This window comes from Enterococcus sp. AZ089 (assembly GCF_050547225.1).
GTDB lineage: Bacteria > Bacillota > Bacilli > Lactobacillales > Enterococcaceae > Enterococcus_D > Enterococcus_D entomosocium.
The window spans coordinates 3,255,616-3,312,721 of the sequence record NZ_CP172954.1 but is presented as its reverse complement, the minus strand read 5'-3'; the positions used below and the strand labels follow the sequence as shown (position 1 = coordinate 3,312,721).

Annotated in this window: 59 protein-coding genes and 1 tRNA gene (2 of these 60 running past the window's edge); 35 read left to right on the top strand and 25 right to left on the bottom strand. The window is 43.2% G+C overall.

The genetic code is table 11. The features are described 5' to 3' along the window. The 11 genes from IGJ01_RS15330 to IGJ01_RS15280 form a co-directional block, all read left to right on the top strand. Nucleotides 1-202 carry the 3' portion of a hypothetical protein gene (locus tag IGJ01_RS15330; RefSeq protein ID WP_005227790.1) on the top strand. It extends 2 nt beyond the left edge of the window, so the window shows 202 of its 204 coding nt (coding positions 3-204); the start codon is cut by the window's left edge — 1 of its three bases falls inside, at nt 1; the stop codon is at nt 200-202. A 159-nt stretch (nt 203-361) separates the two neighbouring features. After that, complete coding sequence (sapR, locus tag IGJ01_RS15325) at nt 362-1,036, top strand: two-component system response regulator SapR (protein ID WP_005227794.1); 675 nt, start codon at nt 362-364, stop codon at nt 1,034-1,036. Then, nucleotides 1,033-2,070: a two-component system sensor histidine kinase SapS gene (gene sapS / locus IGJ01_RS15320; protein WP_016621950.1), complete on the top strand. Its 1,038-nt coding sequence runs from the start codon at nt 1,033-1,035 to the stop codon at nt 2,068-2,070. The genes sapR and sapS overlap by 4 nt, the downstream gene beginning before the upstream one ends. 115 nt (nt 2,071-2,185) lie before the next feature. Next, entirely contained in the window at nt 2,186-3,052 is an 867-nt protein-coding gene (locus IGJ01_RS15315) for a GRP family sugar transporter (protein WP_008379298.1), read from the top strand. 23 nt (nt 3,053-3,075) lie between these two features. Further along, nucleotides 3,076-4,461, top strand: coding sequence for an APC family permease (locus IGJ01_RS15310; RefSeq protein WP_430601238.1), 1,386 nt, complete (start codon nt 3,076-3,078; stop codon nt 4,459-4,461). Between the two features lie 273 nt (nt 4,462-4,734). Then, nucleotides 4,735-6,189 carry an ABC transporter permease gene (locus IGJ01_RS15305; RefSeq protein ID WP_315044467.1) on the top strand — a complete coding sequence of 485 codons (1,455 nt, stop codon included), beginning with the start codon at nt 4,735-4,737 and terminating at the stop codon, nt 6,187-6,189. A gap of 12 nt (nt 6,190-6,201) precedes the next feature. Then, nucleotides 6,202-6,876, top strand: a complete 675-nt coding sequence (locus IGJ01_RS15300; protein ID WP_008379303.1) for an ABC transporter ATP-binding protein — start codon at nt 6,202-6,204, stop codon at nt 6,874-6,876. After that, entirely contained in the window at nt 6,869-8,182 is a 1,314-nt protein-coding gene (locus IGJ01_RS15295; protein ID WP_430601237.1) for a PASTA domain-containing protein, read from the top strand. Before IGJ01_RS15300 ends, IGJ01_RS15295 begins: the two co-directional genes overlap by 8 nt. A 41-nt stretch (nt 8,183-8,223) precedes the next feature. Then, on the top strand, nt 8,224-8,382 hold the full coding sequence (locus IGJ01_RS15290) for a hypothetical protein (RefSeq protein ID WP_301388126.1): 159 nt from the start codon (nt 8,224-8,226) through the stop codon (nt 8,380-8,382). Nucleotides 8,383-8,455: 73 nt separating this feature from the next. Further along, the gene (locus IGJ01_RS15285; protein WP_140966112.1) at nt 8,456-9,142 is read left to right on the top strand and encodes a response regulator transcription factor; all 687 of its coding nucleotides are present in this window, start codon (nt 8,456-8,458) and stop codon (nt 9,140-9,142) included. Beyond that, nucleotides 9,136-10,467, top strand: coding sequence for a sensor histidine kinase (locus IGJ01_RS15280; protein WP_008379305.1), 1,332 nt, complete (start codon nt 9,136-9,138; stop codon nt 10,465-10,467). The genes IGJ01_RS15285 and IGJ01_RS15280 overlap by 7 nt, the downstream gene beginning before the upstream one ends. Nucleotides 10,468-10,551: 84 nt before the next feature. Here IGJ01_RS15280 and IGJ01_RS15275 read toward each other — a convergent pair whose 3' ends face one another. Together IGJ01_RS15275 and IGJ01_RS15270 are read right to left on the bottom strand one after the other, a co-directional pair. Continuing rightward, complete coding sequence (locus IGJ01_RS15275) at nt 10,552-11,745, bottom strand: toxic anion resistance protein (RefSeq protein WP_005233515.1); 1,194 nt, start codon at nt 11,743-11,745, stop codon at nt 10,552-10,554. 96 nt (nt 11,746-11,841) lie between these two features. Next, a complete protein-coding gene (locus IGJ01_RS15270) occupies nt 11,842-12,483 on the bottom strand; it encodes a 5-bromo-4-chloroindolyl phosphate hydrolysis family protein (RefSeq protein ID WP_008379306.1) in 642 nt (213 codons plus the stop codon). A 218-nt stretch (nt 12,484-12,701) separates the two neighbouring features. Here IGJ01_RS15270 and IGJ01_RS15265 point away from each other — a divergent pair, with 218 nt between their 5' ends. Next, entirely contained in the window at nt 12,702-13,280 is a 579-nt protein-coding gene (locus tag IGJ01_RS15265; RefSeq protein WP_008379307.1) for an NUDIX hydrolase, read from the top strand. After that, on the top strand, nt 13,273-13,569 hold the full coding sequence (gene macP, locus IGJ01_RS15260; RefSeq protein WP_005233519.1) for a cell wall synthase accessory phosphoprotein MacP: 297 nt from the start codon (nt 13,273-13,275) through the stop codon (nt 13,567-13,569). The genes IGJ01_RS15265 and macP overlap by 8 nt, the downstream gene beginning before the upstream one ends. 57 nt (nt 13,570-13,626) lie before the next feature. Here the strand turns inward: macP and IGJ01_RS15255 are convergent, their stop codons facing one another. Next, nucleotides 13,627-14,229: a class I SAM-dependent methyltransferase gene (locus IGJ01_RS15255; RefSeq protein ID WP_430601236.1), complete on the bottom strand. Its 603-nt coding sequence runs from the start codon at nt 14,227-14,229 to the stop codon at nt 13,627-13,629. A gap of 152 nt (nt 14,230-14,381) precedes the next feature. On the opposite strand from IGJ01_RS15255, the gene IGJ01_RS15250 reads away from it, so the two are divergent. The 3 genes from IGJ01_RS15250 to IGJ01_RS15240 are packed head-to-tail and all read left to right on the top strand — an operon-like array spanning nt 14,382 to nt 15,984. Then, nucleotides 14,382-15,077 (top strand): 5'-methylthioadenosine/adenosylhomocysteine nucleosidase, encoded by a 696-nt coding sequence (locus IGJ01_RS15250; RefSeq protein ID WP_005227823.1) that lies wholly within the window; start codon nt 14,382-14,384, stop codon nt 15,075-15,077. Nucleotides 15,078-15,120: 43 nt separating this feature from the next. Beyond that, complete coding sequence (locus IGJ01_RS15245) at nt 15,121-15,684, top strand: cysteine hydrolase family protein (protein ID WP_008379309.1); 564 nt, start codon at nt 15,121-15,123, stop codon at nt 15,682-15,684. Next, nucleotides 15,685-15,984: a hypothetical protein gene (locus IGJ01_RS15240; RefSeq protein WP_008379310.1), complete on the top strand. Its 300-nt coding sequence runs from the start codon at nt 15,685-15,687 to the stop codon at nt 15,982-15,984. Between the two features lie 101 nt (nt 15,985-16,085). On the opposite strand, the gene IGJ01_RS15235 is transcribed toward IGJ01_RS15240, so the two are convergent. Together IGJ01_RS15235 and IGJ01_RS15230 are read right to left on the bottom strand one after the other, a co-directional pair. Continuing rightward, the gene (locus IGJ01_RS15235) at nt 16,086-16,580 is read right to left on the bottom strand and encodes a hypothetical protein (RefSeq protein WP_430601235.1); all 495 of its coding nucleotides are present in this window, start codon (nt 16,578-16,580) and stop codon (nt 16,086-16,088) included. Then, complete coding sequence (locus IGJ01_RS15230; RefSeq protein ID WP_430601234.1) at nt 16,577-17,104, bottom strand: hypothetical protein; 528 nt, start codon at nt 17,102-17,104, stop codon at nt 16,577-16,579. The genes IGJ01_RS15235 and IGJ01_RS15230 overlap by 4 nt, the downstream gene beginning before the upstream one ends. 870 nt (nt 17,105-17,974) lie before the next feature. Here IGJ01_RS15230 and IGJ01_RS15225 point away from each other — a divergent pair. Continuing rightward, nucleotides 17,975-18,529 (top strand): hypothetical protein, encoded by a 555-nt coding sequence (locus IGJ01_RS15225; RefSeq protein ID WP_430601233.1) that lies wholly within the window; start codon nt 17,975-17,977, stop codon nt 18,527-18,529. 137 nt (nt 18,530-18,666) lie between these two features. Continuing rightward, a complete protein-coding gene (locus IGJ01_RS15220; RefSeq protein WP_430601232.1) occupies nt 18,667-19,275 on the top strand; it encodes a hypothetical protein in 609 nt (202 codons plus the stop codon). Nucleotides 19,276-19,338: 63 nt separating this feature from the next. On the opposite strand, the gene IGJ01_RS15215 is transcribed toward IGJ01_RS15220, so the two are convergent. Beyond that, nucleotides 19,339-21,231 (bottom strand): M13 family metallopeptidase, encoded by a 1,893-nt coding sequence (locus tag IGJ01_RS15215; RefSeq protein ID WP_430601231.1) that lies wholly within the window; start codon nt 21,229-21,231, stop codon nt 19,339-19,341. A 140-nt stretch (nt 21,232-21,371) separates the two neighbouring features. Between IGJ01_RS15215 and IGJ01_RS15210 the strand changes: the two genes are divergently transcribed. Then, the gene (locus IGJ01_RS15210) at nt 21,372-21,911 is read left to right on the top strand and encodes a C39 family peptidase (protein WP_005233534.1); all 540 of its coding nucleotides are present in this window, start codon (nt 21,372-21,374) and stop codon (nt 21,909-21,911) included. A 71-nt stretch (nt 21,912-21,982) separates the two neighbouring features. Further along, on the top strand, nt 21,983-22,948 hold the full coding sequence (locus IGJ01_RS15205) for a ribose-phosphate diphosphokinase (RefSeq protein ID WP_005233536.1): 966 nt from the start codon (nt 21,983-21,985) through the stop codon (nt 22,946-22,948). A 77-nt stretch (nt 22,949-23,025) separates the two neighbouring features. Here the strand turns inward: IGJ01_RS15205 and IGJ01_RS15200 are convergent, their stop codons facing one another. Next, entirely contained in the window at nt 23,026-24,045 is a 1,020-nt protein-coding gene (locus IGJ01_RS15200; protein WP_005227844.1) for a LacI family DNA-binding transcriptional regulator, read from the bottom strand. A 107-nt stretch (nt 24,046-24,152) separates the two neighbouring features. Then, nucleotides 24,153-26,417 (bottom strand): glycoside hydrolase family 65 protein, encoded by a 2,265-nt coding sequence (locus IGJ01_RS15195; RefSeq protein ID WP_430601230.1) that lies wholly within the window; start codon nt 26,415-26,417, stop codon nt 24,153-24,155. 251 nt (nt 26,418-26,668) lie between these two features. Here IGJ01_RS15195 and IGJ01_RS15190 point away from each other — a divergent pair, with 251 nt between their 5' ends. Then, the gene (locus IGJ01_RS15190; protein WP_430601229.1) at nt 26,669-28,843 is read left to right on the top strand and encodes a PTS transporter subunit IIBC; all 2,175 of its coding nucleotides are present in this window, start codon (nt 26,669-26,671) and stop codon (nt 28,841-28,843) included. Nucleotides 28,844-28,936: 93 nt separating this feature from the next. Continuing rightward, complete coding sequence (locus tag IGJ01_RS15185) at nt 28,937-29,767, top strand: endonuclease/exonuclease/phosphatase family protein (RefSeq protein WP_430601228.1); 831 nt, start codon at nt 28,937-28,939, stop codon at nt 29,765-29,767. A gap of 56 nt (nt 29,768-29,823) precedes the next feature. Here the strand turns inward: IGJ01_RS15185 and IGJ01_RS15180 are convergent, their stop codons facing one another. From IGJ01_RS15180 to IGJ01_RS15150, 7 genes are all read right to left on the bottom strand, one after another. Continuing rightward, nucleotides 29,824-30,264 carry a hypothetical protein gene (locus IGJ01_RS15180; protein ID WP_016621938.1) on the bottom strand — a complete coding sequence of 147 codons (441 nt, stop codon included), beginning with the start codon at nt 30,262-30,264 and terminating at the stop codon, nt 29,824-29,826. Next, on the bottom strand, nt 30,257-31,030 hold the full coding sequence (locus tag IGJ01_RS15175) for a MurR/RpiR family transcriptional regulator (protein WP_016612954.1): 774 nt from the start codon (nt 31,028-31,030) through the stop codon (nt 30,257-30,259). Before IGJ01_RS15175 ends, IGJ01_RS15180 begins: the two co-directional genes overlap by 8 nt. Before the next feature lie 63 nt (nt 31,031-31,093). Further along, nucleotides 31,094-32,425, bottom strand: a complete 1,332-nt coding sequence (locus tag IGJ01_RS15170) for a 6-phospho-alpha-glucosidase (protein WP_008379332.1) — start codon at nt 32,423-32,425, stop codon at nt 31,094-31,096. A gap of 13 nt (nt 32,426-32,438) precedes the next feature. Next, nucleotides 32,439-34,031 (bottom strand): alpha-glucoside-specific PTS transporter subunit IIBC, encoded by a 1,593-nt coding sequence (locus IGJ01_RS15165; RefSeq protein ID WP_005233553.1) that lies wholly within the window; start codon nt 34,029-34,031, stop codon nt 32,439-32,441. Nucleotides 34,032-34,218: 187 nt separating this feature from the next. After that, complete coding sequence (locus IGJ01_RS15160; RefSeq protein WP_005233555.1) at nt 34,219-34,890, bottom strand: type 1 glutamine amidotransferase; 672 nt, start codon at nt 34,888-34,890, stop codon at nt 34,219-34,221. Then, nucleotides 34,883-36,232 carry a Mur ligase family protein gene (locus IGJ01_RS15155; RefSeq protein ID WP_005227862.1) on the bottom strand — a complete coding sequence of 450 codons (1,350 nt, stop codon included), beginning with the start codon at nt 36,230-36,232 and terminating at the stop codon, nt 34,883-34,885. The genes IGJ01_RS15160 and IGJ01_RS15155 overlap by 8 nt, the downstream gene beginning before the upstream one ends. A 198-nt stretch (nt 36,233-36,430) precedes the next feature. Next, a complete protein-coding gene (locus IGJ01_RS15150) occupies nt 36,431-37,837 on the bottom strand; it encodes a TrkH family potassium uptake protein (RefSeq protein ID WP_008379338.1) in 1,407 nt (468 codons plus the stop codon). 391 nt (nt 37,838-38,228) lie between these two features. Between IGJ01_RS15150 and IGJ01_RS15145 the strand changes: the two genes are divergently transcribed. Then, a complete protein-coding gene (locus tag IGJ01_RS15145; RefSeq protein WP_016612950.1) occupies nt 38,229-39,047 on the top strand; it encodes a Cof-type HAD-IIB family hydrolase in 819 nt (272 codons plus the stop codon). Nucleotides 39,048-39,230: 183 nt separating this feature from the next. Then, the gene (locus tag IGJ01_RS15140) at nt 39,231-40,025 is read left to right on the top strand and encodes an HAD family hydrolase (protein ID WP_369076018.1); all 795 of its coding nucleotides are present in this window, start codon (nt 39,231-39,233) and stop codon (nt 40,023-40,025) included. Nucleotides 40,026-40,177: 152 nt separating this feature from the next. Here IGJ01_RS15140 and IGJ01_RS15135 read toward each other — a convergent pair whose 3' ends face one another. Beyond that, nucleotides 40,178-41,242, bottom strand: coding sequence for an iron-containing alcohol dehydrogenase family protein (locus tag IGJ01_RS15135; protein ID WP_061053346.1), 1,065 nt, complete (start codon nt 41,240-41,242; stop codon nt 40,178-40,180). A 162-nt stretch (nt 41,243-41,404) separates the two neighbouring features. Beyond that, complete coding sequence (gene msrA / locus IGJ01_RS15130) at nt 41,405-41,923, bottom strand: peptide-methionine (S)-S-oxide reductase MsrA (RefSeq protein ID WP_016609916.1); 519 nt, start codon at nt 41,921-41,923, stop codon at nt 41,405-41,407. A gap of 92 nt (nt 41,924-42,015) precedes the next feature. On the opposite strand from msrA, the gene IGJ01_RS15125 reads away from it, so the two are divergent. The 9 genes from IGJ01_RS15125 to upp all read left to right on the top strand — a co-directional run bounded on the left by IGJ01_RS15125 (nt 42,016) and on the right by upp (nt 49,659). Then, entirely contained in the window at nt 42,016-42,537 is a 522-nt protein-coding gene (locus IGJ01_RS15125; RefSeq protein ID WP_144331036.1) for an AAA family ATPase, read from the top strand. Nucleotides 42,538-42,539: 2 nt separating this feature from the next. Continuing rightward, on the top strand, nt 42,540-42,965 hold the full coding sequence (locus tag IGJ01_RS15120; protein ID WP_005233566.1) for a GNAT family N-acetyltransferase: 426 nt from the start codon (nt 42,540-42,542) through the stop codon (nt 42,963-42,965). 54 nt (nt 42,966-43,019) lie between these two features. Continuing rightward, nucleotides 43,020-43,601 carry a GNAT family N-acetyltransferase gene (locus IGJ01_RS15115; RefSeq protein WP_008379353.1) on the top strand — a complete coding sequence of 194 codons (582 nt, stop codon included), beginning with the start codon at nt 43,020-43,022 and terminating at the stop codon, nt 43,599-43,601. A 136-nt stretch (nt 43,602-43,737) separates the two neighbouring features. Then, the gene (locus tag IGJ01_RS15110) at nt 43,738-44,322 is read left to right on the top strand and encodes a thymidine kinase (protein ID WP_005227882.1); all 585 of its coding nucleotides are present in this window, start codon (nt 43,738-43,740) and stop codon (nt 44,320-44,322) included. A gap of 3 nt (nt 44,323-44,325) precedes the next feature. Further along, on the top strand, nt 44,326-45,399 hold the full coding sequence (gene prfA, locus IGJ01_RS15105) for a peptide chain release factor 1 (RefSeq protein WP_005227884.1): 1,074 nt from the start codon (nt 44,326-44,328) through the stop codon (nt 45,397-45,399). Further along, complete coding sequence (prmC, locus tag IGJ01_RS15100; RefSeq protein ID WP_016621930.1) at nt 45,392-46,249, top strand: peptide chain release factor N(5)-glutamine methyltransferase; 858 nt, start codon at nt 45,392-45,394, stop codon at nt 46,247-46,249. The genes prfA and prmC overlap by 8 nt, the downstream gene beginning before the upstream one ends. A 176-nt stretch (nt 46,250-46,425) precedes the next feature. Continuing rightward, nucleotides 46,426-47,454: an L-threonylcarbamoyladenylate synthase gene (locus IGJ01_RS15095; RefSeq protein WP_430601227.1), complete on the top strand. Its 1,029-nt coding sequence runs from the start codon at nt 46,426-46,428 to the stop codon at nt 47,452-47,454. Between the two features lie 81 nt (nt 47,455-47,535). Further along, nucleotides 47,536-48,780: a serine hydroxymethyltransferase gene (gene glyA / locus IGJ01_RS15090; RefSeq protein ID WP_005233585.1), complete on the top strand. Its 1,245-nt coding sequence runs from the start codon at nt 47,536-47,538 to the stop codon at nt 48,778-48,780. Nucleotides 48,781-49,029: 249 nt separating this feature from the next. Then, a complete protein-coding gene (upp, locus tag IGJ01_RS15085; protein WP_005227894.1) occupies nt 49,030-49,659 on the top strand; it encodes a uracil phosphoribosyltransferase in 630 nt (209 codons plus the stop codon). 178 nt (nt 49,660-49,837) lie between these two features. Here upp and IGJ01_RS15080 read toward each other — a convergent pair whose 3' ends face one another. Then, nucleotides 49,838-50,074: a hypothetical protein gene (locus IGJ01_RS15080; RefSeq protein WP_005227896.1), complete on the bottom strand. Its 237-nt coding sequence runs from the start codon at nt 50,072-50,074 to the stop codon at nt 49,838-49,840. A 126-nt stretch (nt 50,075-50,200) separates the two neighbouring features. Here IGJ01_RS15080 and IGJ01_RS15075 point away from each other — a divergent pair. After that, nucleotides 50,201-50,273 (top strand) — tRNA-Thr (locus IGJ01_RS15075). A gap of 102 nt (nt 50,274-50,375) precedes the next feature. Here the strand turns inward: IGJ01_RS15075 and IGJ01_RS15070 are convergent. The 7 genes from IGJ01_RS15070 to IGJ01_RS15040 are packed head-to-tail and all read right to left on the bottom strand — an operon-like array spanning nt 50,376 to nt 56,503. Next, a complete protein-coding gene (locus IGJ01_RS15070) occupies nt 50,376-50,891 on the bottom strand; it encodes a YjbQ family protein (RefSeq protein ID WP_005227898.1) in 516 nt (171 codons plus the stop codon). A gap of 4 nt (nt 50,892-50,895) precedes the next feature. Continuing rightward, the gene (locus IGJ01_RS15065) at nt 50,896-51,588 is read right to left on the bottom strand and encodes a triose-phosphate isomerase (protein ID WP_005233588.1); all 693 of its coding nucleotides are present in this window, start codon (nt 51,586-51,588) and stop codon (nt 50,896-50,898) included. Continuing rightward, nucleotides 51,588-52,436, bottom strand: a complete 849-nt coding sequence (locus IGJ01_RS15060) for a class II fructose-bisphosphate aldolase (protein ID WP_005233590.1) — start codon at nt 52,434-52,436, stop codon at nt 51,588-51,590. Before IGJ01_RS15060 ends, IGJ01_RS15065 begins: the two co-directional genes overlap by 1 nt. 12 nt (nt 52,437-52,448) lie before the next feature. Beyond that, nucleotides 52,449-52,733, bottom strand: a complete 285-nt coding sequence (locus tag IGJ01_RS15055; protein ID WP_008379369.1) for a PTS sugar transporter subunit IIB — start codon at nt 52,731-52,733, stop codon at nt 52,449-52,451. 15 nt (nt 52,734-52,748) lie between these two features. Then, nucleotides 52,749-54,086, bottom strand: coding sequence for a PTS galactitol transporter subunit IIC (locus tag IGJ01_RS15050; protein ID WP_005233598.1), 1,338 nt, complete (start codon nt 54,084-54,086; stop codon nt 52,749-52,751). 15 nt (nt 54,087-54,101) lie between these two features. After that, entirely contained in the window at nt 54,102-54,557 is a 456-nt protein-coding gene (locus IGJ01_RS15045) for a PTS sugar transporter subunit IIA (RefSeq protein ID WP_005233600.1), read from the bottom strand. 2 nt (nt 54,558-54,559) lie between these two features. Next, the gene (locus IGJ01_RS15040) at nt 54,560-56,503 is read right to left on the bottom strand and encodes a BglG family transcription antiterminator (RefSeq protein WP_005233607.1); all 1,944 of its coding nucleotides are present in this window, start codon (nt 56,501-56,503) and stop codon (nt 54,560-54,562) included. A gap of 563 nt (nt 56,504-57,066) precedes the next feature. Here IGJ01_RS15040 and IGJ01_RS15035 point away from each other — a divergent pair. Beyond that, nucleotides 57,067-57,106, top strand: the beginning of a protein-coding gene (locus IGJ01_RS15035) for an FtsW/RodA/SpoVE family cell cycle protein (protein WP_008379376.1). 1,145 nt of this gene lie beyond the right edge of the window; only the first 40 of its 1,185 coding nucleotides appear in the window; the start codon lies at nt 57,067-57,069; the stop codon falls past the right edge of the window.

Here is a 57,106-nt window from a genome sequence, read left to right as displayed (position 1 = left end):
GGTGATCTTGATGCTGCTGATCATGGCAGTGACGTATGGTGTGAATTTTTTCTTGTTTCGTTATTTGAACAAACGACCAAAAATCGATGTCGTTGAACGGTTATCAATGCTATTAGGTGTCAACATGAGTGTGCTTTTTTTCGATGGGATTTTATTGTTTATCGGAAAACTACTAATTGAGACTGTTGAGATCATCGAGTAACCTAGTCGTCCGTTTTTTGTTTGCCTCTTCACTGATTCCTCAGGACAGTGAAGAGGTTTTTTAGGGTTTGCTAAAAACGGCGATTAATGTTCGCATTCGTTTTTGATATTTGATAAAGTAAAGAGGAGAAAATTACGCAAAGTGAGGGAATTCACGGATATGGCAAAAATAATGGTAGTAGAAGATGAAGCGGTGATTCGCCAACTGATTATCGAAGAACTAGAAAAATGGCAGTTTGAGACCTTTGGCACGACGGATTTCCATCAAGTGTTGACTGACTTTGAAGAACAAGAGCCCCAACTGATTTTACTGGATATTAATTTGCCGGTTTTTGATGGCTACTATTGGTGTCAAAAAATCCGCGAAGCTTCCAAAGTACCAATCATTTTTATTTCCAGTCGCAATACCAATATGGATATGATCATGGCCATGAATATGGGGGCGGACGATTTTGTGACAAAACCTTTTGAGATCGACGTTCTGATTGCAAAAATCAATGCCTTATTGCGCCGTTCCTACAACTATGTAGAAAGCAGCAGCGAGACGTTAGTGCATAACGGTTTGACCCTCAATATCGACAACAGCAGCATGTATATCAATGGCGAAAGCATCGATCTTAGCAAAAACGAATACCGCCTGCTGTATATTTTGATGAAAAATCACGGCAAGATTTTAAGTCGTGAAAAACTCTTGCGGGCCTTATGGGATGACGAGCGTTTTGTAGATGACAATACCTTGACGGTCAATATCAATCGTTTGCGACGAAAAATCGAACAAGCGGGGATGAATGGCTACATTGAAACCAAGGTTGGTCAAGGGTATATCGTACCATGACAAAGTGGCGGGTTTTGCGCAGTTTTTTGAAAGATCGTTGGCTGCTGTTTATTGGCTGGCTGGTCTTTTTCGTGTTGACGGTCTTAGTTTTTTGGCTGACTCCTCATTCCCCGATGGATTGGGGTACAGTCGGCTATCTCTTTTTGATGCAAAGTGTCTTGATGGTGTTCTTTTTGGCAATCAGCTACTTATCTAAGCGGCGTTTTTGGCAAAAAATCACCCCCAAGCCTGGAGACAGCTTGCTGCAAAACTACTTGCAAGGAGCACGCTCGGCGGAAGAAGAACGGATCGAATCTTACATCAATCAGTTGATCCGAGAGCACCAAGAATTGATGCAGCAAGTCGTCAGCAATCAAGAAGAACAAAAGGAATACATCGATTCGTGGGTCCATGAAATCAAAGTACCTTTAGCCGCATCACGATTGCTTTTGCATTCGATCGAATTTGATATTCCAGATGAAAAATTCATCTTACTAGAAAATGAATTGAACCGCATGAACGAATACGTCGAGCAAGTCTTGTACGTCGCCCGTTTGGACAGCTTTTCAAAAGATTATCTGGTCCAAGAAATTTCATTGAAAGCCGTCATCCAGCCGGTTTTACGCAGTCAGGCAAATTATTTTATCCAAAAGAACCTGCACTATGCCGTTGAAGGTGAGGATCAGCAAGTGTTGACCGATGAAAAATGGCTCGGCTTTATCTTTCGACAATTGGTCAGCAATGCCGTTAAGTACACACCACAAAATGGGCAGCTGACAATTCGGATCGAAAAAGATGCCCAAGGAACCTATCTCCACTTGCAAGATAGTGGGATCGGCATTCCTAAAGAAGACATGCGTCGCATCTTTGATAAAGGCTTTACGGGCGAAAATGGGCGCCAAACGGACACCCACTCGACGGGATTAGGGCTCTTTTTAGCGAAAAGTTTAGCGAAGGAATTAGGCATCGAGCTAACGGCTTCGTCGACAGTTGGAAAAGGAACCACCATGACGCTGTTCTTTCCCTTGTTGAGTTATTATGAGGAAAAACGCTAATCTGCTTTTTTTCGAGTATCTTTTTGTGTTTTTTGACAAAAATCACTTGTCCCTAGAACGTTTTCACTGATACACTAAAGCCTGTGTTTAAAATTGAATGGTAAGGATGAATGAAATGGAGATACTCGTTGCATTAGTACCAATGTTTGCGTGGGGCAGCATTGGTTTAGTAAGTGCCAAACTTGGCGGGGATGCGAACCAGCAAACGCTAGGAATGACGATTGGTGCCTTTTTCTTTTCTCTGGTCGTATATTTTGTGACGATGCCAGTGATTGATGGAAAGGTGATTTTGATCGGTCTTTTGTCTGGTCTCTTTTGGTCCGTCGGTCAAAACGGTCAATTCCATGGCATGAAATATTTAGGTGTGTCTGTTGGACTGCCGCTTTCAACCGGCATGCAGCTGATTTTAAATACGGTCGCCGGTGCATTGTTTTTTGCGGAATGGACCCAGACCCGCGATTATGCATTAGGTGTTAGCGCATTGATCTTATTGGTGATCGGGGCTTATCTGACCGCTCGCCAAGATGGTGAAAGTCCGGTAGAAGCCGGCAGCAAGATGCTTGATTTTCCTAAAGGATTTCGGGCATTGATCTCATCCACGATTGGGTACGGCGCCTATACAATTTTGATTACTTGGGCAGGATTGGACCCATTGGCGATCATTTTGCCACAAAGTGTCGGGATGCTGATCGGTGCCAGCCTATTTGCTTTAAGAAAGACGAAGGTCGACCGTTTTGTAGGGAAAAATACCTTGTCAGGATTGTTATGGGGCATCGGCAATGTCTGCATGCTGATCACGGTTCAGCAAGTCGGACTAGCGGTGGGCTTCTCATTGTCGCAGATGGGAATCATCATTTCAACGCTAGGCGGGATTTTTATTCTCGGCGAAAAGAAAACCAAAAAAGAACTGCGGTATGTGGTGATTGGTTGTCTGCTGGTGATTATCGGCGGTGTTTTGTTGGGGTATATGAAAGCAACATAAACGTATATTTTTGAGGAGGAGTTATGGATTTATTTCGAAAAAAAGTCATACAACGGGAAAGTGTGACGAATTTAAAAAAAGAGTTGAAGTTAAAAGATTTGATTATGTTGGGGATCGGCGCCATTATCGGCACAGGTATCTTTGTTGTTACAGGGACTGCTTCTGCTGAGTATGCCGGACCGGCATTGATTCTTTCCTTTGTTGTAGCTGGTATCGTTGTTGTGTTATCAGGGCTTTCTTTTGCGGAATTTGCTTCTCGGATCCCCGTTTTAGGGGGCGCCTATTCGTATCTGTATGTCGTTTTTGGTGAATTTACCGCGTGGCTGGCAGGCTGGTTTTTGATTTGCGAGTTCTTATTGGCCGTTTCTTCGGTGGCATCTGGCTGGTCAGGCTATGTGCAAGGCTTTTTGGCCAGTGCGGATATCCATTTACCAACCGCTTTGACGGGCGGTTATGACCCAAGCAAGGGGACCTACATTGATTTGATTGCTGGTTTAGTCATTATTTTTGTAACCTTGTGGGTCAGCCAAGAAGCGAAAAAAGCGTTACGTTTGAACAATGCTATGGTATGGGTCAAATTCGGCGTGATCCTCTTGTTTATCGTCTTTGGTGCCTTTTTCGTGGAACCAGACAACTGGCAGCCCTTTATGCCCTTTGGTTTTTCAGGCGTTTTTAATGGTGCAGCGTTAGTTTTCTTTGCTTTTCTTGGCTTTGATGCCGTCGCAATGGCAGCGGAAGAAGTCGAAGATGCCAAGAAAAATGTCCCTCGAGGAATCATTGGTTCCATTGCGATCGCAACAGTCCTCTATATCATTGTCACACTGATCATGACGGGAATCGTGCCGTTTGCGGAATTAGGAGTCAATGACCCGGTAGCTTTTGCGATGCGTTATGTTGGGCATGGGGTTGTCGGATCAATCATTTCTGTGGGTGCGATCTTGACCTTATTAACAGTGACGATCGCTATGATGTACTCCTTGGCGCGTCTGTTATATGCCATCAGTAAAGATGGGTTATTGCCAAAAGCGATGCAAGCCATTGATCCAAAGCATCAAACACCAAAGAAAGCGACCTACATCGCGGGTGTTTTTGCTTTCTTCTTTGCGGCAGCTTTCCCATTGAATATCTTGGCAGAATTGACCAACATCGCGGCATTGTCGTATATGATCTTAATGTCCTTAGGAATCATCAAGCTGCGGAAGATGATGGGCCCACCTGCTAAAGGCGAATTCAAAGTACCACTGGTACCGTTATTGCCTTTGTTGTCCGTTGCCAGCTGTCTCTTCTTGATGACCCGTCTACAAACGGCGACCTGGATCGTTTTTGGGAGCTCCTTAGTGATCGGAATCGCGATCTATTTTGTATATGGCTATCGTAACAGCGAATTAAATGAGAAAATTGACGAATAGGATTGTGAAAAGGCAAAGACCCGGATGCGGTTTTTGTCTTTTTTTATGTAAATATAGCCGAGCTTCCTATAAGCAGCGTTTTAGGAGGCTTTTTTTGTTATTCAAATAGTGGTCATTTCTGGTGCTGATCATTGCAATGACAGTCTTTCTTGATCAAAAGTCCTCTATGAATCTGCTTTTTTTGAGAAATTTTCCAAATGACAGATTCGCTAAAGGTTCATCCAGTATGCTTTTGTTAGAGAAAAAAAGAGAGGATGTTGGCAATTGAATTATATGAAACGGGCATGGCTGAGTGTGACGAGAAAGCGAGGGAAATCTGCAATATTGTTTGCTGTTATTCTAATTTTAGGAAATGTGATCGCTGGTGCAATTGCGGTCAATCAGTCGACTCAAAATGTCGAAAAGCAGATCAAAAACCAATTAGGTTCCCTCGCAACGATCGATATCGACTATGAAGCCTTGATGGCAAATAGTGAGGGCGGCGCAAGTATGGAGGAGATTCAGCCGCTGCCGGAGGAGCTGATCAAACAAATTGGCGAGCGCTCGGAAGTCAAACAGTATGACTATTTGCGAGAAGCAATGATTGCTGTTGATAAATTCAAACCCTATAGTTTTAGACCAGAAGTTGAAAACGAGAATATCATGGTTTCTGGAAGTATGGATTCTTGGGTCTATTTAACAGGAACCAATCTCTTACAACCGTTGGATTTTGAAGAAGATACGGTGAATTTAACACAGGGACGCTTCTTTACAGAAGAGGAACAGCGTACCGGAAAACGTGTAGGGTTGATTTCTGAAGAGGTGGCTCAGGAAAACGGCTTGACCGTTGGTGACACCATGGTATTAGATGGACAGTTTATCGATTATTCATCTGGTGGAGATCCAGAGAAACAAAAAGGCAATGATTATCCTATCGAAATCGTCGGGATCTTTAAAAATACCAGCTTAGAAAAAGCGAATGAACAAGGACAAGAGGGGGGAGTCAGCTCGTTTGCTTTTGATGATCGTCCCTTCAATCGGATCTATATGCCAAATGATGCTGTGAAAACGATTGTTGAAGAGGAACGTGCGGGGCGACAAGCGGCGTTTCCAGCGACAGACCCCGGATCTGACGAGGATTTCTTTACCCCGCAATTTATTTTGAATCAACCAGAAGATGCAGAACAATTCAAACAAGAGGTGACACCACTCTTGCCAAATGGCTATAAGGTCAATGCTTCTACGGATGAGTATGACCGTGTGGGAACCAGTATGAATCGCTTATCACAAATTTCCTCGTATGTCGTAGTGATTGCGGTGATTGCTTCCTTGATTATTATCTCCTTGATCATTGTCTTGTTTACCCGAGATCGTAAATATGAGTTAGGTATCTACCTTTCGTTAGGGGAACGCCGGAAATACGTGTTTGCACAGATTGTGATCGAACTCCTGTTGATTGGTGTCAGTGCAATGCTGATCTCCTTGGTTACAGGGAATATGCTGGGCAAGATGGTTTCTGAATCTTTGTTAACCAGCAGTATGCTAGAGGCAAACCAGACAGGGATGGAACAATTCTTTGTGGGTGCACCGAAAATCGACCAAGCGACGATCAACGAGGCGTTTCGCGTTCAATATACCTTATCTTATGTGATCGCCTTTTTAGCGACTGGGATCGTGACGATCTTGCTTTCGGCAGTGGTGCCGCTGTTGTATATTTTACGGTTGAATCCGAAAAAAATCATGCTGTAAGGAGCGATGAACATGGCAATTTTAGAAACAAAAGACATGACGTATTACTACCAAGATGGCGAGAATCGCCGGAAAATTTTAGATAAAACCAATATCTCCTTTGAAAAAGGCAAATTTTACACGATCTTAGGAAAATCAGGCTCAGGAAAGACCACTTTTCTTTCCTTGATCAGTGCATTGGATCAGCCAACCGATGGGGAAGTGTTTTTTGAAGAAAAAAATATCAAAACGATCGGTTATGAAGAATATCGCCGCAACAAAATCAGTTTGATTTTTCAAAGTTACAACTTGATCCCTTATTTGACGGCTTTAGAAAACGTCCTTGTTTCGATGGCGATTTCAGACAACAAACTCCCGGATCAGCACGATCAAATTGCGTATCGTTTGCTGGACTATATCGGCATCAATTCCACGAAAGCCGATCGTTTCGTCAATCAGCTTTCCGGTGGGGAACAGCAGCGGGTCGCCATCGCTCGTGCTTTAGCGACCAACGTTGATATCATTTTAGCCGATGAACCTACCGGGAATTTGGATGAAGGCATGGAACAAGAAATCGTGGATATTTTTAAAGAACTAGCGGCGATCCACAACAAGTGCATCATCGTAGTGACCCATTCGACCGAGATCGCCAAGCAGTCAGATCAGACTTTTTACTTAAAAAAAGGTGCGTTGACGGCCTATGAGTGATTTTTTATCGAAGTTTGAAGAAGAACCGAAACAGCCAGACAAGGAATCAGCAGCAGCCGAAGTACCTTCTTACCGTGCTTCCCGAAAAGAAAAAGGTTCAGCTTCTTTAGAAGAGGGGATCGAACATGATCCCTCCTTCAAAAAGAAGCGGCGAAAAAAACGACTGCTAGGGTTAGCTGCCTTGCTTGGACTCTTTATACTCAGCGGCTTTTTATTTTTCCAATTGGCGTATGTCCGGTTGGATAACTTTGTGGACAAAGAGATCTCAGAGGTCAGAGAATGGGCAGCGGAACATGATCTTGCGGTTGATGTCACACCAGCCTATGATGAAGCCCCAGCCAATCAAGTGATCGCCCAAGCAGAAGCTGCCAGAAGTCGAGTCAGAAAAAGAAGCACTCTGCATCTAACCGTGAGCCAAGGACCTGATCCAGAAGAGAAATTGGCATTGCCAGACTTTATGGAAATGACGAGGGACGAGGCAGCAGAGTGGATCGAAAAAAATCAAGCAAGCAATTTGACGATCGTCGATGAATACCACGATGAGATCGAGGAAAAAGCACCGATTCGAGTAGAATTTACCAATAAAGAAGTCTCACGAGAGAACTATCATCGTCGAGATGTCGGACGAGTCTTTTATTCCAAAGGCGAAGAAACCTTTGAAAAAGATATTGAAGTACCAGACTTTAGTGATAAAACCCGTGCAGAGGTAGAAACATGGGGGAAAGCCCATGAGCTGGAGCTTGAAGTCAAAGAACAGGCTTCGGATACTGTGGAAGAAGGCAAAGTCATTGAACAAAGCGTGGCACCAAAAGAAAAAATCGCGAAACGGGATGCGTTCCAAGTAACGATTTCCCTAGGGAAAGGGGTCACCGTACCAGACTTTTCAACGATTTTACCAGATGATGCCCAGGCCGCTGTTGAGGGTGTCACTGTGCGGATGCGGATGCAGTTTACTCAGAGTCTGCCCTATGGACAATTGATCTCGCAAAGTGAGACCGCCGGGACCGTCTTAACCAGCAAAGATGACCAAGGCATTGAAGTCGTCTATTCGGCAGGTCAACCTTATATCAGAGATTATCGTCGAGGAGAGTACCTTGAAGGAGATCTGCAAAAGCTTTTCTTTGATGAATTCCGTTCAAAAGGGGCGAACATCAGCTATCAAGTCCGTTATGTCAATTCAGCAGAACCCTACGGGACAATCGTGGGGATGAGCAAGTTCAATCAGTTTTTACCGTTAGAAGATACGATTACCTTCGATATCAGCTTAGGCAATCAGACAGCCCCAGCGGTTACTGATCCAGAATAGTCGAGCGGATTTATCGATGACCTGCAAGAAGGAGGAAACCCATGCGTCATCAAGAGAATTTTCAAGACCTTAGGAAAAAGCTGTTTGTGTTTTTACTAAGCGGTATGGTAGCATTGTTGCTACACATGTGGATTCATCAAACAAGTGTACACATGCGGATCGTTTCAACAGAACGTTTTATTGGAGAACAATTGGAATGAGTCTATAGGAATGATTGTGCTTACTGAAAAGTGACTGAAAAAGAAATGATGAGTGCAAAAGGGGGACTGACCAATGCGGATTTTATTCGTAGAAGATGAGCCATCGATCGCAGAAGCTGTTGCCAGCTTATTGAAGAAACAACATTATTCCGTCGATTTGGCCTTTGACGGCGAAACCGGATTAGATTATGCAGCGAGTGGTGTATATGACATTCTCGTTTTGGATATCATGCTGCCCAAAATCGATGGAATCACATTGCTAAAGACGTTACGCAAGCAAAATATTCGCACGCCGATCATTATGTTGACGGCCAAAAGCGAAGTCGATGACAAAGTACTCGGCTTGGATGCAGGGGCAGATGATTACTTGACGAAACCCTTTCAAATGAAAGAGTTGCTGGCACGGATTCGTTCGCTAGGCAGAAGAAAAGATTTGGATTATCAAGAAGACCAGTTAGCCTTTGGCAACGTGGGCTTAGATCGTAATGAGCTGCAGTTAGCCACGCCTAGCAATCAAGTGGTGTTGTCACCCAAAGAAATGAAACTGATGGAACTGTTCTTATCTAGACCCAAAGTGATCTTATCAAAAGAAACCATCATCAATAAAATTTGGGGCTTTGATCCCGATGTGGAAGAAAACCGCGTTGAAATCTATGTGTCTTTGCTGCGGAAAAAATTGGCACTGCTTGAAGCAGATATCGGCATTCGCACGATCCGTAATGCGGGGTACATTTTGCAGAGCAAGGAGCCGCCATGTTAAAAAAATTGCGAAATAAAATGCTGTGGTTCAATATGGCACTGATCTCGATCATTGTCTTAGGTGCCTTTACCTTTATCTATATTTTGAATGCCACCCAAATTGAAAACGAGATCCAATCGCTCGTCTCGCAAGAATCAAATCTCCTAGCTGCAGCACCGTTAGATGAGGAAGAAGTGCGTCAATCACTGGCAGACCCAGAATATCCAATGATTTTGACTGTCATCAATAGTACGAGTGACGTCAGAGAAATTGGCTTAGTTGTCAGCGATCAAGTCGACGTTGAGATCCAAAGTGATGATGAGGGTGTCGATGAGAGCGAACTGTATGCCGCTTTGGTCGATACAGCAACGAAGCAAGGAGCAGTACCAAACGAGGTGAAGTTGAATGATCGTTATTGGCGCTATTCCCTCTTTTTGGTAGCTTCTTTCAGCCATTATTCCATCAATAATGAGTCAATGGGAATGTACTCTACCAGTATCAATAGCTATGAGCCGTATTACCAAGTAATGTTTTTTGATGTCACCGATTATAAGACCAGTCTGAGAAATCTAAGAAACACGCTTTTGCTCATCGGCGTTTTAGCTTTAGCCAGTATTTATATCGCTAGTTTTTATGTGGCCAATCGAGCCTTGCGACCGGTGGAACTGGCTTGGCGCAAACAAAAAGAGTTTGTTTCTAACGCTTCCCATGAGTTGAAAACACCACTGGCGATCATTCAAGTCAATGCTGAGGTATTAGCTGGCAGTCCAGAAGAAACCTTGGAAAGCCAGATGAAATGGCTGAAAAACATTCAGTTAGGTTCCGAACGGATGGATGAGCTAGTGAATAGCTTATTGCTGTTGACCAAATTCGAAAGTGCCGAACAAGAAATGGTGCGTTCTTTGATCGACGCCAGTCAAGTCGTGCAAAGTGTTTATCAAAGCATGGAGGCGATTGCGCTGGAAAAAGGGATCCACTATCAGGAACAGATCGCTAAACAGGTGCACCTTGAAAGCAATGAGCAAGCCTTGCGGCAATTGACCATGATATTGGTAGACAATGCCTTGAAATACACGCCCGCTGGAGAAACAGTCAAAGTGGCCCTAATCGAACGGCAACGAAAGACAGTATTGCAAGTCTCCAACAGTGGTTGTCTGATCCCCGAAGAAAAAATTCCCTATGTCTTTGACCGCTTCTACCGCGGGGATCCTTCTCGCAACCATCAAGACGGTGGCTATGGGTTAGGTTTAGCCATCGCCAAAGCCATCACAGAAATGCTGGAGGCGCAAATCAGTTTGACGGTGGATCAAGACGGCGTCAATCACTTTGAAGTTTCATTTCATTGAGATTTGATTGCTGCCTTCACTTAAATCAATTTTTTCAAAAAAAGAGGACTCCGGGAATGGAAGTCCTCTTTTGATAGGTGAAATTTACTTGTTGCTAGTTAAATCCAATAAGCGGTCTTTCAAGTCTTCTTCTAGATGACCTAATTCCACTTCGGCAGCACGACGTTTTTCTTTTCCTTCTTTTTGGATCCGTAATGTTTCTTGGATCGTTTCCACAAGGTCGTTTTGTGTTTTTTGCAATGTTTCGATGTCGACGATGCCGCGCTCGTTTTCTTTCGCTGTTTCAATAGCAGAAACTTTCAACATTTCTGAGTTTTTCTTCAATAGATCATTGGTGGTCTCAGAAACTTGGCGCTGTGCCGTAACTGCATCTTTTTGACGCAATAAAGTCAAGGCAATGACCACTTGGTTTTTCCATAGTGGGATCGCTGTATTGACAGAAGCTTGGATTTTTTCTGCTAGCGCTTGGTTCGTGTTTTGGATCAGGCGAATTTGCGGTGCCTGTTGGATCGTGATTTGACGTGCCAAGCGCAAGTCATGAGTCCGTTTGTCTAAACGATCTAGGAATTGCGTGTAATCGTTGGCGATCTGTACGTCCATTTGATCATTCGTTTCTTCTGCTTTTTTCATAGCTTCAGGAATGATTTTGGTTTGCAATTCTTGCATCTTCAACTCGCCAGCGGCAATGTAGATGTTCAATGCATCGAAGTAATCTTTGTTCTTTTGATACAACTGTTCCAACATCAGGTTGTCTTTTAGCAAACCGTCTTTTTCTTTATCCAATTTGACGGCGATCTTGTCGATTTGGGCACCGATTTTTTGGTATTTAGCGGTGATTTCAAAAATGGATTGTTTTACTTTACCAAACATCCGCTTGAATAAGTTGCCTTCACCTGCACGCAGTTCATCTGGATTAGCTTCTTGCAAGCGATACATCAACTCAGTCAATGAGTCGCCCACAGGGCCGATATCAGCTGCTTGGACATGGTTCAACATAGATTGGGAAAACTCCCCAAGTTTGGTTTGGGCAGCTGCACCATAGGTGATGACTGCTTGCTGGTCAGTTGCATCGATCTTGCTGGCTAATTCTTGGGCCTGTGCTTGACGCTCTGGCGGTAATTTGTCAATCAAACGCGGTGCTGTTTGCTGTTCTTTCAGCTGACTGATCTCCGCTTGTTGAGTAGTGGTCAAAGTGTCGACAGGGGTTGAAAATGGGTTGTTCAATAAATCGTCAAGCGTATCCGTTACGGGTTTTACTTGATTTGGTGTGTCACTCATAATAACTCCTCCTAATAATTGTCTGCTTTCGAAAAAAATCTAGCCTGGGCTAGATTTTTTTTAGATTCTTTTTTTGTTGCCAATCAGAATCTATCCCTATTCATTATCTCGTTTTATGCTTTGTTTGGCAATGGATAACTCAATATCCATGTCATCAAGATCGTCTGCTACAAATTGGGAGTAGTCTTTGGCGATCAAGGAAGCCATTTGCTCGATAATTTGTGTGCTTTCTTCGATTTTATCATAGGTCTCACGACTTTTGATCTCATGGCTATTGATTTCAATGAACTTATCGGTCAAATCGACCATATTGGGCAAGTGGGTATAAAGGAAATGACTTGCCAAAGGCAGTTTAGTTGGTTCTTTTACGAGTTCTTTGAAAAGAGCTTTTGAGGCACGCAAGGCATCGTGACGCAAGTCAATGGCTTTTAACTTGTTATTGCTAGTGATATTTTTTTGGTATTTATCGATTTGGTGTTTCGTCTGATTCATCGTTTCACGGAACAATTCGATCTCACGAGCAGTCATTCCGCTTTTCAAGTAATGGGCTTCTCGTTCTCTCGTTAAAGAAGGCAAAACTTGTGGATCCGCTGCCGGAACTTTACGTCCTCTGATACCGACGTAGACTAAAATCGCACCGACGATTAATAATAGGCTCGCAAATGAATCGCCTACTACGTTAAAAATAATACTGATGAGGACGATCGCACCAACGATCAGCCAGATGTTTTTTTTCATTTTTCCTCCTCCTAAAAATCTCTTGGACAAGTAGATTGGGTTATTCGACATCTTTATTTTAGCATGTTCACTAAAAGAAAAATATCAGACTTGGGGTGGATTTTCCGATTTTTAGTAAATTCATAAGCTTTCTTGCCATTTCTTAAGAAGATATTTTTTCTAAATTATGCTAAAGTGTTTGATAGATAAGACGTATGAGGAAAGTTAGGTGTCGATAGATGTTAGAATTTAAAGATTTTGAAGAAAAAACGATCCAACGGAATGAAATTTTCCATGGCAAAATCATTGATGTGGTGGTTGATGATGTCTCCTTGCCCAATGGTGGAACCAGTAAACGCGAACTAGTCTTCCACCCAGGTGGGGTGGCCGTGATCGCCTTGACGAGTGAGAACAAAATGCTGTTCGTTCGCCAATTCAGAAAGCCATTAGAGCGAGTGATTTTAGAGATACCAGCAGGCAAAATCGATCCAGGAGAAGGCGCACGTCCAGATTTGACTGGCGCCCGGGAATTGGAAGAAGAGACTGGCTATCGCGCAAAAACGCTAGAGCATGTTTCTTCTATGTACCTTTCACCAGGCTTTGCGAATGAAATCTTGCACGTCTATTATGCGAAAGAGCTGGAAAAAGTGGCAAATCCCTTACCGCAAGACGAAGACGAAGTGCTGGAAGTCTATGAATTGAGCTTAGAGCAAGCACAAGCCGCTATCGCTGATGGAACGATCTGTGATGCGAAGACCGTGTTTGCGATCCAATTTTGGGAGTTGCTGGAATTGAAACGGAGGAACGGACTTGCCTAAAGAACCATTGATCACCCGCAGTGAACTTCGACGCCGACGCGAAGAAGAACAAGCGGCGTCTGAACGTAATCAGCAAATCGTAGAAAAGCAAAGCAAGAAAGAATGGAAACAAAAAGAAAAACAAATTGATAACCACTACCGAAAAGTGCGCAAGAAAAACAAAGAAATCACGAAGACCCGTGCCGGTGAGAACCAGAAATCTCGGGATCTGAACCGTTTTTTAATGAAAGCCATTGTGATCGTCACTTTATTGTTAGTCGTCGTCGGTTTGGCGATCTTTTTGTTGTGATTCATCTAGTACTAAGAAAAAGCCGCCCCTGCATCTTCTGCAAGTGCGGCTTTTTTGTTATTCGGTCGGCTTTTTCAAAATAGCTAAAAACATGGCCGCTGGCTGATTCATGAACAAATGATCCGCTTCATGAAAAACGGTAAAGGAAGTGTCGGTAAACCCAATCGCCTCTGTCAGTTGAGTCAATGCAGCAGGGTCAAACCCATTATGAACCAGCGGGTGAGACACGGCGGGATTTTTGAGGAAATCCACTAGGTAAAGGGTTCCTCCTGGCTGCAGCAAGGCGTATAGTTTTTCCATCATAGCGGCTGTGTCAGGAATATGCAGCAAGACGAGGGATAGCGGCACAGCGTCTGCTTTTGCTTGTAAGGATTCTTGCAGCAGATCGTGGACAGTTGCAGAAGCATTGGCCAGCTGCAGTTGGTTGATTTTTTTTTCAGAAACCTCGATCATGCCAGGGGCAGTATCCCAGATGGCTAAGTGCTGGACATAAGCTGCTAAGGGCAGACTTACTAGGCCGGTACCGCCGCCGATATCGATCAGAGTTTGGTGCTGGTTGTCTTTAAAATAAGGTTCAAGGGTTTGGGTGACTAATTGTGCTAACGCGATCCGTTCAGGGGTATCGTATTTTGCTGCCATGGCGTTGAAAATTTCAGACATAAGTGCCTCCTTTGATAATGACAAAAAACTGTTCGTTTCGTCAAAACTAGTTTATCATGAAAGGAGAAAAAACACGTCAGTAGATACGTGGGAATTTCTGTTGTTTTTCATTTTAAAGGATGAAAAATAAACGAGAAGCAGGAGGCAAACACATGAAAATTGGTATTATTGGTGCAATGGAGGAAGAAATCAAGGCGTTGCGGGAACAGTTGATTTCACCGCTTTCTTGGGAACGCGGCGGCGCACTATTTATTTCAGGAAGTATCGGCAATCATGAAGTGATCGTCGTTCGTTCAGGTATTGGTAAAGTTCTGGCATCGATCACCACTAGTTTACTGATCCAACAATACGGGGTCAATATGGTGATCAATACTGGATCAGCTGGTGGGATCGGTGCCGGTTTACAAGTAGGGGATTTAGTGATCTCAGATAAAGTGGCCTATTTTGATGTCGATGTGACGGGCTTTGGTTATGAATATGGCCAGTTGCCTGGTGGGATGCCTTTGTATTATGAAGCCAGCCGCTATTTGATCAGTGAGATGACAAAAGCCGCAGAAGCGACCCATCATACCGTGAAAAAGGGACTGATCGTTACAGGCGACAGCTTCATTCATGACCCGCAAAAAGTACAGGAGATTTTAGGACATTTTCCAGATGCCTTGGCTTGTGAGATGGAAGGAGCCGCGATCGCACAGACCGCGCAGCAATTCAATATTCCTTTCTTGATCGTGCGCGCGATCAGCGACACCGCCGACCACGCAGCAACCGTCTCTTTTGATGAGTTTATCTTAGAAGCTGGCAAGCGTTCCGCTGAAATGGTCTTGGCATTCGTTGAAACATTAAAGTAACTTAAAAAACAGGAGAGCCGATCCGTAAGAGGAGGAAGGAAGCATGAGAGCATTACTATCCATTGATTATACGTTTGATTTTGTTGCAGATGAGGGACGATTGACCACGGGTGCTGCTGGGCAAGCGATTGAAGCTGCCTTAGTGGCTCGGACGCAAGCCTTTATCGAAGCCGGTGAGTATGTCGTTTTTGCCATTGATCGTCATGAGGAAACAGACAACTATCATCCTGAAAACCGCTTGTTCCCACCTCACAATCTTGCGGGCAGTGCGGGGCGACATCTTTATGGTCGTTTAGCCCCGCTTTATGAAACCTATCAGGAAGCGCCAAATGTCTATTGGATCGACAAGCGCCATTACTCAGCGTTTAGTGGTACCGACTTGGACATCCGACTCCGGGAAAGAGGGATCACGGAATTGTACCTGACCGGCGTTTGTACCGACATCTGTGTCTTGCATACAGCAGTGGATGCCTATAATTTAGGCTACCAACTGGTGATCGATGCAGATACCGTTGCCAGCTTTGACGCGGTCGGACATGAATGGGCACTACGCCATTTTGAAAATACCCTTGGTGCGAAAATCATTTCTGCGAAGGAGGAAGCATAAATGGGATGGATGGATCAATTAAAAGCAAATTTCAGTTTCAGTGAACTGACTAGCCTTTATCAAGCGTATCAAAAAGGGAATCTTGATGTGAAGGCGTTGTTGAACAATGACTTCTTACAAAAGTATACAGATTTTCAGAACTTGGATGAGTTTATGGCTAAACTAGGAATCCAGAATGAAAACCAAATCTTCGACTTTCTAAAAGACCGCCCCAATCGACAAAAAGCCGATCAAGTCGTCAATGAGCATTCTCAATTCGATTCTGTGATTAGTATGATGAAAAAAGCTTTACAGAAATAAACAACGATAGAAGAAGGAGCCTTCGAAAATCAACTGATTTCCGAAGGTTCCTTCTTCATATAGTAAGTGGTGGGGATAGGTAACAAATTGATTTTTATTTGCTACCACATACCCCAGTTATTAAGCTGTCTAAAGTTTAGACGGCTGTTTCGTGTACCCGCTAAAGTATTGATGGCAGCAAGATCAATAATAGATACGTACATTGTCGCCATAGCGGTAACATACATGGTAGCGATTCCCGCTATCCCAATTGGATTTGCACCCATAAGTAGAAGAAAGACAGAGTCTAAAACGGTGTCATACATCCCTTTTAAAGCTTTTTTCGAAGCTTGGTCGATGGTTTCTTGTGTATCGATTATTTTGGAAATTTCTTCCATGAATTTTTCTGGGGAGTTTATGGATTCTAATGAAGGTTTTTCTTCAGTGAAATATTTATGAATAGCATCAATGAAAGAGGCTCCATGTTCTAAGGTCTTGTAACCCGCAATGGATTTTTTTACATTAGAGACATGATTTTTAAGGTTATAGATATCTAGATTTGAAAAATAATCTTTAAGACTAATTACCGTATCATAAGATGATAACGCGAAATTCAAGTACTTGGTTCCCGTAGTGGTTCTAAGGAAGGCATTGTAAGCATTGGTGTCATTGAAGGTGTAATACTCAGGGTAGTAACGAAGGGGAAGTCTGTCACCCACCAGCCCAGCATTGCGATCATAATCATGCACATCAAAATAATAAAGCATAAATGTGTACATAAGTGATCATTGGTGGGATTGTTCCCGTAAATTCTAGTGGCAAATTGTTTGACTTTAGGAAACTCAAAAGGAACGACCGGCGTAACAGCTGGTAGACTTCTTTCTGAACGCTCCTCTGCTGGCAATAGTGACTGGTACTGTAAATTTTCAAAATCGATACTCGTATTAGCAAAGATTTCCAAAGATAAACCGATTTCTACTAGCTCTTCTTCAAGGGCGACCAATAGATTCGCTTTTTCGTAATGGTCATCAGGAACATCTGCAAAATTGCCACTCTCACTGACAGCATATGCCGTGATTGGTGAGAAAAAACCACTCAGTAAAACGACAAGTAACAATATAACTGAATATTTTTGCTTCATTTCAATTCCTCCTCATAATTAAAGTTTGACAACACGTGTTATACAAGTTGAATTTATCATATAAAAATAAAAAAATGAATTGTTTTATCTAAATTTGATTAATTTGTTTAAAAAATATAGGATTAGTTATTTCGTCTTAATTTTTGGAGGTATCCCTAAGCAGATAACCTTGATTGCTAAAAGAGGAGGGAAGTGAAAAAATTCAAGATATTCGACGATGATACAACTAAAGGAAAATTGTATGCTTTGATTGATTATCTAGTGATCACCTCAGCCCTTTGTTTTAGTGCATATCATTCTTTTCCGCTTACGATTCCTAAGTATTTACATATTCCGGGGACGAACGAGTATATGGTAGGTGGCTTATTTAGCGTATTAATGTCCTACTCTCTTTATAAGACCTATTTGTTGAATGCGCATAAAAACATTCCTAAAGAAAAAAAACATAGTATAGAAATCAGTTTTTTTCTCGGCTTACTCGTCTCTTTTATTTTGCTTTTATTCAGATCAGAAAGCTTAATTAATCATTTGCTTTTTCGAAACCAATTACCTTTGAAACAGATTATGTATCACTTAGATCGATTGTATTTTCTCAATCTACTTATGTTACTGTTCGCTTTGATACGGTGTTTATTCGCTTTTGATTACTATCAAGCCTTTTATTACAAAAAAAGAAAATGCTACATGGGCTATATTTATGTATACAGCTTTTTATTTCTAGTAGGAGGTGCACTCTTCTATATGTGGATCATGTCCATAAACTTTTTATTTCGCAAATAGTGTCTTCGGAGTTTACGTCCATACCTCATTGCCATAGGAAAAGTTTTTTCAAAAATATACTCAGTTATGAATAGAATAGGGGGCTTTGTATTGGGGAAAACGGATCAAGTGACGTTATACAAGCGAAAAGGAAAAATCTATTCCATCATTGATCATATAATTATGGGGGCTGCAATATTACTTGAAACATATCATAGCTCCCCAATTAGACCTATAATTCGTGGGAGATCAGATATTCGTGGGATTGGGTTGTCGGCTGTGAGCGCAATGGTGTTTTTGCTAGCTTGGGAGACAACTTTAAGTTTGAACCGCCATGAGCTTGTTCCTGAATACAAAAAGCATATCGCTGGAATTGAGCACGTTTTCTTCTTCTTGGTTGGTTTTTTTATCTTGATTTTCACTGCCGATCCCTTGATTGGTTTACTATCGCGAACGATACCGGTAGAGAAAATCACCTATCATCTGGAACGGCTCTACTTTCTTCATTTTTTTATGATGTTCTATGTTTTGTTGCGGTGTGTATTGGCATTCGATTATTATCAAGCCTTTTATTATGAAGATAAAAAATGCAGGATGTATTATGTCTTGCTTTGTTTTTTCGTAGGCATAGGTGTCATTCGTATTCTTCGTGCCGCTCTTACTTAATTTGTCTCATTTATTCATCCTTTCTAAAAGAATCCATTAGCAAAAGACAAGCTTTAGGTGATTAAAAGATTGTCTTTCAATCGAATAAGTTTGTTACTGGATTACTCCATTTAAATTGTGAGGAGGTTTTTAATGTATTGAAAAAAAGATATCAACCCCTTGATAGTTATCAGCGAAAAGGGAAGATCTATTCCATCATTGATTATGTAATCTTTGGGAGCGCAATAATTTTTGAGAAATATCATAGATCCCCACTCAGGCCTTATAGACCCCCAATCAGACCTATTGGAACTCTTGGAACTTCAGATATTCGAGAGATTGGGTTAACGGCTGTGAGTGCAATGATTATGATACTAGCCTGGAATACAACTTCAAGTTTAAACCGTCATGAGCTTGTTCCTGAATACAAAAAGCATCTCGCTGGAATTGAGCACGTTTTCTTCTTCTTGGCCGGTTTTTTTATCTTGATTTTCACTGCCGATCCCTTGATTGGTTTACTATCTCGAACGATACCGTTAGAGAAAATCACCTATCATCTGGAACGGCTCTACTTTCTTCATTTTTTTATGATGTTCTATGTTTTACTGCGGTGTGTATTGGCATTCGACTATTATAAAGCCTTTTATTATGAAGATAGAAAATGCAGGATGTACCATGTCTTGCTTTGTTTTTTCGTAGGCATAGGTATCATTCATATTCTCCTGGGGGTTCTTTCGTTAGTTGTCTCGTTCATCTATCACTTCTAAAAAATCCATAGCAAAAAGACAAACCCTAGCTATCTATGGTTTGTCTTTTTCTTACGCTTTTGTTTACCAGATCTGCACACGATCTTCTGGTGCACGATACATAGGGTCACCAGGTTTGATATCAAAGGTTGTATAGAATTCATCGATATTTTGGACTTGGATATTGGCCCGTAGTTTCGATGGCCCGTGGACATCGATCGCCAGTAAGAGCTGTTGGTATTGTTCTTTGGCTTTTGTACGCCAAATCTTCGCCCAATTGGTGAAGAAGTCTGTTAAAGAAACATCGCTTTCTTTTTGCGCTGCTTCTAGCGCACAGCTTAGTCCGCCTGCATCGGCGATGTTTTCAGAAACAGTCAATGTTCCGTTGACGGTACCGCCGGCAAAGGGCAGGCCATCAAACTCGTCGATCATCGCTTGAGCTAAGCGTTCAAAGTGGGCCAGATCTTCTTCTGTCCACCAATTGTTTAAATTACCATATTCATCAAATTTTGCCCCGTTGTTGTCAAAGGCGTGGGAGATCTCATGAGCAATGACCGCGCCGATCCCCCCATAATTTGCGCTGGTGGATTGTTCCAAACTATAAAAGGGCGCTTGTAAGATTGCGGCTGGGAAAACGATCACGTTCTTAAATGGGTGATAGTAGGCATTCACGGTAGCGGCGGACATTTCCCATTCCTCGCGATCCACGGGCTGCTGCCATTTTTTGAAGCCATCTTCTCGGAACAAACGATTGAAATGCAGGGCATTTGCCAGCAGACTTTTCTCTTCATCGGTATGCAATTGATCATAAATAGCAGGAACTTGATCAGGGTACCCGACATGGATGCCTAAACGATTCAATTTGATGATCGCTTTTTGGCGGGTTTCTTCACTTAACCACGTGTTGTTGCGCAAACGATCTTGGTAGACAGCAATCATTGTTTCCACCATGTGTTTGACGTCTTTTTTCGCCATTTCCCCAAAGTACTTGCGTCCATAATAATCACCGATCACTTGACTAAAATGACCCATCGTTAAGTAATAAGCCGCTTTTTGTTGGGGAGCCGCTTCATCGATCCCTGATAAGTAGCGACTGTAGGTTCCGCCTAACTGACGCAATTCTTCACTCAGATAGCTAGTATAGCGCAAGCTTTGGTTGACGATCATCCAGCCTTTCAAGAGTTCAAAATGGCTATCAGAAACAATAATGTCAAAGGCTTCAAAGTAAGCGGGTTCCGTTACGATCAGCTCTTCTGGTGTACCTGGTAAAAGGGCTGTCAAGAGTTGTGTAAAATCGATCTTGCTAGCTTGCTTTGCAAATTCCTCCAAGGAGCGAGGATTGTAGTTTTTACTATAATCCGCACTTTCTTCCGCACTGCGGACGTGAGGGGCGATCAATTTATCAAATGCGATCGCTTGCTCTACCAACGATTCCGCTTCTGCTTGGTCTTTTCCGTAAGCAACTAAAACGTTGACGGCCATCTCAAAGTAGACTTGCAGCATTTCGCCTGCTTGGGGATTTTCTGTGTAATAGGTTTTATCCGGCAAAATAGTAGCAGGCGGATAGACCGACAAAGTATTCATTTGCGCATTTTTCATGTCTGCATCGACATCCAGTTGGAAAGGCAAGGCAATGCCATCTAAAACGAAACTTGCCAGTTGCTGATTCAATTCCTCATAAGAACGCAACGCTTCGATTTTTGCTAATAGTGCATTTGCTTCAGTAGCGCCAGCTGCCTCTCGTTGGGCAAAATCGCTGGCTAAGCGGTAAAAAGCCACAGCATCCTTCATGCGGCCTTTTGGCGTAGCATGGGGATCGTGTGCCATATTTTCAAATTCTGCGATCATTAAGGAATCGATTCCGTCAACGAGATCTTGGAATCCACCCGTAGCGGGTTTATCTGCTGGAATAACAGCGGTCTCCAGCCACTCGCCATTTACATAGTCATAAAAATCATCTTTTAACAAGGTTGTCATGTCTTTCGCTCCTCTCGCTTTCTACTATTATGAAACAAAATCTGTAAGGACGCAAAGAAAAGTTTTCTAGACGAAAAAGGGTTTTGATCCAAGTAGGAGGAGAATCTAAGGTATAATAAGAAAAAAGGCAGGTGAACGAGATGGAACAAGTAGAGTGGAAAGGGATCGCCGAAGAGCGGTTTCGTCCGTATAAGCAGTGGGTCACTCCTTCAGGGTATTTATGCGGCACCTATGCGGCAGCCGTCTTTTTGGCCTACTATCAAGATTACATCGATGAAACGATCATCCCGAAAGCGTTTCGTCGAAAAAAACAGCGGGATCTGACAGTAGTGACGGAAATGCTGCGTGTGCTGATTCAGCCTCATGGGTTGCCGACGATCGCTTGGCAAGTCAGTCATGGTTTGACTCGGTTTTTCGATCAATTCCAATTGCCTTACCGCGGACGTGCGACCGTTGTTGGCGGTTGGCATCGAGCGTGCAAACGAATCGACGAAGGCAAACCGGTGATCATCGGTATTTTGAAGCCTTTAGGCAGCACATATGGCAATCATTGGGTCGTGGCTTACGCCTACGCCGAAACCGCCAGCGGAGAACGCTATTTTAAAGTTCATGACAACTGGGGCAACTACAAAAAAGTAATTCCCGCCAGTTGGGTAAACGGTACCGTCACACTTCCTTGAACGAGACGGTTAAAAAAACAGTCACTTTGTGCTAGAATAGAAGAAAACAACCACATTCATTGGAGGCAATCATGGGCGAAAGTTATAAAGATAGTTCGTTGAAAATTTTTAGTTTAAATGGAAATTTACCATTAGCAGAAAACATTGCGAAAGTTTTCGGTACAGAACTAGGGAAGTCAAAAGTGACACAGTTTAGTGATGGAGAGATTGCCATCAATATTGAAGAAAGTGTGCGGGGCGACCATATTTATATCATTCAATCGACGAATGAACCCGTCAATGATCATTATTTAGAGTTGCTGATCATGATCGATGCGATGAAACGGGCTAGTGCGAAGACCATCAATGTCGTTTTGCCTTATTACGCATATGCGCGGCAAGACCGAACCGCCAACCCGCATGAGCCGATTACTGCAAAATTGATTGCCAATATGCTGGTGGAAGCAGGGGCTTCTCGGATCTTGACGCTTGATCTGCATGCCGTCCAAGTTCAAGGATTTTTCGACATCCCAGTGGATAATCTCTTTACGATCCCATTGTTTGCCCATTATTATCGCGAACAAAAAATGACTGGTGACGACTATGTCGTTGTTTCACCAAAAAACAGCGGTGTCCAACGGACCCGTAGTTTGGCAGAATACTTAGATACAGCGATCGCGATCGTCGATCAAGATGAAGCCGATGGCGGCTATGTGATTGGTGATGTCGTTGGGAAAAAATGTATTTTAGTTGATGACATTTTAAATACCGGCCATACATTGGCAAAAGCGGCAGACTTGTTGAAGGAAGCTGGTGCCAGCGAAGTGTATGCTTGTGTGTCTCACGCCTTACTTTCGCCGCCAGCTAAAGAAATTTTGGATCAATCAGCGATTGAAAGGATTTGTGTCACCGATTCTTGTTGGACCAGCGAAGAACGCCATCCAGAAAAACTGCACTACATTTCTTGTGCTGAATTGATGGGGGAAGCCGTTCGCCGCATTCACGAAAATACACCAATGAGTCCATTGTTCCGCCTGGAAAGCAAAGAGTATAAATAAAAATATGAAAAGCACCCGCTATCCCTAGGGACAGCGGGTGCTTTTGCGTGTGGGGGAAGTGGACCAGACACAGCGGATCAGTTCAACTGGTTGCGGTTCAAGACTGTTTCTCGTTTGATCAGCTTATGTGGTACGACCAGCTGTACGCCGTTTGAATCTTCATGATTCAATTGCGCCATCAGCCGTTCGGTAGCGATTTTTCCTAAGGACAACACGTTGATATCGATACTAGTCAAATACGGATGTGTCAAAGTAGCAAAGATCGAATTGTTGAAACTGATGATGGATAAATCGTCGGGGACTTTGTAGCCATACATCGTCGCTAATTGAATGATCCGCACAGCGAACAGATCATCGATCACGACGATGGCCGTTGCTTGGGATTCTTTGATCGTTTCTTCGAACGTGACGTAATCTTCCGCTTTTTCAAAGGTCAATGCTGGATAAAAGGGGAGATTTGCCAGCATCATGGCTTTTTGGTAGCCGAAAAAACGTTCGAAATACAGATTTTCATGGGTCGTATTAGTAGCAAATAAAATCTTCGTATGCCCTTGGGCGATCAGATGCTCGGTTGCTTGCTTGCCTAACAACTGGTTGTCATTATCGACAAAAACGATTTTGTCTTCATTGCTGTATGGTTGACCAATCAAGGTAAAGGGGACTTCTTTTTCGACCAGATAATCGATGATGGGGTCTTTTTCATCGGAATAGACCAAGATAAAGCCATCTACTTGTTTTTGCAGGTGCATCCGTTCCACGTTTTTTAGTAATGTAGCAAAGTCACGGGCGGAGGCAACGGCAACCGTCATTTGATGATGGCGGGCCTCTTCATTGATGGCTTCGATCGTTTCTAAATAAAAGGGGTTTCCTAGTCGTTCTTTCGAATCAAGAGGCGGCAAGATCACGCCGATGGCACTGGATATCTGTTTGCCGAGATTTCGAGCTGCAAGATTGGGGACATAGCCCATTTCTGCCATTACTTTGCGCACTTTCTTCTTGGTATCTTCAGAAATGCTGGGATGATCGTTTACGACACGAGAAACCGTGGATGTAGCGACGCCAGCCTTTTTGGCGACATCTTTGACCGTAATGCTCACTGATTTCCCTCCTTTTTTAGCTTATAGTATCACAAAGTGTCGGCACAAGGGTAGAGCCAATCAAAAGAAAGAAGAAATGCAGACATTTCTTCTTTCAGAAGGCTTGTTTAGTTGATCGCTGTACTGATTTCGTCTTCTAAAACATAGTCTTTGCCATAAACCTTGATTGGCAATGCCTCACCGCTGATTTTTTTCAAAGTCACCGTTGACTCATTGACGGAAACAAAGAGCAGACGTCCACGATAGTTGATGTGGAAGGCATAGCGGCTCCACGTTTTAGGTAAGAATGGCGCAAACCCTAAGTGGTCGTGATCGGTTTTCATTTGAGCAAAGCCTTGAACGATCGCTAACCAGCTGCCGGTCATAGAAGTGATGTGCAAGCCATCATCGGTATCATTGTTGTAATTGTCCAAATCAAGACGAGCAGTCCGCTCATACATTTCCAACGCTTTTTCTTCCATGCCTAATTCCGCTGCCAAAATCGCATGAATACTTGGGGAAAGGGAAGATTCATGCACTGTCATCGGCTCATAGAAATCAAAGTTCCGTTGTTTTTCTTCTTTGCTGAATTGATCACCGAAGAAGTAGATCCCTTGCAAAACATCGGCTTGCTTGATAAAGCAAGAGCGCAAGATATGATCCCACGACCAATTTTGGTTCAATGGTAAATGTTTTGGATCAAGATCGGAAACGGGCATCAAGTCTTTGTCTAAGAAGGTATCATGCTGGACGAAGACTCCAAGCTCTTGGTCTTCTGGGAAGTACATATTGTCGATGATGTCTTGCCATTTGGCTTGCTCTTCGTCAGAGATCGTGACAGCCGCTTCGTCTTTGAAGGCTTCATAGCTGGCTAAGGTATAAGCTAAGACCCAAGTAGCCATTTTATTGGTGTACCAGTTGTTATTGATATTGTTTTCGTATTCGTTTGGTCCAGTGACGCCATGGATCATGTATTTTTGCTGACGTTTTGAATAGTGGACACGATCTGCCCAGAAACGTGAAATCGCGCTTAACACTTCTAATCCTTCTTTTTTCAGGTAACTTGTATCGCCAGTATAATTCGTATAGTTGTAGATGGCATAAGCGATGGCACCGTTTCGGTGAATTTCTTCGAAAGTGATCTCCCACTCATTGTGGCATTCGATCCCAGTGAAGGTCACCATTGGGTAAAGGGCACCTGCTAAGCCTTGTTTTTGCGCATTGATATGGGCTTGCGGCAATTGGTTGTGACGGTATTTCAACAAGTTGCGGGTCACTTCTGGTTTTGCTAATGCCAAATACAATGGGACTGCATAGGCTTCGGTATCCCAGTAAGTCGCACCGCCATATTTTTCACCAGTAAAGCCTTTCGGTCCGATGTTCAAGCGCTCGTCTTCGCCATAATAGGTTGAAAACAATTGGAACAGGTTGAAACGAATCCCTTGTTGCGCCGCAGCATCGCCTTCAATGATCACATCGGCTAAATCCCAGCGGGCTTTCCAAGCAGCGACTTGTTCTGCACGCAACGCATCATAATCTGCTTTGTATAAAGTGCCTAATTCGGTGACTTTTGCTGGATGATCATGAGCGGGAACATCACGACTCGTAATGATCAAGACTTCTTTGATCAATGAGAAGGTGTCACCGGCTGCCCCAGAAAAGGCAAAGGTATCAGCGACGCAAAGTTCGCTTTTCACGGAATCAGTCGGTGTTTGGCTATGACGCATAGCAGAAGTGACAGTGAAGCGTTCAATGTCAAAATTATTTTCTACAGTCCGAGTGGTCAAGTAATGGAAGGTTTCGGTTTGGCCATGAGCCAATTCTTCCCAGAAACGTTCGTCGTAGTTGCTGTCTTCGTTATGGACGTTGTTATCTAGTTTAGAAACGACTTTAATCTCAGCGTCGCCTTCAATGATCTCAGCATCCATCTTAATGAGGGCAAGTTCACGTTTTACGATGCTCAAGAAGCGTTCAAAAGAGAATTTAATCGTTGCACCTGCCAAAGTGACAGTAAAGTTGCGGCGTAAAATCCCGGTTTCCATGTCTAGTTCTAAACGGAAATCACTTGGGCTGATTTTTGCTAAGTCGACTAATTGGTCATTGACAAATAGGTCCATTGCAATAAAGTTGACCGCATTGATCACTTTGCCAAAATAGTCAGGATAGCCGTTTTTCCACCAGCCAACACGGGTTTTGTCTGGGTACCAGACACCTGCGATATAGGTACCTAAGTGATGATCGCCGCTGTATTGTTCTTCAAAGTTGCCGCGCATTCCCATGTAGCCATTCCCGATGCTTGTTAGCGACTCTTGCAGTCGACGATTTTCTTTATCTAAGGTAGATGTCGCGATTTTCCATGGATCGATCTCGAACAATCGTTGGATTTTTTTCATGAAAGTCCCTCCAGAATCTTTTTGATATCTCTATCATAAGCGCAAACGATTGCATCGTCAAGTGAAAGTTGTTGCGTTTAAAGAATTTCCTATTAGGAAACATCGAGAAAGAAAGATTCAGTTATATAAAGGTGGAAAAGCGAATAGAATCCCTTTTGATATTTCTGGGTTTACAAAATCTTTTTTCTCCGTTAGAATGAAATTATTAAGAAACCGATTGCGTAAATCGATTCAGGGAAGGAAGAAGGAAGATGAAAAAATTATTGAGCTTCGAATTTTGGCAAAAATTCGGAAAAGCGCTAATGGTGGTTGTCGCTGTTATGCCAGCCGCTGGTTTGATGATCAGTATTGGGAAAACGATCCCAATGATTAATGCCGACTGGGCATTCTTGATCACCACAGGAGGCGTCATTGAAAACATTGGTTGGGCAATTATTGGTAACCTGCATTTATTATTTGCATTAGCTATTGGTGGTAGTTGGGCTAAAGAGCGAGCTGGTGGGGCATTTGCTGCCGGGATCGCCTTTATTTTGATCAACCGGATCACTGGTTCGATCTTTGGCGTGACGAGCGCGATGTTAACCGAAGAAGGCGCCTTTACCCATACGTTGTTTGGGACAAAGATCATGATCGACGGTTTCTTTACTAGTGTATTAGAAGCACCTGCTTTGAACATGGGTGTCTTTGTCGGGATCATCGCCGGTTTTGTGGGGGCAACAGCTTACAACAAATACTATAATTTCCGCAAATTACCGGATGCGCTTTCCTTCTTTAACGGCAAACGCTTCGTCCCTTTCGTGGTGATTGCCCGTTCAGTAGTCGTCGCATTAGTATTATCGATCGTTTGGCCTTACATTCAAGCCGGCATCAACAACTTCGGTTTATGGATCGCGCAATCACAAGAAAGTGCGCCCGTTTTAGCACCTTTCTTGTTTGGAACCTTGGAGCGGCTGCTCTTACCATTCGGGCTGCATCATATGTTGACGATCCCGATCAATTACACCGAATTAGGTGGAACCTACACAATTCTTTCTGGGGCACAAGCCGGCACCCAAGTCTTTGGACAAGACCCATTATGGCTTGCTTGGGCAACGGACCTAGTGAACATGCGCAATGCTGGCGATACGTCACAATATCAATTTTTATTGGAAAACTTTGTTCCTGCCCGCTTTAAAGTTGGACAAATGATTGGTTCATCTGGGATCTTGATGGGCTTGTCTTATGCCATGTACCGCAATGTCGATGCGGACAAACGGCACAAATATACCTCTATGTATTTATCAGCTGCCATCGCTGTCTTCTTGACAGGGGTAACGGAACCGTTGGAGTTCATGTTTATGTTTGCTGCCGTACCGCTTTACATCGTTTATGCAGTCGTACAAGGGGCGGCATTTGCGATGGCGGATATCGTCAACTTACGGGTCCATTCTTTTGGGAATATCGAGTTGTTGACACGTACCCCAATGGCGATCAATGCCGGCTTAGGACAAGATTTGATCAACTTTGTGTTAGTGACCATCGTCTTTGGTGTCGGGATGTATTTCTTGGCAAACTTCTTGATCAAAAAATTCAACTTTGCAACACCAGGTAGAAACGGCAACTATGAAACAGAAGGGGCCAGCGATGCGCCAGCAACTGCTTCGGCGGATGGCAACTTGAACCCAGATTCGCAAGTCGTGAAAATCATTCATTTATTAGGGGGACGTGAAAATATCTCCGACGTTGATGCATGTATGACCCGTTTACGAGTTTCTGTGAAAAATCGGGAAGCGGTCGGCGATGAAAAAGCGTGGAAAGCCGCAGGGGCTTTAGGCTTGATCGTAAAAGACAACGGTGTGCAAGCAGTCTATGGACCGAAAGCAGATGTCTTAAAATCAGACATTCAAGATATCTTAGATTCTGGTGTCACGATTCCCGAACCGACTGCTAGTCAAGCACCAGCTGAAACCACTACCCATCAAAGCCAAGGCGTGACAGCTGAACTAGCTGCCGTTGCCACTGGAGAAGTGATGCCGATCACCTCTGTCAAAGACCAAGTGTTTGCGGAAAAAATGATGGGTGACGGTTATGGTATACGTCCAGAGCAGACGACAGTTGTCGCACCAATCAGCGGGAAAGTCACCAACATCTTCCCAACGAAACATGCGATCGGCTTGCTTTCTGATGAAGGCATCGAAGTATTGGTTCACATGGGCTTAGATACCGTTGACTTAAACGGTGCACCCTTTACGGTATCTGTCACTGAAGGACAACCAGTGGCGGTCGGTGACAAGTTAGCGGAGATGGATCTCGCTGCAGTAAGTGCTGCTGGCAAAGACACCACCATCGTTGTAGTGTTGACCAACAGCGATCAAATCGATTCCTTTGAATTGACCCAAATCGGCAAGCAACAAGCAGCCGCAGTTGTTGGAATCGTAAAACTATAATAAAATGACAAGCGGGTCGACTCTTTTGTTGACCCGCTCTCTTTTATTTTTAAAAGGAATCGTACAAGCAAACCGAGAGAAGGAGCCTTATTCATGAAGGTATTAACATTGAACACCCATAGCTGGTTAGAAGAAAATCAGCTAGAAAAATGCAAAATGATCGCACAAGAGATTGCAACAGGCAACTATGACATCATCGCCTTGCAAGAAGTCAACCAAACGATCGCTGCTCAAACCATCGTTCCTGATGGGCTTTATTGCCCGACAGATACGCTGGTGGAAATCAAGGAGGACAATTTTGCTTTACGCCTAGTGGAAGAACTGCAACTGTTAGACTGTGACTACTATTGGTCATGGACCTACAGTCACGTAGGCTATGACATTTACCACGAAGGCAATGCCTTATTGTCCAAACAGCCCATCATTGCCAAAGAATATCTTGCTTCACAAGCCACGGATGTCTGGGATCATACCACGCGCAAAAACCTGAGCGGCGTGACTGAAGCCGATGGGCAGATCGTACAAGTCGTTAGCTGTCACTTTTCTTGGTGGCAAGACGGTAAATTTGCCTACGAGTGGCAACAGACAGAAGCATTTTTAGCAGAACGGGCAGATACCTTATTGATTCTAGGAGATTTCAACAACGATGCGGCCAGTTCTGGTCATCAACTCGTCCTTGACAGCTCCTTACAGCTGCAAGACAGCTTTTTAACGGCTACCGAAACGATTGGTGAAGCCTCTGTCGTTAAAGCCATTGATGGTTGGCAAGACAATCGAGAAGCATTGCGGATCGATTATGTTTTTGCATCTAATGACCTGCAAGCAACGGAATATGAAGTCGTTTTTGACGGAACGCGTACTCCGATCGTCAGCGATCACTTTGGAATCAAAGTGGTTTTTGCTTCAAAAACAGAGCCAAACTAGCAGAAGCGACAGCAAAAAAGCAGTGCCAACCGGCACTGCTTTTCTTTTTGGGGAAGTTAAATCGCTGATCGAACAAGGAGGAAAAAGAATAAACTCAATAAAAGAATGAATGCTAATGCCCCATAGGTAAAACTCTTTTCGCCCCACGTTGCGGTTTCCTCCTGACTCGAAAGACTTCTTCTTGTAAAAAAGACGAGTCCTGCGCCGATGACATTCGCTGTCAGCAACTGTTGAAAGAAGATCAGAAATAAATACTGACCCAAAAGGCCTTTTTTACTCATGGAAAACCGTTGAATAAAGTACAGGCAAGCCCCTTGCAGCAAAAGGAGACTACTTAACAAGACCCCTAAAGCGGCTAACGGTTGCGAGTTGAGGTACTGGGCAAAGGTCATCCCATGGTTGAAGGCAGTCAAGGAAAGATAAAGATAGTAAGCACCGGCGATCAAAAGCCAATAACTCAGTAAAATCAATGGAAACGCCCATTTTCGTTTAGTCATGGTTGCCCTCCTGTAAAGTGAATAGTCCGTAGGAACGGATCAAATAATCAATCAAGCAGCTCAGTCCGATCAAAGACTGGCTAGGGATTTTCTTGCGACCGATTTGAAAAAAATCGCAATAATAGGTCAGGTGAAACGTTGAATGGCGAGCAAAATAATTATCTCCTGGCGCACTCAATGTCAAAACGGGAATCTGACGAATCGCAAAAGTCGTCAGATTCTCTTTGACGTTTTCTGTTTCGCCGCTCAGTGAGGCGATGATCACACAATCTTCGGCAGTGATCATCGGCATGACCATATCAAATTCCGTTTTGTTCGGCAATACGATCACTCGTTTTTCCATAGAAAGCATCATTTTGGAAAACTCCTCCAGTGCTTTCTTTTGGGAAAACCCAGTTGGGTAGCAGTAGATGGTTTTGCTGCGGTCAAACAAGCGGTTGAGGGCAGCTAAGTCTACCGTTTTTACATAGTTGAGGGTGGCGAAAATATCCTCTTGTTGCTTTTCAAAAATCGTTTTTTGCTGCGAAATCGTTGTTGCCTGTTCTTGCTGATGCCGTAGAAAATATTTGAACTCGGAATAGCCAGAAAAACCAAGTTTTTTCGTCAACCGTAAAATAGAAGACTTTGAGACGTGAACCTGCTCGGATAGCTCGACGATCCCCATAGATAGAACGGTGGCGCCGTTGGAAAGAATATAGTTCAGAATGCCACGATCAAGTTCACTTAACTCTGCTTGGTGCTGTTGAATCAAATACTGTAATTTCACAAAAACCCCTCCTTATTGATTAAGTATAGCTGAAAAGCCAGGAGGGGAGGCGAAGAACGCTGGCTAGTGTAATTCTGGCCAAAAGGCTTGATTTGCTTCGATCAATTCATCGAGTAATTCTTTGGCTACACGGGCATTTGGTACCACTTTTGAAAGAATCAGTGCTTGCCACAGCTTCTGGTAAGAACCCTCTGCCCAAGCCTCCACGACTAATTTTTCTACGGCGACTTGTTGTTCCATCAATCCTTTTTGGAAGCGAGGGATCTTGCCTTGTGTGATTGGTTCTGCCCCGTTACTGCCGACGATACAAGGCACTTCTACCATTGCCTGTTCATCAAAGTTGACGATCGCTCCTTCGTTAGGCACGATCAACAGCATTCGTTCTTGCGTGTTATAAGCAATCGCTCGTGCAAGGTCAACAATGTAGCTGGCGTGTTCATCCACTTCAAGCGTGGTGTCAGTCGCTGTCTGGTTTTCTACGATGCGTTGGCATTCACCAAAGACGTGTTTTTCGCGGCCAGCCATGACTTCATTTGCCCGTGTAAAAGATGGGTTGGTGTGCGCCACTTCATCTTGAGGGAAAAAGTAATACTTCAAGTAGGTATTTGGCAAAGTGGATGGATCAACCTCGTACACTTCTTTTGCTTTGGCAAAGGTGTGCATCCAGCTGGCATCAGCATGTTGGCTCGCTTCGATTTCTTCTGGCAATGAATAGCCGTATTTTGCTACATGCGCTTGGATCTGCGGCAGCAAGTCATTGCCAGCTTTGTCTCGTATATCTGTCCACCAGCCAAAGTGATTCAAGCCATAATAGCGAACGACCAATTCTTTGCGAGAAGCTAAACCGATCGCTTGCGCCATCCGTTCTTCGATTCCCACTGGCATATCACAAATATTAATGATCTTAGCATCAGGGCGCAATTTACGAGTCGCTTCTGCGACGATCGCTGCAGGATTGGAATAATTCAACATCCACGCATCAGGGGAATATTTTTCCATATAATCGACTAACTCCAATACACCGCCGATAGAACGCATCCCATAAGCGATCCCGCCAGGACCACAAGTTTCTTGGCCGACCACACCATATTTCAAAGGGATTTTTTCATCCTTTTCGCGCATCGCATACAAGCCAACTCGGATATGCGCCATCACAAAATCGACATCCTGAAACGCGGTTTCGGGATCAGTGGTTGCTAAAAAGCTGATTTCGGGTGCGCGTTCTTTCAATAAAATCTCGCAAGCTTGTGCCACTTTTTCTTGTCGTTCTTCCAAATTGTCGTAAAACTTGATTTGGCGAATCGGGAAACGATCCAAGTGTTCCAAAAGCATCAAGACGATTCCTGGGGTAAAGGTACTGCCGCCTCCAGCGATCACGATTGAAAATTTTTTCATTTTTGCTTCCTCCTTAGTCTGATACAGCTAATAATTTTTCGAATTGTTCTCTTACTTGTGGCACATCCAGGCCAACGATTACTTGGAAGGCGTTGCCGTTACGAACGACGCCATGGGCACCAGCGCCTTTAAAGATGTCATCTGGCAGCACTTGGTCTTGATCTTTGACGGTGATTCTTAGGCGAGTGGCACAATTAGTGACTTTATCGATATTGTCGCGACCGCCAAACCCTTCTAAGTAGACTGCGGCTTGTTCGGTGTAGCGATTGGCACCGGCAATCACTGGAGTTCCAGTGTTGGCTTGTTTTTCTTTGTAATCTTTTTTGGTGTATAGTTTGACTTCGCTATTGTTTTCTTCCCGTCCTGGTGTGGCTAACTTAAATTTGAGGATCAAGAAGCGGAAAACAAGGAAATAAAGCGCAGTAAAGGCTAACCCAATCACCAACTGCGTGAAGATCATACTGCGATGATTTTGAAATAGCGGAATCCAGACCTTCGCTAACAGATCGATCAAGCCGCCCCCCATATCTCCAACGACCCCGAAGGCAAACATCGTTGCCGCCATGGTCGCTGCTAAAACAGCGTGCACCGCAAAGAGGGGTGGTGAGATAAAGAGGAAGGTAAATTCCAATGGCTCAGTGATACCAGCTAAAACGGCAGTTAAAGTGGCAGGGATCAAAATCGCTAAGACTTTCTTTTTATTCTCAGGCTTGGCTGTGAAATAAAAAGCAGCAGCGATCCCCGGTGCAGCAAAGATCTTAGAATTGCCATGTAAAGCAAAGCCCCCTTCAGGGAAAAGCTCTTTCAATGGTCTGGTGGATTGGGCAAATTCTTGTAAATGTGCCATCCAGTATTTGGAGATTCCTTCTTCGACGACAGCAGGACCAAAAACAAAGGGGGTATACACGAAATGATGGAGACCTGTGGGGATCAATATTCGCTCTAAGAAAGTATAGAGCCAGACCCCAAAGACCCCAGCACTTGCTAGAAACCCTTGCATGGACCCAATGCCAGCTTGGACTTTCGGCCAAATCAATGCAATCAAGAAAGCGACTGGCAACATCAAAAAGAATCCAAGGATCACGACAAAGGAAGAGCCTTGGAAGATTCCGAGAAAATCAGGCAGCTTCGTATCGAAAAACTTGTTGTGAAGATAGACGACGATCGCCGAAATAAAAATTGCTCCGATAATACCAGTATCTAATGTTTTGATGCCGGCGATCATTTTCAAGCCACTCTCACCGCCGGGATCAGCTGCAAAGTTGACACCGAAGAAGTGACCAAAGTACTCGATCATGCCAGAAATAAAATAATTACAAGTAATATAGACGACAAAGGCTTCCATTGCCGCTCGCGCATTGGCTTTTTTTGCGAGACCGATCGGTAATCCAATAACAAATAGTAATTCCATTTGGTTGAAGACCGTCCATGCACCGTTTTCAATGATCGTCCAAATGTTGAACCAAGTAGAGCCTTCAGTGGCGATGCTCCCCACAAGCATCGGATTTTTAAAGATAATACACAGCGCGACCATGATCCCCGAAAATGAAAACAAGAGGACCGGGGTAAACATCGCACCGCCAAACCGCTGAACTTTTTCCATCATAATTTCTTAACATCTCCTTTCAATTTTTACTACAACCTCAGTATAGAAAAGAAAGATAGCGGTTACAATAAAGCGAGGTGGCATAGGAACGTAGAAGCAAACAAAGAGAAAAGGTAGCAACTGCGGGGAAATTTCCCATAAAAAAACAAACCTGCGAAAAACAGGTTTGTTTGCTAAGTACGTGTATTTAAATTTCGACGTTGCCATAACGATTGGCAAGGGCGGTGCGGATCAAGCGCTCTGCCAAATGCTCATTTCTTGCGAGAAGCGGTCCGTGGAAGTAAGAGCCGAACACATTGCGGTAAACCACGCCTTCGGTTTGGTCTTCGCCATTGTTTCCTTGTCCTTGGATGACTTTCCCCAATGGTTTTTCCCCTTTACCTAAGAAAGTACGGCCATTATGGTTTTCAAAGCCATAATAGGTCTCATCGAATTCTTCATTGTGGATCACGATGTCACCGATGAACCGGTTGTTTTCTTGGCTTAAGGTGTAATGATCCAAGGCACCGATCCCCTTGATTTTTTCGCCGTTGGCACCGATGTAGTAATGACCCAGTAATTGATAGCCGCCGCAGATCGCCAGCATGACGCCATCATTTTCGATATAGCTGGTCAGGGCTTCTTTTTTTGATTGGATATCTTGTGAAACGATCACTTGTTCAAAATCTTGCCCGCCACCGAAGAAGACGAGATCATATTTTTCAGGATCGAAGGGCTCGTGAATGCTGACGACTTCTGCGTTGAAGGTCACGCCTAGTTTTTCGGCCACGTAGCGCAGCATCAAGAGATTGCCGTTGTCGCCGTAAGTATTCAAAAGATTTCCATACAAGTGGGCAACATTCAGTTGATACTTAGTCACGACTCATTCCTCCTTTGATATAGCCTTTTTCCGCAAGCTTTTTGCGTAGCTGCAGGACTGCAGTGTAAGTCGCTAAAATATAGACTTTTTCTGTTGGTAAGTCTGCAATTTGCTTGATGACGTCATCAAGTTCAGGGGTTTCAATGATTTTCTCTTCAGGGATCCCCGCAACTTTTAACCGCAACGCCATATCTTTGTGACGATCACCACCAGCGATCACTTGAGGAATCCCCATATCGGCAAACGCTTCATGGTCGCCATCCCAAATCCAGCTGACGTCGATCCCATCTGCGTAGTTGGCATTCAACAAGCTGACTAGTGAGAAAGGATAGGGCGACAGGCCGATCATATCGATGACTTGGTTCAAACCAACAGGGTTTTTAACTAAAACTAACGTACATTCTTTGTCCCCGATGCGGATCACTTCTTGGCGGCCAAAGACTTTTTCGTCATAGGCCAAACCAGATTTGATTTTTGCAGGTGCTACGCCATAATATTCCGCAACCGCAGTTGCCGCCAGCGCATTGTAGACATTGTACATCCCACCAACTTCGATGCGATAGTCATTGCCATCGATCACAAAATCAGCAGAGGTGTTGTCCATTGCAGTCATTTCCGTCAGTTTATAATCCAATTCTGGTCGATGGAAGCCGCAATTTGGGCAGTAGTATTTCCCAAGATTGGCATAGGTGATCATTTTATAATGCAAAATGTGATGACACTCAGGACACAACACGCCATCCGTATTGTAATGGGCCATCTGCTCTTCATCTGGCAAATGATCAAATCCATAGTATTTCCGCGGATTGACAGTTGCCACCGAATTGAACAGTGGCGAATCCCCATTGCAGAGGATCGTTGCTTCCGGTGAGTTTGCGGCACCTTCAACGATCATTTTATAGGTCGTATAGATCTCGCCATAACGGTCCATTTGATCGCGGAAAATATTGGTGAAAACGAACAATTCCGGTTTGATGTACTTCGTTACTTTGCTGAGACTGGCTTCATCGATTTCTAAAACCGCAAATTTTTTGCCTTTTTTAGGGCGTGCCGATAGAAAGGTTGAAACGATCCCTTGGACCATATTGGCGCCGGTGGGGTTCGTTAATACTTCATCAAATTCTTGGCGCAAAATATTGACAGTCAAGGCAGTCGTCAATGTTTTGCCGTTGGTGCCTGTGATCACGACGACTTGGTAATCTTTCGCCAAATGATCTAATATATGTGGATCAACTTTTAATGCTAATTTACCAGGCAGGCTTGAGCCACCTTTGAAAAAGTTCTTTAATACCCATTGAGAGGTCTTACCGACTGAAACAGCCAGATGACTTCGTATTCCCATAATGTAACCCTCCATTAGAGCGAATGCTTTCGTTGTGCAAATTCAATTTATCATACCATATACCAAGAAAAAGGTTAAATTGCTTTTGCGATTCTTTAAATTTCTACAAAGACCATTCTGATAAATGGCTCTTTTACTTGCGATGATCAAAGGCTTGAAAAGCAAAACAGCAAACCTTCTGCCAGGTTTGCTGCTGCTTTAACCGATAATGATTTTTTCCGTTGGGTACTCGTAGCCTAAGTCACGTGTTTCTTTTGGTACGAATAACATCAAGGTGTACAGCATACCGACACGGCCGATAAACATCAAAAGAGCAATCACGAGTTTGCCGATGGTTGATAAATCGCCCGTGATTCCTAAAGAAAGCCCTGTGGTTCCAAAGGCCGAGGAAACTTCAACAATGATGGCGATCAAAGGGATATCCTCGATGGCGGTCAAGAATAAGACACAAAAGAAGCACATGCCCATCGAAAGCATGAAGACCACCACTGATTTACGGACGTCATCTTGATCGATCCGGCGACCGAAGATATTGATATTGTCCTCACTTTTCAAGAAGGCATAGAGGTACAGCCCAATGATGGCAATGGTCGTCGTCCGAATCCCCCCACCAACAGAGCTGGGACTACAACCAATAAACATCAGCAAGGAGAAAACGATCAACGTCGTGGTTTGGAAGTTGCCTAAGTCATGGATCTGCAGGCCAGCATTCCGCGTTGTCATGGAATAAAACATGCTGTTCATCCACATACCACTAAAGCTGTAATCTTTGAATAAATAATCTTTCTCAAGGAAAAAGATCGCTAATGTACCGCCGACAAAGAGGATCACGAAAGCCAAAACAGCAATTTTTGTGAATAAAGAAAAGCGAAACGGCAAGCGGCGGCGTTGTTTTTTCATTTTAAAAAGGACCCATTCCCGAAAGTCCATGATCACTGGAAATCCGATCCCCCCGATAAAAATCAAAATCATGATACACGTCAGGAAGAAATAATCATGGGAAAACGGCAAGATGGAATTGCCCGTCACATCAAACCCTGAGTTGGTCACAGCAGAGATCGCTTGATAAAACCCATAAAAGATCGCGTCACGCCAATTGTCATAATACCCGTAAAGATGAAAATAAACAGCGAAGATCGTACCTGCTACCAACTGACAAACTAAAATGATGGTAAACGTCGTTCGAATCATCCGAACGATCCCGCTAAGCTTTGGCTGGTTCATATCTGTCATGATCAATTGGCGCTGCTTTAAACTGATTTTGCGCCGTGAAACGATCGCAAAAAAGGTCGAGATCATCATGATCCCTAAACCACCAACTTGAAAGAGGACTTCCAATAAAATGACCCCGCGGTCGTTAAATACGTCATTGATCGGGAAGGTAGTCAACCCTGTGACACTGACCGTGCTGACCGCCATAAAGAACAGATCGATAAACGCGACATGAGAGCCCGGTTCCCGAAAGAAGGGAAGTGAAAAAAGCCCCAAAGAGACCACCGTCATCACGATATAATAAAAAACAATCACTTGGATTGAAGATACATTCTGGGAAATAAACGTCTTGCTCCTGCGCTGCGTCAAGCGAGCAAAGCGGGTAAAGTTCATAACAAAAACCCCTCACTAATTAAACTATCCCCAGTATACCAAAGAACCAAGTAGATTTGAAAGAAAGCAGGATAGAATTTATGTGGGGCAGAAATTGCGCAAGGAAACGTTTCTGGAGTGATTCTTTTCATTCGGGCAAAGGAGCCGCCAATCAATCCTTGTGTTTGGCAGCGATGGTCTGCCTTTGAATGATCTTCAATCATTGTAAGGATTTTTGAAAAGGTAGGCACGATTGAATGGTGTAAAGCAGTAGTCTCTTTTTTGAGAGGCACTATCCCTTCAATCGATTTTTTAGCAAGAAAAAGGATGCGGAAGTTGTATATACATGTTAAAATAATAATGTGAGAAAAACGCTTTCTTTAATAAAGAAAGCCAGAATGGAGAGAAGTAGATGAATGCCAACCCTTATGATATCAAGTTAGTAGCTGTCGATATGGATGGAACCTTTATGCGCACGGATTATACGTATGATGTTCCCCGCTTCAAGGCCGTGTTGGCCCGCATGAAAGCAGTCGGCTGTCAGTTTGTCGTTGCCAGCGGCAATCAGTATTACCAGTTGCGGGCTCAATTTCCCGGCTATGATCACGAGCTGAGTTTTGTTGCAGAAAACGGAGCACTTGTCAAAGACAAAGAAACAGTGCTTTTTGCAGCGGACATTCCCCGAGAAACGGTTTTCGCAACCTTAGATTTATGTAAAAAATACCCCGAGGTTAAAAATGTAATGTGTGGGCTCAATAGTGCTTATTGTGAACGGGGAACGGTCAGTGATGCTTTTTTTGAATTAACAAATAAGTATTACCACAAATTGCAATGGGTCGATGACTTTGCCCAAGTAGAGGACACGATCCTGAAATTTGCCCCAACCGTTCCTGTCGAAAAAACGGCCTATTATTCGGAACTATTTCAAAAAGAACTAGCTGGTTTGCTAGTGCCAACAGGCAGTGGGCATGGTTCCGTGGATCTGATCGTGCCTAACTGCCACAAAGCATCAGGATTGGCACGCTTGGTAGAGCGATGGGGGATCACTCCTGAGCAATGTGTCGCTTTTGGCGATGGCGGCAATGATTTGGAAATGTTAGCCTATTGCCAGAGAGGCTATGCGATGGACAATGCGCCAGAAAACGTCAAAGCCGTTGCCACCGCTGTCTGTCCCTCAAATGATGAGGATGGAGTATTAGTCACATTGGATCAGCTGTTCCCGATAGTCTAGGCGTTCTTTAAGATTCTTAAAAATAGGTAAGTATTCCGATCAATTTTCACAATTTCAGAAGAAAACGCTGGCAATTTATGAGAAGATAAAAGAAATAAAAGATAACAGCGACGATCCGCACGGAACAATAGAGAGAAAAGCGCATCAATTTTTTTGAAAATCGAGACGGAAATGGGGAAGATCATGAAGAACGTGAAAATTATTTTTTTTGATGTTGACGGCACACTGATCGACATGAGCAAAAAGCAAATCTCTAAAAGAATGTTAGCCACATTAAAAGCCTTGAAGAAGCAAGGGATCCTGTTGTGCATTGCGACTGGCAGAAGTCCCATCGCGTTGCCGCAATTTGAAGGCGTGACCTTCGATGCGTTTTTGACCTTTAACGGATCGTATTGTTTTAATCAAGCAGAGGGGATCCACCAAAACCCCATTCCTAAAAAAGATGTTCAGCAAATCATAGAAAATGCGACGGCGCTCAAGCGTCCAGTAGCAATCGCAACGAAGGATCGTACCGTTGCCAATGGCAAAGATGCTGATTTAGTTGAGTATTTTTCCTTTGCTCACCAAGAAGTGATCGTGGCAGAAGATTTTGAAGAGTTGATCCAACAGCAAGACATTTTCCAAGTGATGTTAGGTTCAGGGAAAGAAGACTACGCCAAAGTGATGGCAAATACTACAGAGGCGAAAATCACCGCCTGGTGGGATCGGGCAGTCGATATTATTCCAGCCAGCAGCGGGAAAGGAAGCGGCATTGCCAAAATGCTGGCTTACTATGGCTTGGATAAATCCGAAGCCATTGCCTTTGGGGATGGCAACAATGATATTGAGATGCTGGAGGCAGTCGGCTGGGGTCTAGCAATGGCCAATGCTTCGGATGAGTTAAAAGCGATCGCCGACGAAGTGATTGGTCACGTAGCCGAGGAAGGCATTTATCAATACTGCTTAGAAAACGGGTTGCTGGGTGAAGCCGTGCAGTGATGGGCAATGCGTCAGTTGCTGTTGCCCGCTAAGAACATGCGCAGCCAGGATCGCTACTGCGTGTCAGTTTGATCAAATAAAAAAACTGTGTCCGAAATGCATTAGGGAAACAGTTTTTTATTGATATAAAGTTGTTTAGCAATTTGTACGGTTTACAGCGCCTCTACTGCTTCGATCGCCTGATAGACTTTTTCGGGTGTGATCGCAGGATCAATCAAAATAAAGGTTTCTTCTTCCTTGACAGCATAGGTCAGAACCGAGGCGAAGTAATCCCGATCAAGGCGTGTCACGTGGAGATCCTTCAGCTTCATCGGCAAGTGCAAAGCTTCGTAAAACGGCCGTAATTCTTCAATCACATCAAAATCATTGGTATAGGCAAGCTGGACCCAAATGCAGTAGGCGACTTTATTGCCGTGCAAGACACTATGGGTCTCATTCAAATAAGACAAGCCGTCATGCAGCGCATGCGCACCGGACGTGCGGCCAAACTCTACTGCAAAACCGCCAACTTCGCCTGCCAAAGCAATGATCGCGTCGGTGATGCGGGCAAAGGCGGGTGTCAGCTGCCCAGCTTCTAGGTCTTTGACAGCTTGGATCGCATCGGCAATCAGCAAGTTTTTGATCAAAAGAGCGCTTTGGAAACCTAGCCGTACTAAGGCAGTCTTGTCGTCTTCTGCCATGTTGCGGACGATGGCTTCCATTTCATAATATTTGGCTAAGGTATCAGCGATCCCTGCGATAAAGTAATCAACAGGTGTGGCTAGTAAAAAACGGGTGTCGACGATCGTCATGTAGGCACCTTTTTTGGCATAGTCGATTTTACAAATCGTATGATCGGGGTAATAGGCGACGATCACCGGGGTAAAGGGCGCACAGTTGGAAACCAATGTAGGGATCACGATCAGCTCTGCGCCAAGGGTTTGGGCGGTGATTTTTGCTGTATCAGCGACCTTGCCGCCGCCGATTGCCACCACGGCATCTGCTTGCTGGATCGCTTCAGCTAAGGTTTTCGCATTTTCATAACTCGATGATCCATCGTAGCGGTAGATCGGGTAGTCAAATGAATGAGGGTAATAGTTCGAAAACACATCGAATGACTGCTCCCCAGTAATTACTGCTACCTCTTGGAACTCTCGTAAATACTCCGGCAAATCAGTTAAGACCCCATCGCCCGTAATATAACGGTTTGGACCTGGACGGACTTCATTAGCTAACATCAAACAAACACTCCTTTATAATCGTCAGAATTTTCTAATCAGTGTAGCGCGAAAATGCCCTGACTGTCAATTTCCTTTTTGGGAAAAAACAGAAAACAGCCGATCTGCTGACGAGGCAGATCGGCTGTTAGTGATGAATTGTAAGGAACGTTCTCCAAAATGTTAAGCCCAGTTTTGGCGAATAAAGCCGGCTCGACCGGAGCCTTCGCTATAAGCATTGTAATGGGCTGCATTTTTTTTGTAAAAATCTTGATGATAATCTTCTGCAGGATAAAAAGGTTCTGCTGGTTCGATCTTCGTTACGATCGGACGGTCAAAGCGGCCGCTAGCTTGCAACTGCGCCTTTGATTTTTCCGCAATCGCTTTTTGTTCTTCACTATTGTAAAAAATCACTGGACGATAGGAATCACCACGGTCGGCAAACTGACCAAACGCATCCGTGGGGTCTGTCTGCTGCCAATAGATGGCAACTAATTCTTCATAAGAGATGACTTCAGGATCAAAGGTGATTTCAACTGCTTCGGTGTGACCGGTGGTACCTGTCGTTACTTGTTGGTAGGTTGGGTTAGGGACATGGCCGCCAGTAAAGCCCGAAACCACTTTGAGGATGCCTGGCTGTGAATCAAAAGGCTTCACCATGCACCAAAAACAACCACCAGCAAAAATTGCCGTATCTTTCATAGGTATTCCTCCTTTGCTTCTATGGTATGCTTCTAGTAGAGAAAAACAAGAGATATGCTTAGATAACTTACTAACGAAGAAAGGAACCGCCCATGGAAAGCATGTTAATTTTACTACGGGGGAATTCTGGCAGCGGAAAAACCACTATTGCCAAAGCTGTTCAGCACGTTTTTGGGGAAGAGGCAGTGCTGATTTCACAAGATGTTTTTCGGCGAGAAATTTTTTGTGTCAAAGATACCCATAATAATTTAGCCAGCGGTTTGATGAAAGAAGCTGTCCTATATGCGAAGGGGAAAGTGCCGATGATACTTGTTGAGGGGATTTATTCTCGTGAAAAATACCAAGACTTTCTCGACTTTCTAATGAAACTCTTTCCCCAAAAAAAGCTAGTTTATTATTTTGATCTTTCTTTCGAGGAAACGGTCAAAAGACATCAGACCCGAATGCAGCGAGACTATTTATCCGAGGAAGCGATGCGTAAATGGTGGCTTGAGCGAGACTTGCTTTTCCCAAAAGGATCTTCAGAGGAAAGACTGATCAAAGAAGGCCTAACGATAGCAGAAACGGTCGATCAGATCATCGCAGATTATCAAGAAAGAAGAAGGAGTGATTGAATATGGCGCGAATCATTGAACAAGGAACAGACCAAGAATTGGCTGCGTTAGAAACAGCATTAACAGCATACACAAAGCATCAAAAACCATTTACACAAACAGAGACCTATCAGAACTTTAGCAGTGTAATCAAAAAAGAGGGTGTGGTGATTGCTGGTGGCATTGCCTACGCCTCGATGTATCATATCGGCTATCTTGACACCCTGTGGGTCAAAGCATCCGAGCGGGGAAAAGGGTATGGCAAGCAGATTCTTACGGATCTTGAACAGCAGTTGAAAGCATTTGGCTGTGAAAATTGCCAGACGGCGACTTTTGATTTCCAAGCACCAGATTTTTATCAGCGAGTGGGCTATGAAGAAATCGGGAGAATCGCCCATACGCAAAATCAGCTAACAGAAATTTTTCTAGTAAAGAAATTACGTGATTGAATCCCAAAGAAACCGTTGAACAAGGACGAAACCAATGAAAGAGAGGCACAACCAATGTTAGATAAATCAATTCCATATGCAGAAATCTGGATGAAGCGAGCACACAAAAGCACACCGATCCAGCCCATTCAATCCGATAACTATTCGCTACGCAGCTACCAAGCAGGAGACGAAAGGCACTGGGCACGGATCGAAACATCCGTCGGAGAGTTTGACAATGAGGAAGAGGCATTGGCGTATTTTGAAAAAGAATTTATGCCCGAGCAAGCACAGCTAGGACAGCGAATGTTTTTTGCCCTTGATCAAACAGGTACACCGGTCGGCACGGCTACCGCTTGGAAAAAAGCCAAGCAAGACGGTACACCGGTTCCGCTAGTCCATTGGGTAGCAGTAATGCCGCAAGCTCAACGTCAAGGGATCGCTCGCGGCTTGGTCACGCAAGTCGTTTCTGTCTTAGAGGCAGCCAACGAGCCGATGTATCTTCATACGCAAACGTGGAGCCACGCAGCAATCAAGCTCTACCAGCAGCTCGGTTTTGTGATCATTGCAACGGATATCAATGGGAATGAAAATCCAGAATATCCACTGGCTTGTCAAGTATTGGCAGAAGTGGCCAGAAAAGCCAGAAATGATTAAGAAGTACCGGCAGCAAAAAATCCGTTAACTTTTCGTAAAACTCTTGCGTAAAAGGCGGCGTGTGTCGAATTTAAGTCTGTAAAAATTCTCCTTTTTCAAGTATAATACCAAAGGAGTATGAGGAAGGATGGGCGAGATGGCACAGCTTTTTTTTAAATATGGCGCAATGAATAGTGGGAAAACGATCGAGATACTGAAAGTTGCTCACAACTATGAAGAACAAGACAAACCAGTCGTGATCATGACAAGTGGATTGGACACGAGAAGCGGCGTGGGAAATGTTTCGAGTCGCATCGGCTTAGAGCGAGACGCGATCCCGATTTTTGATGAAACGGATCTATTTCATTTGATCAAAGACCTCGGTTATAAACCTTATTGTATTTTGATCGACGAAGCACAGTTCCTAAAGAAGCATCATGTGCTGGCTTTCACCAAAATCGTGGATGAGTTAGGTATTCCTGTAATGGCCTTTGGCTTGAAAAATGATTTCCGCAATGAATTATTTGAAGGCTCAAAATACTTGCTGCTTTACGCAGATAAAATCGAAGAGATGAAAACCATCTGCTGGTTCTGTCATAAAAAAGCAACCATGAACTTGCACTATATCGACGGAAAACCCGTTTACGAGGGCGATCAAGTACAAATCGGCGGCAATGAAGCGTATTATCCAGTTTGCCGCAAGCATTACTTTCACCCGGGAATGAAAAAAGAAGGAGAATAATCAATGTACGATCAGTTACAAGCAATCGAAGACCGTTACGAAGAATTAGGCGAATTACTAAGTGATCCAGCCGTGATCTCTGACACCAAACGCTTCATGCAGCTTTCAAAAGAAGAAGCCAATACACGGGAAACGGTGGAAGTCTACCGCCGTTACAAAGAAGTCGTTGAAGGAATCAAGGACACTGAAGAAATGCTTGGGGAAAACCTAGATGCAGAAATGGCTGAGATGGCCAAAGAAGAACTCTCTGACTTGAAAAAAGAAAAAGACGTTTTAGAAGAACGCATCAAGATTTTGTTATTGCCAAAAGACCCGAATGATGACAAAAACATCATCATGGAGATCCGTGGTGCAGCTGGCGGCGACGAAGCAGCCTTATTTGCTGGCGATCTTTTCAATATGTATCAAAAATATGCGGAAAACCAAGGCTGGAAAGTCGAAGTCATGGATGCCAACGTCACTGGGATCGGCGGCTACAAAGAAGTCATCATGATGATCACTGGCGACAACGTCTTTTCAAAATTGAAATATGAGAGCGGCGCCCACCGAGTGCAGCGGGTACCATCTACCGAATCACAAGGCCGAATCCATACGTCTACGGCAACGGTCGTGGTTATGCCCGAAGCTGAAGAAGTCGAAATCGATATCGCAGACAAAGATATTCGGACCGATATTTACCATGCCTCTGGTGCTGGTGGTCAGCACGTCAACAAAACAGCTTCTGCTGTTCGTTTGACTCACTTGCCAACAGGGATCGCTGTTGCGATGCAAGATGAGCGTTCACAGCTGAAAAACCGTGAGAAAGCGATGAAAGTCTTGCGGGCACGGGTCTATGACCAAATGCAGCAAGAAGCACAAAGCGAATACGATGCAAACCGTAAATCAGCAGTGGGTACCGGCGATCGTTCTGAACGGATCCGGACCTATAACTTCCCGCAAAACCGCGTAACAGATCACCGTATCGGGTTGACTATTCAAAAATTGGATCAAATTTTAGCTGGAAAACTCGATGAAATTGTTGATGCACTGATCGTTTACGATCAAACATCAAAATTAGATGAGATGCAAAATGGCTAAAACCTATCGAGAAGTCCTTTCACGGGCTTCTTCTTTTTTAGAAACGAAAGGACTGGACGGGTATGCGATCCAATACCTGTTTTTACAGCGAAAAAACTGGCAGCAACTCGATTGGCTGCTGCAGATGGACCAACCCATCCTAAGGGAAGATGAGGCACAGATCGCAGCAGATCTTGAACAGTTGCTACAGCATGAACCCCCGCAATATTTATTGGGGTATGAAGAATTTTATGGTCATCGCTTAAAAGTGACCCCTGCAACCTTGATCCCGCGTCCAGAAACCGAAGAGCTGGTGGAAAACTGTCTGGCAAAACTACCAGCAGATCAGCCGCTACGAGTCGTTGACATTGGCACGGGTACAGGAGCGATCGCCATTGCCTTAAAATTGGCACGTCCCCAGTGGTCGGTAAGTGCCGTGGATCTTTCAGCAGAGGCGTTAGCCGTTGCTAAAGAAAATGCGACAGCCTTAGGTGCAGAGATCCGCTTTTTCCAAGGAGATACCTTGGAGCCTGTGGCAGATCAGCAATGGGATCTGATCGTTTCCAACCCGCCGTATATCAGCGCTGAAGAGTGGCCGCTGATGGATATCAGTGTACGGGAAAAAGAGCCTAAAATGGCGCTTTTTGCTCAAGAACAAGGATTAGCGATCTATAAGCAATTAGCACAGCAAGCACCGAAGTGTTTGGCACCAAGTGGGCAAATGGCGCTGGAAATCGGCTTCCAGCAAGGACAAGCTGTTCAACAGCTTTTTGCAGCCGCTTTTTCCAACAAAGAAGTTACCGTAGTAAAAGATCTTGCGGGTCAAGATCGGATGGTGTTCGTCAGTCATCCACAAGATGTGGATAAATAATTTTTTTTTGCTACAGAAAAAGTGCAAAAACCTTATGAAATGAACAATTTGGGAATAAATGGAGTTATAAACAAGGTTATCCACACTTGACAAACGACTTATCCACAAAATGTGGATAAGAAACGAGAAAATGTTGATAAGTGTGGAAACTTCTCAAAAAAGGATGTGGATAAATTGTGGAAACAAAAATTTTTGATCAATCACAGTTAAACGAAGCAGCAGCTATCTTAGCTGAGGGGGGATTAGTGGCGTTCCCGACGGAAACTGTCTATGGACTAGGGGCTAGCGCGCTTTTGCCAAAGGCTGTTGCGCAAGTGTATCAAGTCAAAGGACGACCTAGTGACAACCCTTTGATCGTTCATATTGCCGAGCCAGAGCAGTTGGAACCGTTTGTGGATAACAAGCATCCCTTCGCTGATAAATTGATGGAAACTTTCTGGCCTGGGCCCTTAACCTTGATCTTTTCGATCAAAAAAGACAGTTTACCTAGTATCGTTACTGGCGGCTTATCCACAGCGGCTTTTCGGATGCCCAACAACACCAAGACGTTAGCGTTGATCAAACAAGCCCAACAGCCATTGGTTGGTCCTAGCGCGAATACATCTGGTAAACCAAGCCCAACATCAGCTGCGCATGTTCAGCATGATCTGGCAGGCAAAATCGCTGGCATCTTGGATGATGGCGTGACACAGATCGGTGTCGAATCAACGGTCTTAGATTTGAGTGACCCAACGGCGCCGCCGATCATCTTACGCCCTGGTGCGATCTCTAAAGAACAGCTTGAAGCAGTTTTACAAACAAAAGTCCTCGTCGATCAGCATTTAGTAACAGAAAGTGAAGCACCCAAAGCGCCGGGCATGAAATACAAGCACTATGCACCGAATACCAACGTCATGATGATCAATGACCAAGATTGGTCGGCAGCCATGGCTTGGGCAAAAGAACAGCAGCTTAAGGTAGGTGTTTTAGCTGGACCGACGATCGCCGAGCAAGTCCGCTTTGAAGCGGCGGCCATTTATTTATTTTTTGATGACAGTGTGGAAGCCGCGACAAAAGGGCTGTTTGCAGGTTTACGGGCGTTAGATGAATCGATTGCTGAGCTAGATGTCTTATTTGCACCCACGTTTCCAGAAAGCGGCTTAGGGGCTGCTTATATGAATCGGTTGAAAAAAGCTGCAAATCAAAGTTTCTTTCAAGAAAATTAGCAAAAAACCAGAATTCATTATAGGTAGCTTATGAAGAAATGTGATACAATGCTACCATTAAGGTAAAGGGGTGTTGTAAGCATGGATTATCAAACGTTTGATCCCGAATTGTGGCAAGCGATCGAAAAAGAAACGAATCGTCAACAAAACAATTTGGAATTGATTGCGTCTGAAAATATCGTTTCAGAAGGTGTAATGGCTGCGCAAGGTAGTATTTTGACAAATAAATACGCTGAAGGTTATCCAGGTCGTCGTTACTATGGCGGCTGTGAATTTGTTGATGTGGTAGAAAACTTAGCAATTGAACGGGCGAAAAGTATTTTCGGTGCGGCATATGCCAATGTTCAACCGCATTCTGGTTCTCAAGCCAACACAGCAGCTTATTTAGCGTTGATCGAAACAGGCGATACAGTATTAGGGATGGATCTTTCCGCAGGCGGTCATTTGACCCATGGCTCACCAGTGAATTTCAGCGGCAAGACCTATAATTTTGTTAGTTATGGTGTTGATCCTGCAACAGAAGTCATTGACTACAATGTCGTTCGTATTTTGGCGCGCAAGCATCAACCGAAACTGATCGTTGCCGGTGCCAGTGCTTACTCACGTACGATCGATTTTGCGAAGTTCCGTGAAATCGCTGATGAAGTTGGCGCAAAATTGATGGTGGATATGGCGCATATCGCTGGTTTAGTAGCGGCTGGTCTTCATCCAAACCCAGTTCCTTATGCGGACATCACGACTTCTACGACCCATAAAACATTACGCGGCCCTCGAGGCGGCTTGATTTTAACAAATGATGAAGATTTAGCGAAAAAAATCAATAGTGCCGTTTTCCCTGGTATTCAAGGCGGCCCATTAGAGCACGTGATTGCAGCGAAAGCTGTTGCATTTAAAGAAGCACAAGATGCGTCGTTCAAAGAGTACTCTGAACAAGTCATTCGCAATGCGCAAGCAATGGCGAAAGTCTTCAACCAAGCACCACAAGCCCGGTTGGTCTCTGGTGCAACAGACAATCACCTATTATTGATCGATGTGCGTGGCTTTGATTTGAACGGAAAAGAAGCAGAAGCATTGCTGGATCAAGTCAATATCACCGTCAATAAAAACTCTATTCCTTTCGAATCATTAAGTCCTTTCAAAACGAGTGGGATTCGCGTGGGGACACCAGCGATCACTAGTCGTGGCTTTAAAGAAGAAGATTGTGTCGAAGTGGCGAAATTGATCGTCAAAGTTTTAGAAAAACCAAATGATGAAGCCGTCTTGGCAGAAGTAGCGACGCAAGTCAAAGAATTGACGGACAACTATCCACTTTACAAAAACAAATAAATTGGGACTGTGACAGAAGTTAAGGTCAGACAAGACGTCTCACGCGTTTTTCCTACGCTCCAGCTCCTTTGATCACCAAAAGTGAAAAAGGGGCTAGAATGAACGTAGAGGCGTGTTACATGCCGTCTTGTCTCCTTCCTTCTAACACAATCCTTTTTTTGAGGAAAAGCAGTATTGCCTGTGGCAGATGGTTGTAACAAGAGCCGATTTGCTTTAAAATAAGAGAAAAACCAAAGGAGATTTTTTTAAATGGGTAAATTTCAAGTAATCGATCACCCGCTGATCCAACACAAATTAACAATGATCCGCGACAAGAACTGTGGAACAAAGGTTTTCCGTGAAGTTGTTAATGAAATCGCAATGTTGATGGCGTATGAAGTGTCTCGCGACATGCCGCTTGAAGATCTAGTGATTGAAACACCAATTGAAGAATCAACACAAAAAACACTATCTGGTAAAAAGGTAGCGATCATTCCGATCCTGCGCGCAGGTCTAGGCATGGTTGATGGTATCCTTGAATTGATCCCAGCCGCAAAAGTTGGTCATATCGGGATGTACCGTGATGAAGAAACGCTAGAACCACACGAATACTTCGTAAAATTACCTGAAGATATCGATGAACGTCAATTATTTATCGTTGACCCAATGTTAGCTACGGGCGGTTCAGCGATCATGGCGATCGACGCACTGAAAAAACGCGGCGCTTCAAACATGAAATTCGTCTGCTTAGTTGCTGCACCAGAAGGCGTGAAAGCATTGCAAGATGCCCATCCAGATGTTGATATCTACACTGCAAATCTTGATGAACGCCTAAATGAACACGGCTATATCGTTCCTGGTTTGGGCGATGCCGGTGACCGTCTATTCGGTACAAAATAAATCAATACAAATAAGACAAAGGCAACTGCTTCAAGTTTTGCCTCGTCAATGATGCCATGGAAGAAGATCGACTGCCAAAACGGTTCGATCGGTTATCCATGGCTTTTTTTAGCTTTTCATAAAATCAGACAATGAAAAAAGGAGAAAATCAACTGATTTTCTCCTTGCATTAAACGGGTTATAGTTTGGTTAATTGTTTGTAATTGATGATCAATACACCATTACTTTGCGAAACTAATTTCTGGTTTTCTGGGGTTTCGTTCAGCTCGACCACCGCAGAGTTTTTCAACTGCTTTGTGATGGTACCAGTTTGTTTCTTCCCATGGAACGTGAACATGACAGGAGTAGCGACCTCAAACGTTGAACCTTCTTGTGACGGGACAATTGTTGTTTCGAATTTACCAAATGTTGCCATGTAAAAACCTCCTTGATACTTCTATTATATCACAATTTTCGGAAAATTTCAGTAAGTAGATTTTTTTCAGCAGACCTCTTTACAAAACAACCGTTTTTGCATATAATTTTCTTTGTGCCATACAACGCCAGCTTAGCTCAGTTGGTAGAGCAACGCACTCGTAACGCGTAGGTCACAGGTTCGAATCCTGCAGCTGGCATAAGAAATGAAAAACCATGAATCTTCTTTTAGAGGATTCATGGTTTTTCTTTTGCAGGTGATAAGTAATCTCAATTTTTCCTGATTTACCCGATAACTGTTCTTATTCGCCCATTAGCATTACATGGCATGTCCTATTTCGCACACGATTTTGATCGAAATCAACAAAATAGATATAGCCTACAGAGCCGATCTCTAGCTTGCCGTTACTTAAAATAAAACTTTCGCTTGCACCGAAAAAACTCGAGCGAATATGGGCATCGCCGTTTAAAATCGTTGCTGGATCTGTTGGGTAGTTTGGATCGTCCAGACTCATCAAAAATTCTAAATGCTTTGGTCCAGGATAACGATAATCGGTATTTTCTGATAGTTCACGAGGAATAATTTTATCGAGAATTCGGTTTAAATCAACTTGAAGAAATTCATCTCCGTTAAAGTCTGTATCATGCATGTATTCTTCAAAGATAACAGAACAGGTCGTATGGGGAGACTGTACGAGACAGATTCCATTTGAAATTCCGCTTTTTTCAACCATCGTTTTCACTTCTTCTGTGATGTTGTGGTAAGACACTCGATTCCCGTTAGAAGTTAACGTCAGTTGCTCTTTTAAAAATTTCACAGTGTTAATCCTCCTTTTTATGCTTCACCGCTTGTTTGATCATTTCTGTAAGGGTTTGAACGGGATCATCTGCTTGCACAATGCCGCTTGTCCCTCCGGTACCATCAGCACCTGACGACAAAGCTTTTTCAACATCGGCCGCACTAGATATACCAGCAGCCTGCAAAATCAGGATTTCTGGATCAATTTCCCGAACAACACGATTTGTTTCCGTCATGTATTGAAGATCACTGGTTTGTCCTGTCCCAATTAGTTCGGTTGGCTCGCAAACCATCACATCCGGTTTCAGGGAAGCCGCGGCTCTCGCTTCAGTCAATGAATTCGCACACACAATTGTTAAGAGACCCAATTCATTTGAGCGCTGAATCGCTTTAGTCAGTTCTTGCAATGTCATGGGGTGTTCAGCATGGTTTAAAAAGGTAGCTTCAGCTCCGGCTTCTGCCACTGCTTCGGGTAAAACATAGCCCATTCCACGACCAATTTCGATTCCGTCTAAATGTTGGACAGTGACGAATAAATGTGTTGTTGCCTGTTTAATTAAAGAAACGTCTGCATGCTGAACAGTAAATAGAATGTCGATGTCATACAAAGATGACAACTCATCAGCAGCTTTTGCCAATGCCAATGCTTGTTTTCCATAAAGATAGGCTTTGGGATTGATGACAAAGAATGGCGTTCTTAAAGTTCTTTTTTTCATTAGCTTTCTCCTTCACGATAAGGTTTGGTATGAAAGACTGTAAAATAGTGCTCGAGTGTCTTGGACATTCCATTGCTTGCTGAATGAAGTAAATCGAAATAGTCATTTGGTTGATTTTTGTGAATTTCATTCATAGCAGCAGTGACAAAGTCAGTAAAAATATTTATTTTCCGGATACCTTCTAAGGCACATTTTTCAAGGTTTTCATCGCCAGAAGAGGATCCGCCATGCAGAACAAGAGGAACATTGACAGCATGGTGTATTTCCTTTAAAACGTCAAAATTTATTTTGGGAATCCCTTGATAATGTCCGTGAGAGGTGCCAATAGAAACTGCCAACGAATCAACCCCGGTTAATTTGGCAAATGCAACAGCCTCAGAAGGTTCTGTGTAAATAGATTGACTATTTCCGGCTGATTCCAGACTGTTTTCCGACCCGACGTGCCCGATTTCGGCTTCAACAACGACACCATTTTTATGAGCGTAATCGGCGATCTCCTTTGATCGGCGGACATTTTCTTCAAATGGCTCCTCAGAAGCATCGATCATTACGGAAGTAAAACCTAAATGAATGGCTTTTTTGATGACCTCTTCATCGGTACCATGATCTAGGTGCAGAGCGATAGGTGCAGTGCTTTTCTTTGCCAAAAATTTTCCAATCATGGCAGCCTCTTCTAAAGTCAACATGTTCATATGGGACTGAGCGAAGGCCAATATCAAAGGCTTGTTTAAACGTTCAGCAGTCTCCGCGTATGATCTTGCACTAGTTAAGTCGAAAAAATTTGCTGCAGGTAATGCATAATTGTGTTTTTCTGCATGTGCGAATAGTTCTTTTGTTGTGACCAACATAGGGCATTCTCCTTATTCTTTGATTTTCTTTTCGATTTCCGCGTACATTTCTTCTGTACCAATCCCTGTTAAGAGTGGCAGCCCCATAATTACGCGATCTTTGATTGAGTCTGGAACAACCGTTGTACTCACCACGATGTCATAGTCATCAATTTTATTCATCTCATCTGCCACTTTGGATTGATACAGTTTCACTTGATCAGTCATCCCTTTTTCTTTCAGCCATTCTTTTACCTTGTTTGTTACAATTGTTGAAGTTGCAACACCTGTGCCGCACATAATCAATAGTTTTTTCATTATCATTTCCTCCTATTATTTTGATAGTTGTTTCTTGGGACGAATTTTATTTACATAAATCAATCCAAACAAAACAGAGACACCAATTATGGCTAAACCGCCCCAGCTTAATATTTTGGTTAAGCCGACATAAAGGAATGTGGTCCATAAACCACCTTCAGCCATAGCAGTGATCATAGAGTTTCCTTGTAGATCAAAGTTTGCGGATCGAGCAGCAGTAGTGACAAGCGGTGCTGCCCACGAAGTAATATAGAGAATGCTTACCATATAAATCGTTCCAGCAATTACTGTTCGAATGATGTTTCCTCCAAAAACAGCAGCCATCAAGCAAATCAGAAAGGGAATGGTTGCTAAATCACCAAAAGGTAAGGTCGTATTGCCAGGTAGAACTACGGCTAACAAAATAGTGATCGGAACTAGCAGCAATGAGGAAGAAAGGACAGCTGGATGACCAACTGATAATGCTGCATCCATACCGATGTAAAGCTCTCTTCCAGGAAACCGTTTTTTGACGAACTCATTTGCAGATTCAGAAATAGGTGTTAGTCCTTCCATCAGTAAAGCAACCATTTTAGGCATCAAAACCATCACAGCGCCTGTTTGGACGGCTAATTGGCCGACACCTGCTGTGTCATATCCGGCAAGTATTCCCATGATGAGACCAATCAAAAAGCCCATAACAGTGGAGTCGCCAAAGACACCAAATTTTTTCTGAATGGTTTCTGGATCTGCTTTCCAATCTTTTAGTCCCGGAATACGATCAAAGAGCCAATTCATCGGTAGTGCAAAGATGAATCCGGGTGCGGCGGTACCATGAGGAAAAGTGATATTAGGAAATCCGTAGAACTTATTAATGATCGGACCTAAAATATCTCCCATTAAAAGAATCATCATCAAATAGATGACGGTGGCCGCGATCCCCATTGCAAAGTCTCCAGTGAGGGCATAAATCAGAGAAGAGATGAAGGCTGCGTGCCAAATATTCCAAATATCTACATTCAATACTTTAGTCAGCCCTAAAATGATGAGTAAAACATTTAGGACCACACCAATCGGAATCGCAAGGCTTCCTAAAATCGTCCCGTAAGAAATTGCCGCTGCGGCAGGCCATCCGACATCAATCGTTGTCAAATTTAATCCTAGACGTTCAACCATATGTTGGGCGGCAGGACCCAAGCTGCTGCTTAGAAGGTCAATCACCAAATTCAATCCAACAAACCCGACACCAACAGTTAAGGCTGAAGTAAAGGCTTTGCCAGGCTTGGTTCCCAAAATTATTCCAAAAATAAAAATTAAAATAGGCAAAACAACGATTGAACCTAGATCAACGAACCACTGTAATGCATTTAACATAATTGTTCCTCCTTTTTATTGCAGTCCATTTTTTTCAATAATCGAAAGATACGCTTCTTTAGTCGTTACTGAGGATAGGGCTTCCAAAACCCCTGGTGTTTGAAACATAGAGATAAGATTTTGTAGCATACCCAATTGCTCATGTGGTTCCTTCAATGCAAGCATGAACAACAGAGATACATCGATTTTCTTTTCTTGCGAACCCATTTCAATAAATGAAAGGGGAGAGGCAAGTGACATAAAAGCGACTTGGGATCGTAAAACAAATTTGCTGTCCGTATGTGGGATCGCTACCCCAATGCCGTTAATTTTTAAACCTGTAGGAAAGGTTTCTTCTCGCTGTACGATATTTTGATAGAACTGATCATTTACACAATGAGTTTTGATGAGTTCGTCTGCTAATAGTCGAAAAGCTTCCTCTTTTGTTTTAGAATCTTTTTCAAGTAACACGATTTGGTGATCAAAAAACATGATCAATTTCCTCCTCTTAACAATCTTTGATACAGTTCTTCTTGCGTTTGACTATTAACGATCCATTGAATTTCTTCGGCTGAGTTAAACAATCCGTAAATCGAAGCGATCAACTCTTTTGCCTCGATCATGTTTTCTTCAGCAATCGCAAGCAAAACAATTAGTTGGATTTTTGTGTCTCCCCAAGTAATTGGCGCATCGAGGGTGAGAAAAGCAAGTTTTGTTTCTTTCACTGTATGTGGATCAGCATGTGGAATGGCTACTCCCGTCTTTAAGCCCGTGCTTCCTAGTTCCTCTCGTTCAAATAGAGAATGCTTAAATTTTGTTGTAACAAGCTTTTTTTTCAGATAATCATCTGCTAAAAAATCCAGTACATCTTTTTTTGCTCGAAACTTTTTTTTGACAAAAAGGAAAGTAGGATCTAAATATTTTTGTAATAAAGTCGTTTTCTGGTATTTTTTTGAGTAAAAATTTTTCTCATTCTCATTAAGATTAGATATCTTTGCTGAGATTCTTCCTATTTCTTCGGTAGTAGGAAGCGGCGAAATATAAATAACTGGCGGTGCTGTAATGTCCAATGGAATAGTTGATATGATCAGATCAACAGCCTCAAGAGATGTACTGGCCAGTTTACTCAAAGGAATGATCTCCAATACGGTATCAGCAGCGATCGTCTGTTTGATACGGTTAAAAATCAACTCCGATGTAGCAAAACCAGATTGGCAAACAATTAGTATATGGTTAGTAATTTTTATCTTTTCAAAGGCTAGCTGAAAATGGATCGTCAGAAAAGAAACTTCGTCTTCTGTTAATAAGATTTGAAATCGCTCCTCTAAATCTCCAATTGCATATTTGGTCAATGTATACATTGTTGAGTATTGTTTTTTGATACTTTTTATCAGTGGGTTTTTCAATAAAATTCCTGTCTTTGATCGATGGATCATGGGAACGATATGAGCCAGCAATGTTTGCAGTAATAATTTATCTTGTGTCAGATCTGCGTTTAACATATGTGACATTTTTTGAATAATTTGTTTCGTACAATTTGTGATAGTAGATTCGTGAGGCTCATCCATTTGACCAAAAGGTTCGATGCCGTGTGCTAATAACAAGGAACATACATATTGAATATCTGTATCACTAAATTGAACAGGTAGTTGCTGTTGGATCATTTCAGAAAAATCAACCGCGATCATATAGAATTTCATTCGTCTAAGTTCGTCAAATACTAGCTGCTCTTGTTTTTCAATGTGTTTATCTATAAGAAGTCTTGAAAGAAAAATTCGCAATGAAAGCTTCAAGGATTCAATAGAATAATTATTGACTGGATGGCCGATTGTTTGAGTCATGTCTGAGACAAATTTCTTCGTTAAATCGAGAACCTTAGAGTCAAAGAGATTGTTGACCAAAAGATTTTCACTGGCTTTGGCGTCGGTATACTTCTCTAAAAAAGATTTGAATACGTTTTGAGCAGCAGATTCAACTGAGGTTAGCTTGAGTCCGCTAGTAGTCATTTTTGTTGATACTTGATGGAATCGACAGAAAGCAACGATTTCATCAACATCTTTCTTTATTGACTGGTTGCTAATATAAAAATATTCAGAGAATTCCTGATAATGCATTGGTTTTACTGAAAACAGATAGTTAGCGAAAATAAAGATTTTACGATAATTAGGTGAAAATAGTTCGAGTTTAGTCTCTTTTTTTGCTAACAATCGATAACCATTCTGTTTTGCTGATTCAGAACCAGATAAAAAGATTCCTTTTCTTGGTACTTTTTTGATAGCTAGTCCCGAATCTTTTAGTTTCTTTTCTAAAGTCGTTAAATTGTTATAAACCGTTTTTTGGGATACATTTAACTGCTTTTGAAAAAAAGAGGCAGGGCGAAACTCCGTTTGTTCTAATAGTAGTTGCAACAGTAGTTGTTCTCGATCATTTAAAATCATTGGTTCACCTCCGGAAGCGCTTCCTTAATTGTATTCTAGTGAAATTATGTGGTGGCGTAAATAACATTTCATTACCACATTAATGTGGTAAATTAGGCTCGTCGTGCATCAATTTATATTTTGAGCAGCTTAAGAGAAGTAGTCACGGGTTGCTATTTCTTTGAAATGAAAATAGGGTGGCAATTTTTGACTGAGTTAAAGTTGCTTTGTTCGGTACTTCGGTTACATTGAGCAAAGAATAATCAAAATAAAGAAGAATAGTTGAAATGAAGTGATTTATTACTAATAAGATATAGACGTATTCAGCGAGTTTTAATAGAAAAATATGCTTCTGAACTTCCTGTCTAATAGATATACTGTAATTATACTCTGATTGATCAGATATGAATCAGAAGTTAGGTCCGCTCTCGTTGTAATTCTTATCAATTTGAATTATTTTTAACCCTCTTTTCCCGAAAATCATTAAAGTTTCTAAATTTTTTGTGAATGCTCATGGACAATCCTTTCTTTTCTCCTCAAATATCACTATAATGGATAAAGATTCTACAGAAGAGAGTGTGGACATGGAAAATTCACGAATAAAAACGAACGATAATCGAATTG

Bases quoted from the DNA above. Each gene is read 5' to 3' on its own strand.
- sapR (WP_005227794.1), top strand. From the start codon at position 362: ATGGCAAAAATAATGGTAGTAGAAGATGAAGCGGTGATTCGCCAACTG.
- sapS (WP_016621950.1), top strand. From the start codon at position 1,033: ATGACAAAGTGGCGGGTTTTGCGCAGTTTTTTGAAAGATCGTTGGCTG.
- IGJ01_RS15315 (WP_008379298.1), top strand. From the start codon at position 2,186: ATGGAGATACTCGTTGCATTAGTACCAATGTTTGCGTGGGGCAGCATT.
- IGJ01_RS15310 (WP_430601238.1), top strand. From the start codon at position 3,076: ATGGATTTATTTCGAAAAAAAGTCATACAACGGGAAAGTGTGACGAAT.
- IGJ01_RS15305 (WP_315044467.1), top strand. From the start codon at position 4,735: ATGAAACGGGCATGGCTGAGTGTGACGAGAAAGCGAGGGAAATCTGCA.
- IGJ01_RS15300 (WP_008379303.1), top strand. From the start codon at position 6,202: ATGGCAATTTTAGAAACAAAAGACATGACGTATTACTACCAAGATGGC.
- IGJ01_RS15295 (WP_430601237.1), top strand. From the start codon at position 6,869: ATGAGTGATTTTTTATCGAAGTTTGAAGAAGAACCGAAACAGCCAGAC.
- IGJ01_RS15290 (WP_301388126.1), top strand. From the start codon at position 8,224: ATGCGTCATCAAGAGAATTTTCAAGACCTTAGGAAAAAGCTGTTTGTG.
- IGJ01_RS15285 (WP_140966112.1), top strand. From the start codon at position 8,456: ATGCGGATTTTATTCGTAGAAGATGAGCCATCGATCGCAGAAGCTGTT.
- IGJ01_RS15280 (WP_008379305.1), top strand. From the start codon at position 9,136: ATGTTAAAAAAATTGCGAAATAAAATGCTGTGGTTCAATATGGCACTG.
- IGJ01_RS15275 (WP_005233515.1), bottom strand. From the start codon at position 11,745: ATGAGTGACACACCAAATCAAGTAAAACCCGTAACGGATACGCTTGAC.
- IGJ01_RS15270 (WP_008379306.1), bottom strand. From the start codon at position 12,483: ATGAAAAAAAACATCTGGCTGATCGTTGGTGCGATCGTCCTCATCAGT.
- IGJ01_RS15265 (WP_008379307.1), top strand. From the start codon at position 12,702: ATGTTAGAATTTAAAGATTTTGAAGAAAAAACGATCCAACGGAATGAA.
- IGJ01_RS15255 (WP_430601236.1), bottom strand. From the start codon at position 14,229: ATGTCTGAAATTTTCAACGCCATGGCAGCAAAATACGATACCCCTGAA.
- IGJ01_RS15250 (WP_005227823.1), top strand. From the start codon at position 14,382: ATGAAAATTGGTATTATTGGTGCAATGGAGGAAGAAATCAAGGCGTTG.
- IGJ01_RS15245 (WP_008379309.1), top strand. From the start codon at position 15,121: ATGAGAGCATTACTATCCATTGATTATACGTTTGATTTTGTTGCAGAT.
- IGJ01_RS15240 (WP_008379310.1), top strand. From the start codon at position 15,685: ATGGGATGGATGGATCAATTAAAAGCAAATTTCAGTTTCAGTGAACTG.
- IGJ01_RS15230 (WP_430601234.1), bottom strand. From the start codon at position 17,104: ATGAAGCAAAAATATTCAGTTATATTGTTACTTGTCGTTTTACTGAGT.
- IGJ01_RS15215 (WP_430601231.1), bottom strand. From the start codon at position 21,231: ATGACAACCTTGTTAAAAGATGATTTTTATGACTATGTAAATGGCGAG.
- IGJ01_RS15210 (WP_005233534.1), top strand. From the start codon at position 21,372: ATGGAACAAGTAGAGTGGAAAGGGATCGCCGAAGAGCGGTTTCGTCCG.
- IGJ01_RS15205 (WP_005233536.1), top strand. From the start codon at position 21,983: ATGGGCGAAAGTTATAAAGATAGTTCGTTGAAAATTTTTAGTTTAAAT.
- IGJ01_RS15195 (WP_430601230.1), bottom strand. From the start codon at position 26,417: ATGAAAAAAATCCAACGATTGTTCGAGATCGATCCATGGAAAATCGCG.
- IGJ01_RS15190 (WP_430601229.1), top strand. From the start codon at position 26,669: ATGAAAAAATTATTGAGCTTCGAATTTTGGCAAAAATTCGGAAAAGCG.
- IGJ01_RS15185 (WP_430601228.1), top strand. From the start codon at position 28,937: ATGAAGGTATTAACATTGAACACCCATAGCTGGTTAGAAGAAAATCAG.
- IGJ01_RS15180 (WP_016621938.1), bottom strand. From the start codon at position 30,264: ATGACTAAACGAAAATGGGCGTTTCCATTGATTTTACTGAGTTATTGG.
- IGJ01_RS15170 (WP_008379332.1), bottom strand. From the start codon at position 32,425: ATGAAAAAATTTTCAATCGTGATCGCTGGAGGCGGCAGTACCTTTACC.
- IGJ01_RS15165 (WP_005233553.1), bottom strand. From the start codon at position 34,031: ATGATGGAAAAAGTTCAGCGGTTTGGCGGTGCGATGTTTACCCCGGTC.
- IGJ01_RS15155 (WP_005227862.1), bottom strand. From the start codon at position 36,232: ATGGGAATACGAAGTCATCTGGCTGTTTCAGTCGGTAAGACCTCTCAA.
- IGJ01_RS15150 (WP_008379338.1), bottom strand. From the start codon at position 37,837: ATGAACTTTACCCGCTTTGCTCGCTTGACGCAGCGCAGGAGCAAGACG.
- IGJ01_RS15145 (WP_016612950.1), top strand. From the start codon at position 38,229: ATGAATGCCAACCCTTATGATATCAAGTTAGTAGCTGTCGATATGGAT.
- IGJ01_RS15140 (WP_369076018.1), top strand. From the start codon at position 39,231: ATGAAGAACGTGAAAATTATTTTTTTTGATGTTGACGGCACACTGATC.
- IGJ01_RS15135 (WP_061053346.1), bottom strand. From the start codon at position 41,242: ATGTTAGCTAATGAAGTCCGTCCAGGTCCAAACCGTTATATTACGGGC.
- msrA (WP_016609916.1), bottom strand. From the start codon at position 41,923: ATGAAAGATACGGCAATTTTTGCTGGTGGTTGTTTTTGGTGCATGGTG.
- IGJ01_RS15125 (WP_144331036.1), top strand. From the start codon at position 42,016: ATGGAAAGCATGTTAATTTTACTACGGGGGAATTCTGGCAGCGGAAAA.
- IGJ01_RS15120 (WP_005233566.1), top strand. From the start codon at position 42,540: ATGGCGCGAATCATTGAACAAGGAACAGACCAAGAATTGGCTGCGTTA.
- IGJ01_RS15115 (WP_008379353.1), top strand. From the start codon at position 43,020: ATGTTAGATAAATCAATTCCATATGCAGAAATCTGGATGAAGCGAGCA.
- IGJ01_RS15110 (WP_005227882.1), top strand. From the start codon at position 43,738: ATGGCACAGCTTTTTTTTAAATATGGCGCAATGAATAGTGGGAAAACG.
- prfA (WP_005227884.1), top strand. From the start codon at position 44,326: ATGTACGATCAGTTACAAGCAATCGAAGACCGTTACGAAGAATTAGGC.
- prmC (WP_016621930.1), top strand. From the start codon at position 45,392: ATGGCTAAAACCTATCGAGAAGTCCTTTCACGGGCTTCTTCTTTTTTA.
- glyA (WP_005233585.1), top strand. From the start codon at position 47,536: ATGGATTATCAAACGTTTGATCCCGAATTGTGGCAAGCGATCGAAAAA.
- upp (WP_005227894.1), top strand. From the start codon at position 49,030: ATGGGTAAATTTCAAGTAATCGATCACCCGCTGATCCAACACAAATTA.
- IGJ01_RS15080 (WP_005227896.1), bottom strand. From the start codon at position 50,074: ATGGCAACATTTGGTAAATTCGAAACAACAATTGTCCCGTCACAAGAA.
- IGJ01_RS15065 (WP_005233588.1), bottom strand. From the start codon at position 51,588: ATGAAAAAAAGAACTTTAAGAACGCCATTCTTTGTCATCAATCCCAAA.
- IGJ01_RS15060 (WP_005233590.1), bottom strand. From the start codon at position 52,436: ATGTTGGTCACAACAAAAGAACTATTCGCACATGCAGAAAAACACAAT.
- IGJ01_RS15055 (WP_008379369.1), bottom strand. From the start codon at position 52,733: ATGAAAAAACTATTGATTATGTGCGGCACAGGTGTTGCAACTTCAACA.
- IGJ01_RS15050 (WP_005233598.1), bottom strand. From the start codon at position 54,086: ATGTTAAATGCATTACAGTGGTTCGTTGATCTAGGTTCAATCGTTGTT.
- IGJ01_RS15045 (WP_005233600.1), bottom strand. From the start codon at position 54,557: ATGTTTTTTGATCACCAAATCGTGTTACTTGAAAAAGATTCTAAAACA.
- IGJ01_RS15040 (WP_005233607.1), bottom strand. From the start codon at position 56,503: ATGATTTTAAATGATCGAGAACAACTACTGTTGCAACTACTATTAGAA.